The 56,207-nt window shown below is 63.8% G+C and carries 54 protein-coding genes (2 of these 54 cut by a window edge); 33 read left to right on the top strand and 21 right to left on the bottom strand.

The features are described 5' to 3' along the window. The 10 genes from GEV01_RS05100 to GEV01_RS05055 form a co-directional block, all read left to right on the top strand. Positions 1-660 carry the 3' portion of a PulJ/GspJ family protein gene (locus tag GEV01_RS05100; protein WP_152802201.1) on the top strand. The gene continues 180 nt to the left of window position 1, outside the view, so the window shows 660 of its 840 coding nt (coding positions 181-840); its start codon lies off the left edge, out of view; it ends in the stop codon at positions 658-660. Beyond that, positions 657-1,091: an agglutinin biogenesis protein MshP gene (locus GEV01_RS05095; protein WP_152802199.1), complete on the top strand. Its 435-nt coding sequence runs from the start codon at positions 657-659 to the stop codon at positions 1,089-1,091. The genes GEV01_RS05100 and GEV01_RS05095 overlap by 4 nt, the downstream gene beginning before the upstream one ends. 10 nt (positions 1,092-1,101) lie before the next feature. Next, complete coding sequence (locus GEV01_RS05090; RefSeq protein WP_152802197.1) at positions 1,102-4,242, top strand: DUF6701 domain-containing protein; 3,141 nt, start codon at positions 1,102-1,104, stop codon at positions 4,240-4,242. Positions 4,243-4,391: 149 nt separating this feature from the next. Beyond that, positions 4,392-5,330 (top strand): type IV pilus biogenesis protein PilM, encoded by a 939-nt coding sequence (locus GEV01_RS05085; protein WP_152802195.1) that lies wholly within the window; start codon positions 4,392-4,394, stop codon positions 5,328-5,330. Further along, positions 5,327-6,004 carry an MSHA biogenesis protein MshI gene (locus GEV01_RS05080; RefSeq protein ID WP_152802193.1) on the top strand — a complete coding sequence of 226 codons (678 nt, stop codon included), beginning with the start codon at positions 5,327-5,329 and terminating at the stop codon, positions 6,002-6,004. The genes GEV01_RS05085 and GEV01_RS05080 overlap by 4 nt, the downstream gene beginning before the upstream one ends. Then, entirely contained in the window at positions 6,001-6,786 is a 786-nt protein-coding gene (gspM, locus tag GEV01_RS05075) for a type II secretion system protein GspM (protein ID WP_152802191.1), read from the top strand. The genes GEV01_RS05080 and gspM overlap by 4 nt, the downstream gene beginning before the upstream one ends. Next, complete coding sequence (locus tag GEV01_RS05070) at positions 6,771-7,145, top strand: hypothetical protein (RefSeq protein ID WP_008447845.1); 375 nt, start codon at positions 6,771-6,773, stop codon at positions 7,143-7,145. Before gspM ends, GEV01_RS05070 begins: the two co-directional genes overlap by 16 nt. Then, positions 7,142-8,956, top strand: a complete 1,815-nt coding sequence (gene mshL / locus GEV01_RS05065) for a pilus (MSHA type) biogenesis protein MshL (protein ID WP_152802189.1) — start codon at positions 7,142-7,144, stop codon at positions 8,954-8,956. Before GEV01_RS05070 ends, mshL begins: the two co-directional genes overlap by 4 nt. Then, a complete protein-coding gene (locus GEV01_RS05060) occupies positions 8,957-9,850 on the top strand; it encodes an ExeA family protein (RefSeq protein WP_152802187.1) in 894 nt (297 codons plus the stop codon). It abuts the gene before it with no gap. A 14-nt stretch (positions 9,851-9,864) separates the two neighbouring features. After that, entirely contained in the window at positions 9,865-10,941 is a 1,077-nt protein-coding gene (locus GEV01_RS05055) for a tetratricopeptide repeat protein (protein ID WP_235914222.1), read from the top strand. 12 nt (positions 10,942-10,953) lie between these two features. Here the strand turns inward: GEV01_RS05055 and GEV01_RS05050 are convergent, their stop codons facing one another. From GEV01_RS05050 to GEV01_RS05040, 3 genes are all read right to left on the bottom strand, one after another. Continuing rightward, positions 10,954-11,943 (bottom strand): HD-GYP domain-containing protein, encoded by a 990-nt coding sequence (locus GEV01_RS05050; RefSeq protein ID WP_152802183.1) that lies wholly within the window; start codon positions 11,941-11,943, stop codon positions 10,954-10,956. A gap of 16 nt (positions 11,944-11,959) precedes the next feature. After that, entirely contained in the window at positions 11,960-13,150 is a 1,191-nt protein-coding gene (locus GEV01_RS05045) for a pyridoxal phosphate-dependent aminotransferase (protein WP_152802181.1), read from the bottom strand. Positions 13,151-13,219: 69 nt separating this feature from the next. Further along, a complete protein-coding gene (locus GEV01_RS05040) occupies positions 13,220-13,669 on the bottom strand; it encodes a putative toxin-antitoxin system toxin component, PIN family (RefSeq protein WP_152802179.1) in 450 nt (149 codons plus the stop codon). Positions 13,670-13,704: 35 nt separating this feature from the next. Here GEV01_RS05040 and yaaA point away from each other — a divergent pair, with 35 nt between their 5' ends. Beyond that, positions 13,705-14,475, top strand: a complete 771-nt coding sequence (gene yaaA / locus GEV01_RS05035) for a peroxide stress protein YaaA (protein WP_152802177.1) — start codon at positions 13,705-13,707, stop codon at positions 14,473-14,475. 58 nt (positions 14,476-14,533) lie between these two features. Here yaaA and GEV01_RS05030 read toward each other — a convergent pair whose 3' ends face one another. Beyond that, on the bottom strand, positions 14,534-15,334 hold the full coding sequence (locus tag GEV01_RS05030; protein ID WP_008447853.1) for an outer membrane protein assembly factor BamD: 801 nt from the start codon (positions 15,332-15,334) through the stop codon (positions 14,534-14,536). An 89-nt stretch (positions 15,335-15,423) separates the two neighbouring features. On the opposite strand from GEV01_RS05030, the gene GEV01_RS05025 reads away from it, so the two are divergent. Together GEV01_RS05025 and pgeF are read left to right on the top strand one after the other, a co-directional pair. Continuing rightward, complete coding sequence (locus GEV01_RS05025; RefSeq protein WP_152802175.1) at positions 15,424-16,452, top strand: RluA family pseudouridine synthase; 1,029 nt, start codon at positions 15,424-15,426, stop codon at positions 16,450-16,452. Continuing rightward, complete coding sequence (gene pgeF / locus GEV01_RS05020; protein WP_152802173.1) at positions 16,452-17,243, top strand: peptidoglycan editing factor PgeF; 792 nt, start codon at positions 16,452-16,454, stop codon at positions 17,241-17,243. The genes GEV01_RS05025 and pgeF overlap by 1 nt, the downstream gene beginning before the upstream one ends. A gap of 17 nt (positions 17,244-17,260) precedes the next feature. On the opposite strand, the gene GEV01_RS05015 is transcribed toward pgeF, so the two are convergent. Further along, positions 17,261-17,443: a hypothetical protein gene (locus GEV01_RS05015; RefSeq protein ID WP_328595440.1), complete on the bottom strand. Its 183-nt coding sequence runs from the start codon at positions 17,441-17,443 to the stop codon at positions 17,261-17,263. A gap of 87 nt (positions 17,444-17,530) precedes the next feature. Here GEV01_RS05015 and phaC point away from each other — a divergent pair, with 87 nt between their 5' ends. The 8 genes from phaC (at position 17,531) to GEV01_RS04980 (ending at position 28,420) form a co-directional block, all read left to right on the top strand. After that, entirely contained in the window at positions 17,531-19,267 is a 1,737-nt protein-coding gene (gene phaC / locus GEV01_RS05010; RefSeq protein WP_152802171.1) for a class I poly(R)-hydroxyalkanoic acid synthase, read from the top strand. Positions 19,268-19,468: 201 nt separating this feature from the next. Continuing rightward, on the top strand, positions 19,469-20,032 hold the full coding sequence (gene phaR, locus GEV01_RS05005) for a polyhydroxyalkanoate synthesis repressor PhaR (protein WP_008447858.1): 564 nt from the start codon (positions 19,469-19,471) through the stop codon (positions 20,030-20,032). 173 nt (positions 20,033-20,205) lie between these two features. Then, entirely contained in the window at positions 20,206-21,582 is a 1,377-nt protein-coding gene (locus tag GEV01_RS05000) for a GH1 family beta-glucosidase (RefSeq protein ID WP_328595439.1), read from the top strand. Positions 21,583-21,642: 60 nt separating this feature from the next. Next, entirely contained in the window at positions 21,643-22,899 is a 1,257-nt protein-coding gene (locus GEV01_RS04995) for an ABC transporter substrate-binding protein (protein ID WP_408014817.1), read from the top strand. A 3-nt stretch (positions 22,900-22,902) separates the two neighbouring features. Continuing rightward, positions 22,903-23,787: a carbohydrate ABC transporter permease gene (locus GEV01_RS04990; protein ID WP_152802167.1), complete on the top strand. Its 885-nt coding sequence runs from the start codon at positions 22,903-22,905 to the stop codon at positions 23,785-23,787. A 32-nt stretch (positions 23,788-23,819) separates the two neighbouring features. Continuing rightward, positions 23,820-24,758: a carbohydrate ABC transporter permease gene (locus GEV01_RS30710; protein WP_175022927.1), complete on the top strand. Its 939-nt coding sequence runs from the start codon at positions 23,820-23,822 to the stop codon at positions 24,756-24,758. Between the two features lie 3 nt (positions 24,759-24,761). Then, positions 24,762-25,847 carry an ABC transporter ATP-binding protein gene (locus GEV01_RS04985; protein ID WP_175022925.1) on the top strand — a complete coding sequence of 362 codons (1,086 nt, stop codon included), beginning with the start codon at positions 24,762-24,764 and terminating at the stop codon, positions 25,845-25,847. A gap of 155 nt (positions 25,848-26,002) precedes the next feature. Next, positions 26,003-28,420 (top strand): TonB-dependent receptor, encoded by a 2,418-nt coding sequence (locus GEV01_RS04980; protein ID WP_175022923.1) that lies wholly within the window; start codon positions 26,003-26,005, stop codon positions 28,418-28,420. Between the two features lie 50 nt (positions 28,421-28,470). On the opposite strand, the gene GEV01_RS04975 is transcribed toward GEV01_RS04980, so the two are convergent. Further along, positions 28,471-29,481, bottom strand: coding sequence for a LacI family DNA-binding transcriptional regulator (locus tag GEV01_RS04975; RefSeq protein ID WP_328595438.1), 1,011 nt, complete (start codon positions 29,479-29,481; stop codon positions 28,471-28,473). A gap of 139 nt (positions 29,482-29,620) precedes the next feature. Here GEV01_RS04975 and rimO point away from each other — a divergent pair, with 139 nt between their 5' ends. Beyond that, the gene (gene rimO / locus GEV01_RS04970) at positions 29,621-31,027 is read left to right on the top strand and encodes a 30S ribosomal protein S12 methylthiotransferase RimO (protein WP_152802164.1); all 1,407 of its coding nucleotides are present in this window, start codon (positions 29,621-29,623) and stop codon (positions 31,025-31,027) included. 20 nt (positions 31,028-31,047) lie between these two features. On the opposite strand, the gene GEV01_RS04965 is transcribed toward rimO, so the two are convergent. Genes GEV01_RS04965 through GEV01_RS04950 form a run of 4 tightly spaced genes read right to left on the bottom strand, consistent with a single transcriptional unit; the run spans position 31,048 to position 34,217 of the window. After that, the gene (locus GEV01_RS04965; RefSeq protein WP_152802162.1) at positions 31,048-32,268 is read right to left on the bottom strand and encodes a radical SAM protein; all 1,221 of its coding nucleotides are present in this window, start codon (positions 32,266-32,268) and stop codon (positions 31,048-31,050) included. Between the two features lie 11 nt (positions 32,269-32,279). Further along, positions 32,280-32,783, bottom strand: a complete 504-nt coding sequence (locus tag GEV01_RS04960; protein WP_152802160.1) for a pyruvoyl-dependent arginine decarboxylase — start codon at positions 32,781-32,783, stop codon at positions 32,280-32,282. After that, positions 32,780-34,012 (bottom strand): radical SAM/SPASM domain-containing protein, encoded by a 1,233-nt coding sequence (locus tag GEV01_RS04955; RefSeq protein ID WP_152802158.1) that lies wholly within the window; start codon positions 34,010-34,012, stop codon positions 32,780-32,782. Before GEV01_RS04955 ends, GEV01_RS04960 begins: the two co-directional genes overlap by 4 nt. 16 nt (positions 34,013-34,028) lie before the next feature. Beyond that, entirely contained in the window at positions 34,029-34,217 is a 189-nt protein-coding gene (locus GEV01_RS04950) for a hypothetical protein (RefSeq protein ID WP_152802156.1), read from the bottom strand. A gap of 135 nt (positions 34,218-34,352) precedes the next feature. Between GEV01_RS04950 and GEV01_RS04945 the strand changes: the two genes are divergently transcribed. Continuing rightward, positions 34,353-35,522, top strand: coding sequence for a cystathionine beta-lyase (locus GEV01_RS04945; RefSeq protein ID WP_152802154.1), 1,170 nt, complete (start codon positions 34,353-34,355; stop codon positions 35,520-35,522). Beyond that, entirely contained in the window at positions 35,519-36,583 is a 1,065-nt protein-coding gene (gene hisC, locus GEV01_RS04940) for a histidinol-phosphate transaminase (protein WP_152802153.1), read from the top strand. The genes GEV01_RS04945 and hisC overlap by 4 nt, the downstream gene beginning before the upstream one ends. Here hisC and GEV01_RS04935 read toward each other — a convergent pair. The 3 genes from GEV01_RS04935 to GEV01_RS04925 all read right to left on the bottom strand — a co-directional run bounded on the left by GEV01_RS04935 (position 36,580) and on the right by GEV01_RS04925 (position 38,902). Continuing rightward, complete coding sequence (locus tag GEV01_RS04935; protein WP_152802151.1) at positions 36,580-36,942, bottom strand: DUF4870 family protein; 363 nt, start codon at positions 36,940-36,942, stop codon at positions 36,580-36,582. The two genes, hisC and GEV01_RS04935, sit on opposite strands and share 4 nt — an antisense overlap. 68 nt (positions 36,943-37,010) lie before the next feature. Further along, positions 37,011-37,850, bottom strand: coding sequence for an energy transducer TonB (locus GEV01_RS04930; protein WP_152802149.1), 840 nt, complete (start codon positions 37,848-37,850; stop codon positions 37,011-37,013). An 83-nt stretch (positions 37,851-37,933) separates the two neighbouring features. Then, on the bottom strand, positions 37,934-38,902 hold the full coding sequence (locus GEV01_RS04925) for an AraC family transcriptional regulator (protein ID WP_152802147.1): 969 nt from the start codon (positions 38,900-38,902) through the stop codon (positions 37,934-37,936). 79 nt (positions 38,903-38,981) lie between these two features. Between GEV01_RS04925 and GEV01_RS04920 the strand changes: the two genes are divergently transcribed. The 3 genes from GEV01_RS04920 (at position 38,982) to GEV01_RS04910 (ending at position 41,388) form a co-directional block, all read left to right on the top strand. Beyond that, a complete protein-coding gene (locus GEV01_RS04920) occupies positions 38,982-39,455 on the top strand; it encodes a low molecular weight protein-tyrosine-phosphatase (protein WP_152802145.1) in 474 nt (157 codons plus the stop codon). A 61-nt stretch (positions 39,456-39,516) separates the two neighbouring features. Beyond that, positions 39,517-40,920, top strand: a complete 1,404-nt coding sequence (locus tag GEV01_RS04915) for a serine hydrolase (RefSeq protein WP_152802143.1) — start codon at positions 39,517-39,519, stop codon at positions 40,918-40,920. Between the two features lie 9 nt (positions 40,921-40,929). Then, positions 40,930-41,388 (top strand): nuclear transport factor 2 family protein, encoded by a 459-nt coding sequence (locus GEV01_RS04910; protein ID WP_152802141.1) that lies wholly within the window; start codon positions 40,930-40,932, stop codon positions 41,386-41,388. Positions 41,389-41,401: 13 nt separating this feature from the next. Here the strand turns inward: GEV01_RS04910 and GEV01_RS04905 are convergent, their stop codons facing one another. Next, positions 41,402-41,692, bottom strand: coding sequence for a hypothetical protein (locus tag GEV01_RS04905; protein ID WP_152802139.1), 291 nt, complete (start codon positions 41,690-41,692; stop codon positions 41,402-41,404). Between the two features lie 11 nt (positions 41,693-41,703). Beyond that, on the bottom strand, positions 41,704-42,633 hold the full coding sequence (locus GEV01_RS04900; RefSeq protein ID WP_152802137.1) for a retroviral-like aspartic protease family protein: 930 nt from the start codon (positions 42,631-42,633) through the stop codon (positions 41,704-41,706). A 79-nt stretch (positions 42,634-42,712) separates the two neighbouring features. On the opposite strand from GEV01_RS04900, the gene GEV01_RS04895 reads away from it, so the two are divergent. Beyond that, positions 42,713-42,949, top strand: coding sequence for a hypothetical protein (locus GEV01_RS04895; RefSeq protein WP_152802135.1), 237 nt, complete (start codon positions 42,713-42,715; stop codon positions 42,947-42,949). Positions 42,950-43,105: 156 nt separating this feature from the next. After that, the gene (locus GEV01_RS04890) at positions 43,106-43,435 is read left to right on the top strand and encodes a DUF3471 domain-containing protein (protein ID WP_152802133.1); all 330 of its coding nucleotides are present in this window, start codon (positions 43,106-43,108) and stop codon (positions 43,433-43,435) included. Between the two features lie 10 nt (positions 43,436-43,445). Here GEV01_RS04890 and serB read toward each other — a convergent pair whose 3' ends face one another. The 3 genes from serB to GEV01_RS04875 all read right to left on the bottom strand — a co-directional run bounded on the left by serB (position 43,446) and on the right by GEV01_RS04875 (position 48,868). Then, entirely contained in the window at positions 43,446-44,315 is an 870-nt protein-coding gene (gene serB / locus GEV01_RS04885) for a phosphoserine phosphatase SerB (protein ID WP_408014815.1), read from the bottom strand. A 50-nt stretch (positions 44,316-44,365) separates the two neighbouring features. Continuing rightward, positions 44,366-47,818, bottom strand: a complete 3,453-nt coding sequence (gene mfd, locus GEV01_RS04880; RefSeq protein WP_152802131.1) for a transcription-repair coupling factor — start codon at positions 47,816-47,818, stop codon at positions 44,366-44,368. Between the two features lie 111 nt (positions 47,819-47,929). Next, complete coding sequence (locus GEV01_RS04875) at positions 47,930-48,868, bottom strand: 5'-nucleotidase (RefSeq protein ID WP_152802129.1); 939 nt, start codon at positions 48,866-48,868, stop codon at positions 47,930-47,932. 199 nt (positions 48,869-49,067) lie between these two features. Here GEV01_RS04875 and GEV01_RS04870 point away from each other — a divergent pair, with 199 nt between their 5' ends. Both GEV01_RS04870 and GEV01_RS04865 read left to right on the top strand, forming a co-directional pair. After that, positions 49,068-50,048, top strand: coding sequence for a choice-of-anchor A family protein (locus GEV01_RS04870; protein WP_152802127.1), 981 nt, complete (start codon positions 49,068-49,070; stop codon positions 50,046-50,048). A gap of 132 nt (positions 50,049-50,180) precedes the next feature. Next, entirely contained in the window at positions 50,181-51,314 is a 1,134-nt protein-coding gene (locus GEV01_RS04865) for a GGDEF domain-containing protein (protein WP_328595436.1), read from the top strand. Between the two features lie 23 nt (positions 51,315-51,337). Here GEV01_RS04865 and GEV01_RS04860 read toward each other — a convergent pair whose 3' ends face one another. After that, positions 51,338-51,928 (bottom strand): DUF4337 domain-containing protein, encoded by a 591-nt coding sequence (locus tag GEV01_RS04860; RefSeq protein ID WP_152802125.1) that lies wholly within the window; start codon positions 51,926-51,928, stop codon positions 51,338-51,340. Positions 51,929-52,096: 168 nt separating this feature from the next. Between GEV01_RS04860 and GEV01_RS04855 the strand changes: the two genes are divergently transcribed. Both GEV01_RS04855 and GEV01_RS04850 read left to right on the top strand, forming a co-directional pair. Beyond that, complete coding sequence (locus GEV01_RS04855) at positions 52,097-53,863, top strand: methyl-accepting chemotaxis protein (RefSeq protein ID WP_152802123.1); 1,767 nt, start codon at positions 52,097-52,099, stop codon at positions 53,861-53,863. A gap of 139 nt (positions 53,864-54,002) precedes the next feature. Beyond that, on the top strand, positions 54,003-54,605 hold the full coding sequence (locus GEV01_RS04850; RefSeq protein WP_152802120.1) for a hypothetical protein: 603 nt from the start codon (positions 54,003-54,005) through the stop codon (positions 54,603-54,605). Positions 54,606-54,722: 117 nt separating this feature from the next. Here the strand turns inward: GEV01_RS04850 and GEV01_RS04845 are convergent, their stop codons facing one another. Next, positions 54,723-55,496: a PEP-CTERM sorting domain-containing protein gene (locus tag GEV01_RS04845; protein ID WP_235914221.1), complete on the bottom strand. Its 774-nt coding sequence runs from the start codon at positions 55,494-55,496 to the stop codon at positions 54,723-54,725. Next, positions 55,489-56,207, bottom strand: the 3' portion of a protein-coding gene (locus GEV01_RS04840; RefSeq protein WP_152802118.1) for a lipase secretion chaperone. The gene runs 205 nt beyond the window's last position; 719 of the gene's 924 nt are visible here — the last part of the coding sequence; its start codon lies off the right edge, out of view; it ends in the stop codon at positions 55,489-55,491. The genes GEV01_RS04845 and GEV01_RS04840 overlap by 8 nt, the downstream gene beginning before the upstream one ends.

The raw sequence follows: 56,207 nt of genomic DNA, 5'->3' as shown, positions 1-56,207 counted from the left end.
ACCCGCGAGCTGCGGCTGGCGCTGCCCAACAGCATCCTGGTCTCGGCCGACCGCCGCACTCTGCAATTCCAGCTGACCAAGACCGGCGGCCGCTACGTCGACATCGGCGATTCGCCGCCGCCCGCGCTGCTGCCGCTGGACTTCAGCCCCACCGCCAGCCTGCAATTCGACATCGCCGGCGCCGCGCCCACCGGCCGCCAGGCCATCCTGGTGAACGACTGGATCGCCGTGTTCAACATCGGCGTGGCGCCGGCCGACGCCCGCAGCTTCGGCAACATCGCGCGCGTCACGGCGGTCAACGGCACCCGCATCACGCTGGCCAACAACCCGTTCGCCGCGCAGGCGCCGTCGATGCAGTCGCCGACCAACCGCTTCCAGGTGGTCTCCGGCACCGTCACTTACGTCTGCGCGCCGGTGGCCGGTGGCGGCGGCACGCTGATCCGCAGCTTCAGCACCCAGATCTTCGGCCTGAACGGGCTGGGAGCGCCGCCGTTCGGCACGCCTGCGACGCTGGCCGGCCTGGTGTCCGGCTGCGGTTTCGATTACGTGGTGCTGGCCAATACCAACACCGCCCTGGTCGGCGTGTCGCTGATGCTGACGCGCAACAATGGCGAAAGCATCAGCCTGGTGCGCCAGGTCCACGTGGACAACACGCCATGAAAACCCTGCGCACATTGCCGCGCCGCGCCGCCGGCTTCTCCATCGTCACCGCGGTGTTCCTGGTGGTGGTGCTGTCGGCGCTGGCGGTGGCGGCGATGTCGCTGTCGCGCTCGCAGCAGAGCAGCTCGGCGCTGGACCTGCTGGGCGCGCGCGCCTACGAGGCGGCCCGCGCCGGCGTCGAGTACGGCCTGTACCAGCAGCAGATCAACGGCAGCTGCGTTGCCAGCCGCAGCTTCGTGCCGGGCGGGACGCTGTCGGCCTTCACCGTCACCGTGCAGTGCGCCGTCGTGCCGACGCCCGGCATGGGCGCGAGCATGAACCGGATCACGGTGACGGCCGTCGCCTGCAACGTGCCGGCCGCCGGCGTCTGTCCCAACGCCGTCACCACCAGCGCCGACTATGTGCAGCGCACGGTCACGGTGCAGTTCTGAGGAGGCGACGATGCGACCAACCAACCTCGCCCTCAACCCCGTCCCGAATACAATCGCGCGCTGGCTGGCCTGCCTGCTGGCGCTGCTGTGCAGCCTGGCCGCCGGCTGGTCGCGCGCCGATTCGCCGATCACGCTGTTCAAGAGCTTTGCCGGCAACGTCAGCTTCACCGGTACGCAGAAGACCATGCGTACCCAGGCCAACGCCAGCAATCCGTGCACCATCAACACCGGCACCATGACCATGGCGCTGACCGGCGTGCCGGCCGGCGCCACCATCCTCAACGCGCAGCTGTACTGGGCTGGCTCCAGTTCGACGCCGGACTACAGCGTGGTGTTCGACGGCGTCACCGTGACGGCGCCCAGCAACCGCAGCTACACCTCGGCCACGGTCGGCTACGATTTCTTCGCCGGCGCGGTGGACGTGACCTCGCAGGTGGTGGCCAAGGGCAACGCCAACTACACCGTCGGCGGGCTGGTCATCAACAACGGCAGTCCGTATTGCGCGGTCGAGGGCGTGCTGGGCGGCTTCCAGCTGCTGGTGGTGTACTCGCATCCGAGCGAGACGTTCCGGGTGCTCAACGTCTACGAGGGCTTCCAGTACATCCGCAATTCCAGCGTGGCGCTGACGCTGGCCAACTTCAAGACGCCGACGCCGATCGGCAGCCTGACCGGCAAGATCGGCCACATCACGTGGGAGGGCGACAGCACGCTGTCGGGCGGCGGCGAGATCCTGATGTACAACAGCGTCGAGATGACCGATGCGCTCAACCCGTCCGGCAACCAGTTCAACTCCATCTCCAACATCAACAACGACAGCTTCTCCTACGGCATCGACTTCGATGCCTACACGGTGTCGTCGCCGACCATCAAGGCCGGCCAGACCTCGGCGCGCAGCGATTACCAGTCCGGCCAGGATCTGGTGCTGATGAACGCCGAGGTGATCGCCGCGCCGAATGTGCCGGCGGCCGACCGCGCGATATCGATGACCTTGCAGACGCCGCTGCAGCCTTCGCAGATCAGCAACTACATCATCAGCGTCAGCAACAACGGCCCGCTGGCCGAGGGCGGGCCGACCACGGTGGTCGATACGCTGCCGTCGTCGCTGATCTTCGTCAGCGCCACCGGCACCGGCTGGAGCTGCGGCATGGCCGGGCAAAGGCTGACCTGCAGCTACAGCGGCACGATGGCCTCGGGCGCGACGCTGCCGCCGATCACGCTGCGGGTGACGACGGCCGCCGCCGCCAGTGGGCTGGTCACCAACAGCGCCACCGTCAGCGGCCAGCTGTTCGATTACTACGACGGCAACGACACCTCGACCGTCAGCTCGCAGGTGGGGGCGGCGGCCATCACGCCGAGCTTTGTGTTCACCGATCCGCTGTCCCCCCAGTGCGTGAACGGCTTGCCGTTCGGCGATCCGGGCCAGCCCTGCAAGCTGTTCAATTTCAACGCGCAGAAAAACACGGCCAACAAGGATATTCCGGTGTCCCTGACCTTCGTCGTGCTGGGCGTGCCGACCGCGCTTTCGAATACGGACAGCACGCTCAAGGTCAAGTATGCGCTGTCGTGCTACGACCCGATCCAGGATGCGGGCGTCAACGCCAGCTTCACCAAGGTCGGCGGCAGCGCCGTGACGCTGCCGCTGTGCGCCAGGTCCGGCGCGCTGCCGGCGCAGACGTCCGCCACCTGGACCGGACTCAACGACGTGGTGTTCACCGGGGGCAAGGCGACCACGGCCGACGTCTACAACTTCCGCTATGCCGACGTCGGGCGGGTTGAATTCCTGGTCAGCGACAACACCGGCCGCCTGGGCACCAGCAGCCCCTTCGTCGAACGGCCCGACAAGCTGCTGCTGGTGGCGCCGGCTTCGAACGGCGCCGGGACGCCGGCTTCGGCTACCGATCCCAAGTTTGTGACTGCCGGCACCGCGTTCACGCTGTCGGTCAAGGCGCTGATGTATGGCGGCGCACCGGCGCCGAACTTCGGCAGGGAGACCGCGCCGACCACGGTGCAGATCACCGCGCTGGCGGCGATCGACCAGAACGGCGATCGCCTGGCCGATATGCTGGGCGGGAACGACCCCAATCAGCAGCTGGCCTTCAACGGCAGCTTCGGCGCATTCAGCGGCGGCATCGCCAGCGGCAGCGGTTTTTCCTACGGCGATGTCGGCGTGCTGGAACTGACGCCATTGGCCTCGCCGAAAAACTATCTCGGCTCGGGCGACTTGATCCTGGAGACGCTCAACGTCGGCCGCTTCGTGCCCGACCATTTCAACACGGCGATCATTGTGCCGCCGATGGCCTGCGATCCGGCCGGCATGACTTGCCCGGCCAGCGTCGGCATGGCGTACTCGGGCCAGCCGTTCAACCTGACCGTCACCGCGATGAACGTGCAGGAGCAGCCGACGGTCAACTATCGCGGCGCGCTGGCGCGGGCGGTGGCGTTGTCGGCCTGGTCGGCGGCCGGCAGCGTCGCGACCGCCAATCCGCCTGCCAACCCGAGCGGCGCGGTGCTCAGCGCCAACGGCATTGCCTACAGCGCCTTTAACGCCGCCAGCACCTTCGGCGCGGCCACGCCCGGCGTGGCCGGCGGTTCGCCGGTCTACACGCTGCCGCGGCCGTTCGTGGCGACCGCGCCGTATGCCAACAACTGGGTCACGCCGACGCTGGTGTACGTGCGCGCCACCGAGACCGGCAACCCCAACGATGGCGTCAGCTCGCTGCGCGCCGGCGCGGTCGAAGCCGGCATTTCGGTGGTGTCCGGCCGCCTGTTCGTGCCGAATGCCTACGGCTCGTCCAGCCTGCCGGTGCCGCTGCAACTGGGGGCGCAGTACTACGGCCAGAGCTCGGTCAACGGCAGCACCGTGCTGGCCTGGCGCAACAACGCCAGCGACAGCGCCACGCTTGTGACGCCGGCCAGCAACTTCCAGTACGCCAGCTGCCTGGTGGCTTGCCCGGCGCCGCCGCCGAGCGCGCTGTCGACGGTGAGGATGAGCGGCGGCGCCGCCACCGCCACGCTGAAGGCGGGCAGCAGCGCCGGCAAGAGCGGCGCCACCATCACCGTCAACGGCCCGACCTGGCTGCCGACCACGCAGGGGCGCGTGACCTTCGGCGTGTATCGCAGCCCGGTGATTTTCTTGAGGGAAGTGTATTGAATCCGCCTCATTTTATTTGGGAACTGAGCATTAACAGGGCAAACTGAGGGCATGGCGCCAATTTGCAGAAATGGCGTAGTGAAACTTGAATATAATCAAGGATGTGCGGCGATTATTGAATCCCGTGCTTAATCATTTGAGACAGTCGGATGCGTTTATTCGGAAAAGCGGAAAAAAAGAATGGCTGGCTGGCCATCGGCCTGACGGCGGACGGCGTGCAGGCCGCAGCGATCGAGCGCCGCACCGACGGCCCGCCGCGTGTGCTGCTGGCCGCGTCCTACCCCGGCAAGGCCGACCAGGCCGGCGCCAGCCTGGCGCGCCTGGGCAAGGAATTGCAGGCCAACCGCTACCGCTGCACCACCTTGCTGGGCGCGGGCGGCTATCAATTGCTGCTGGTCGAGGCGCCCAATGTGCCGGATGAGGAAATGCGCACGGCACTGGGCTGGCGCGTCAAGGACATGATCGATTTTCCGCTGGAGGAAGCGACCATCGACATGGCGATGCTGCCGCTGGCCAACGGCTTGAACCACGCCCGCCAGGCGTTCGCGGTGGCGGCCCGCAACAGCGTGCTGAAGCCGCACCAGCGCCTGTTCGCCGACAACAAGATTTCGCTGTCCGCCATCGACATCGGCGAGATGGCGCAACGGAATATCTCGGCGCTGCTGGAGCCGGAAGGGCGCGGCTTGGCGCTGCTGGCCTTCGACGCCGACGGCGGCCTGCTGACCGTCAGCTATCAGACCGAGCTCTACCTGGCCCGCCGCATCGACGTCACGCTGAACCAGTTGCTGGATCCCGATCCCGAGCGCCTGCAGCATCTGCATGACCGCATCACGCTGGAACTGCAACGGTCGCTGGACCACTTCGAGCGGCAATTCTCCTTTGTCACGGTGGCCAAGATGGTGGTGGCGCCGGTGGGCGAGGGCGCGCTGCGCGCCTATTTGGCAAGCAATCTGTACCTGCCGGTGGAGCAGCTGGACCTGGCCAGCGTACTGGACCTGAACGGCGCTGACCTGCTGCAAGACCCGGCGCAGCAGGCCGGCTTCCTGCGCACGCTGGGCGCCGCCTTGCGCGAGCTGGAGACGGCATGAGCCAACAGATCAACCTGTTCAACGCTGGCTTCAAGCGCAAGAAAAACTACGCGACCACGCGCACGATGGCGACGGGACTGGGCGTGCTGGTGTTGGTGCTGGTCGTGGCGTCGGTGCTGGCCAACGTCGAACTGGCGACGCTGGAGCGCGAGGCCGCCGTGGTCAAGGCCGACCTGGCCGCGCGCGAGGCGCGTCGGACCGCCGTCACCGCCACCTTCGTGGCGCCGCGCAAGAGCGAGACCTTGCAGCAGGAGCTGGACCAGACCAGCGTGCAGTACCGAAATCTGCAACAGGTGGCCGCCATTCTCGACCAGGGCGAGCCGGGCGCCACGCGTGGCTACTCGGCCTACTTCCGCGCCTTTGCGCGGCGGGGCATCGACGGCTTGTGGCTGACCGGCGTCACCATCCAGGGCAGCGGCGAGGCCATCGGCCTGCAGGGACGGGCGTTGAAAGCCAGCCTGCTGCCCGGCTACCTGAACGGCCTGGCCGGCGAGGCTGTATTGCGCGGAAAAACCTTCGGCCAGTTGCAGATGACGGAGCCGAAAGCGCCGCCCAAGGCAGCGGCGGCGGATGGCGCGTCGGCGCCCGAGACTGCGCCGGCGGCGCCGCGCTATGTGGAATTCAGCCTGCAATCGGCGGCGGCCGGCGAGCAGGGCAAGGCGGAGCAGCCATGAAAGCCTATTGGATCAAACTCGATGCCTGGTTGATGGCGCTGAGCCAGCGCGAACGCCTGATGGTGGTGGGCGCGGGCGCGGCGGTGCTGGCGTTCCTGGTGTTCCAGCTGGTGCTGGATCCGGCCTATGCGCGCCAGCGTTTGCTGCGCGACACCATGCGCCAGCAGCGCGTGCAGATCGCCGGCATCGATTCCGAACTGCAGCAGCTGGACGTGGCCGCGCGCCGCGATCCCGACCGCGAAGTGCGCGAGCAACTGAAGGTCTTGCAGGCCGACAGCGTGGCGTTGCGGAGCAAGCTGCGCAGCGCGCAGAAGGGCCTGGTGGCGCCGGAGCGCATGGGCGCATTGCTGCAACAGATGGTGCAGGGACATGGCAAGCTGCGCCTGGTGTCGCTGAAGACGCTGCCGCCGCAAGGCACGACCGACGGCCACTTCGCCGCGCAGGACGCCAACGAGCCGCCGGCCGCGCGCCCGGCCGCGCCATCGGCGCCTACACCGGCCTCCATCCTGGCGGTGGCTCCGGCCGCAACCTCGAACACAGCCGCACCCGCAGCCAAGCCGCAGCCAGCCGCCGCACCGACGCCGCTGCTGTACCGCCACGGCGTGCAACTGGTCCTGCAAGGCAGCTACCTGGAGATGATCGATTACCTGGAAGCGCTGGAGGCGCTGCCGAGCCAGCTGTTCTGGGGCTCTGCCGCGCTCGATGCCGAACAATACCCGCAGGCCCGGCTGACGCTGACCCTGTACACCCTGAGCCTGGACCAGAAATGGATAGCACTGTGAAACGCCGCCTGACCACGTTGATGCTGGCCGCGCTGGCGCTGCCGGCGCTGGCGCAGAAGCTGGCCGACCCGACCCGTCCTCCGGCCACGATGGCCGCGCCCGACAGCGCTGCGGCGGAGGCCGATGGCATGCCGTCCGCGCCGCGCCTGCAATCGATCCTGATCGGCCGCGCACCCGGCGGCCGGCGGCTGGCGGTGATCGACGGCGTGACCGTGCGCATCGGCGGCAAGGTGGGCGACGCGATACTTGAACGCATCAACGACAATTCGGTGCTACTACGCCGGGGCAAGAATCTGGAAACCCTGACCCTGTTTCCCAAACCGGCCGAGGCCGCTGACCCGACAGGGAAAACAAAATGACGACACATAACAAGTTCATGGACAAGATGCTGCGCCGGGTCGCGCTGCTGGGCGCGGCCGCCGTGCTGGCCGCATGCAGCAGCCGGGTGCCGCGCGATACCTACAACACCATCGACCAGCAGGTGCACGACGCCGCCGTGCAGGCCCGCGCCACGCCGCCCGCCAGTTCGGCCGCGGTGGAGGCGGCGCTGCTGCCGCCGCCCGCAGTCACCATGGCGGCCGAGCTGCCGAAAGCGCGCGCGGTGATGGAAGAGCGCTTCAATGTATCGTTCAACCAGGTGCCGGTGCAGCAGTTCTACAACTCCATCGCGGCCGGCACGCGTTACAACATGCTGATCCATCCGGACGTCAGCGGCACCGTCACCGCCAACCTGAAGGACGTGACGCTGTTCGAGGCGCTGGACGCGGTGCGCGAGCTGTACGGCTACGACTACAAGGTCGAAGGCACGCGCGTCTACATCCGTCCGCTGACCATGCAGACCCGGATCTTCCAGGTCAACTACCTGAGCGCCACGCGCAAGGGCAGCTCGAACGTGCGGGTGTCGTCGACCTCGGTCAACACGGTGGGCACGGTGGTGTCCGGCGGGCAGGGCGGCCAGAGCGGCAGCGGCAGCAACGGCCAGAACAACCAGCCGCAGCAGCCGGGCCAGGCCAACCAGCAATACTCGATGGAAGACGCCAGCAACGTCAAGACTTCTTCCTCCACCGATTTCTGGACCGACCTGAAGGAGGCGCTGGTGGCCCTGGTCGGCGGCGTCGGCGATGGCCGCAGCGTGGTGATCAGTCCGCAGTCGGGCGTGGTGGTGGTGCGTGCGCTGCCGGAACAATTGCGCAGCGTCGAGCAGTATCTGAAGGCGACCCGGCTGGCGGTGGAGCGCCAGGTGATTTTGGAAGCCAAGATTCTTGAGGTGCAGCTCAACAGCGGCTTCCAGACCGGCATCAACTGGGCCAGCTTCGCCTCGTTCGGCGGTGGCGGCAGCAACCGCATGTCGACCGGCTTCCTCGCGCCCGGCACCGGCCTGGCGCCTTTGCCGGCGGCCGGCGGCCAGCCTCCCGTGCTGGTCAGCGGCGGCACGGCGGGCATTGCGGCCAGCACCGGCTTCTCGCTGGCGAACGCCGCCAACAACGCCGGCTCGCTGTTCGGCCTGGCCTTCCAGACCAGTAATTTCGCCGCCATGATTTCCTTCCTGGAGTCGCAGGGCTCGGTGCATGTGCTGTCCAGCCCGCGCATCGCGACGATGAACAACCAGAAGGCCGTGCTGAAGATCGGCACCGACGAGTTTTATGTGACAGGCGTCAGCACCACCACCAACTCCAACGTTAGCGGCAACACCACCAGCCCGAACGTGACGCTGCAGCCGTTCTTCTCCGGCGTGGTGCTGGATGTGACGCCGCAGATCGACGAGGAGGGCAACATCATGCTGCACGTCCATCCTTCGGTCAGCCAGGTGTCGACCATCAACAAGATCGTCAACCTGGGCAGCGCCGGTTCGCTGCAACTGCCGCTGGCGGCGTCGAGCACGTCGGAAATGGACAGCATGGTGCGCGGCCAGGATGGACGCATCGTCGCCATCGGCGGCTTGATGCGCCAGTCCACCACGGCCGACAACAACCAGGCGCCGGGCATAGGCGATGTGCCGGTGCTGGGCGCCTTGTTCCGCAACACCGAGCGCAGCACGCAGAAGCGCGAGCTGGTGGTGTTGATCAAGCCTACCATCGTCGATGGCGCGGCCAGCTATGCGCAGGACCTGGAGGATGCCAGCCGCCGGGTCCAGCAACTGGCGCCGCCCCCTGCCGGAGGACGCAAGTAAATGTACCAGGCCCACTTTGGCTTGGGCGAGATGCCTTTCGGGATCACGCCTGACACCAGCTTCTTCTTCACCAGCCCGCATTCGCAGCAGGCGCTCAACACGCTGCTGGTGGCGGCGCGCAGCGGGGAAGGCTTCATCAAGATCACCGGCGAAGTCGGCACCGGCAAGACGCTGTTGTGCCGCAAGTTCATGGCGACGCTGGGGCCGGGCTTTGTCACGGCCTATATTCCGAACCCGTATCTGGAGCCGCGCACGCTGATGCTGGCCCTGGCCGATGAACTGGAGTTGCCGCTGCAACGCGATGTGGACCAGCATCAGCTGCTGAAGTCGCTGACCTTGCGCCTGATGGACTTGGCGCGCGAAGGCAAGCAGGTGGTGATGTGTCTGGACGAGGCGCAGGCGATTCCACTGGAAAGCCTGGAAGCCTTGCGCCTGCTGACCAATCTGGAGACGGAGAAGCGCAAGCTGCTGCAGATCGTGCTGTTCGGGCAGCCGGAACTGAACCAGCATTTACAGACGAATTCGATCCGCCAGCTGGCGCAGCGCATCACCTTCCATTACCATCTGGGACCGCTGACGCGCGACGACTTGGAGTACTATCTGGCCCATAGGCTGCGCGTGGCGGGTTATGCCGGCAGCCGCTTGTTCAGCCGGAGCGCCATCGGCCGCTTGTTCAAGGCCAGTGGCGGCATACCGCGGCTGGTGAATATCATGGCGAATAAATCGCTGATGCTGTGCTACGGCGAGGGCAAACAGCAGGTGACGCGCCGCCACGTGGACATGGCGGCGGTCGATACCGTGCAGTCGCGCACCGGCTTGCGCTGGCCGTGGTTGATGGCCGGCCTGAGTTTGCTGATCGCCGCATGCGGCCTGACTTGGGCGTTGACGAAATGAGTTTGATTAATAAAATGTTGCAGGACCTGGATGCGCGCGGTGGTGCGGGCGATGGCGCTTTGCGCCAGCAGCAGCTGCATGCCGTGGGTGGACAGGTGCGCGACAAGCGGCCGCTGGTGATCGCCGGTTCGCTGGCGCTGGCGGCGGTGGTGGTGGGCGGAGGATGGTTCGGCTGGCAGTACTGGCAGAGCCACCGCGCCGCATCGCTGCCGGCGGTTGCGCAGGTGGCGGCCAAGCCGCCAGCGCCAGTTGCACCCGCACCTGCAGCCGCAAGCCAGCCAGCAGCGGTCAAGGTCGCTGCAATGCCGCCGGAGCCGATGGCAACGCAGGAAGCCGCCGCGCCGGCCCCACACAAGCCTGCCGCCGTACCTGCCGCACCTGCCGCCACGCCGCATGTCGCGGCATCGCACGACGCGCCGCACGCCGTCCCTGCGCCGGCCGAGCGCAAGCCTGTTCGCCAGGCCGCCGCGCGCAGCAGCGACGATGCGGTTGGCAACACCGGCACGATCACGCACGACATCAGCCCGAAACAGATGGCGGAGAATACCTATCGGCGCGGGCTGGTGGCCTTGCAGGAAGGACGCGTCAACGCCGCCCTGGCGGACTTCGACCGTGCGCTGGAAATCGATCCGCGCAACGAAGCCGCGCGCCAGACCAACATCAGCCTGCTGCTGGAACAGAAGCGCAATGAAGACGCCGTGCGTCAGCTGCGCCTGGCGCTGGGCATCGATCCGCGCCAGCCCGGCCTGGCGATGGTGCTGGCGCGCTTGCAGCTGGAGAAGGGCGGTCCCGCGCTGGAAACGCTGATGACGACGCTGCCGTATGCCGGCAACAGCGCCGAGTACCAGGCCTTCCTGGCCGGCGTGCTGCAACGCGAACAGCGCCACACCGAAGCGGCCGATCATTATCGCGAAGCGCTGCGGCTGATGCCGCAGAACGGCGTGTGGTGGATGGGCCTGGGGATCTCGCTGCAGGCCGACATGCATCTGCCGGAAGCGCGCGAAGCCTACCGCCGCGCCCGCGCGGCCAATGGCTTGTCGCCGGAGCTGCAAGCCTTCATCGACCGCAAGATCGAATCGCTGTCGCGCTAAGCCGGCAACGGGCTACAGGCTGGCCTGCGCGCCCCAGATCTGCTTCATGCTGAAGCGGATCGAAGCCTCGTCTTCGCTGAGCACCTGCGCGATCGCGCATGCCTGATCGGCCGTACTGCGTTGCACGGCAGGCGACAGCGAGGCGCCCGCAGGATCGCGCAGGCAGTGCACCTGCAAACCACCCGCACCACCCTGACGGCGGCTGACCACGCCAATCTCCCCATTCGCCAGGCGCACCAGCGCCCCCGGCGGGAAATCCCCCAGCTCGCGCTGGAAGCACTGCACCAGCGTGGGATCGACCGGCGCCACCTTGTCGTCGATCAGATTGCGCAAGGCCTGGTCCGGCAGGATGGAGCGGCGGTAATTGCGCGCCGACACCTGCGCGCAATATCTGTCCGCCAGGCTCAGCAGCTTGGCGTTCAGCGTCACCTCCGGGCTGGCCACGCCGGCCGGATAGCCGCTGCCTTCATCGTTCTCGTGGTGCAGCAGCACGCAGGAAATCCACTCGTCATCCTGGATGCCCGCGTACTTGAGCATGTCCGCGCTTTCCTCGGGGTGGCGGCGCACGATGGCGATTTCCTCGCTGCTCAGCGGCGTGTTCTTGTTCTGGAAGGTTTCGTTATGGCGCAGCATGCCGACGTTCATGGTCAGCGCGGCCGCCGTGACGGTCAGCGTTTCCACCGGATTCTTGTTCTGGCTGCGCGCGATCACCACCACCACCACCGCCGTCTCGATGCAGTGGCGCACGGCGTAGCTGCCGGCGATCTGGCACAGGAAGATGCAGGCCAGCGCGATGTCGGGATTGAGCTCGACCGCATGGATCACGTCGCGCGCGATGTCGCGCAATTCGCTTTCGGCGTTGTGTTCGTTGCGCAGGTTTTGCAGCAGGCGCTCCAGCCGGCGGTTCGACTGGTTGAGCAGATGCAGCACCGACGGCGGCGGCTCTTGTTCGGCGAAGACGCCCGCTTCGAGCGGGGCGTCCGCCTGGTTGGTATCGGCCATGATTCTCGTCCCCGAATTAAACTTTGCCCAGTCGCTCCAGTGCGAGTGCCAGGGTCTCATCTTGTTTGGCAAAGCAGAAACGCACGATGCCCGATTCCTTGCCTTGCTGGTAAAACGCCGATACCGGTATCGCCGCCACCTTGATCTCGGTGGTCAGCCACTCCGCAAACTGCGCTTCCGTTTGCGTTGAAATTTTGTCGTAGCGCACGCACTGGAAGTAGGTGCCGTCGGCCGGCAGCAGTTCGAAGCGCGAGCCCTTCAAGCCTTCGCGGAACAGGTCGCGCTTGCGCTGGTAGAAGGCCGGCAGTTCCAGGTAAGGCTTGGGATCGGCCATGTAGCTGGCGATGCCATGCTGCATGGGCGTGTTGACGGTGAAGACGTTGTACTGGTGGACCTTGCGGAACTCCGCCATCAACGCGGCCGGCGCGGCGACATAGCCAACCTTCCAGCCGGTGACGTGGTAAGTCTTGCCGAAGCTGGAGACGACGAAGGCGCGCGCCGCCAGTTCCTGATAGCGGCATACCGACTCGTGGCGGGCGCCGTCGTAGACCATGTGTTCGTAGACTTCGTCCGACAGGATCAGCACGTCCGTGCCGCGCACGATGTCGGCCAGCGCTTCCATGTCGGCCACGCGCAGCACGCTGCCGGTCGGGTTGTGCGGGGTGTTGATGACGATCAGGCGGGTCTTGCCGTTCACGGCGGCCGCGACCTTGGACCATGGCACGGTGTAGCCGTCGGCGCCGGCTTCCATCTGCACCAGCACCGGCACGCCGCCGGCCAGCGTAATCGCCGGCACGTAGCTGTCGTAGCTCGGCTCGATGACGATGACTTCGTCACCCGGATGCACGCAGCACAGGATGGCGGTGGTCAGCGCCTGGGTGGCGCCGGCGGTGACGGTGATCTCGGCGTTGACGTCGTACTGGTGGCCGTACAGCGCCGCGACCTTGGCGGCGATGGCGTTGCGCAGCACCGGTGCGCCGCTCATCATCGGGTACTGGTTGAAATCGGCCTGCATGGCGTCGTTGACGGCTTGCAGCAGGCTGCGCTCGCAGGCAAAGTCAGGGAAGCCCTGGCCCAGGTTGACCGCGTTCGCTTGCGCGGCCAGCGTGGACATGCGGGTGAACACGGTGGTGCCGACGGCCGGCAGGCGGCTGGTCAGAGTCGGCGTGAAAGGCGTGCTGCTCGGCAGATTATTACGGCTATTCATGGCGGCGGTGTAGTGGACAGATAGCCTATTCTAGCTCAGCGCGCCGGGTTTGGTGTGGTGAAAAAAACCTTAACTTTCCGGGCTCCACGCCTCTGGCACCATGACCTTGAACATGCCGGCCTTGGCCAGGCGGCGGGCCAGTTTCAGCAGCGCCTTGTCCTTGGTGATGAGGATGGCGGCGTTGGCGTCGCGCGCCACTTCGAGGAACTTCTGGTCGTCCTTGTCGGTGCAGACCGGCAGGCGGATGCCGGACTCGGGCGGGGCGACCACCTTGATCAGCTCGTCGAAACGGGCGGCGGCCAGCGGGCGTGAGTCGTCGTCCAGCGGCAGGTGCTTGTAGTGCAGCACGATGTTGTACTCGTCGCGGCAGTCCGAACGGGTGATCGCTTCGACCGTGCCGTTTTCCAGCGCCGTCAACAGCGCGGCCCAGCGCGGGTCCTTGAACACGAACAGGTCGAGGCAGACGTTGGTATCGATAACGATGCGCGTCGGTGTGAGTTTCTCTGGAACAGGTATCATGTGCTTAGTTCGTAATTATGTTTATCTGGAATCTTATGCTGATAGTGCTTTCGCCTGCAAAAAGTCTCGACCTGGAGACTCCTCCGACCACCAAGTTGCACTCCCAACCCGATTTTCTCGACCACTCAGCCCAGCTGATCGAGCGTCTGCGCGAATTCTCGCCGGCGCAGATCGGCGAGTTGATGGATCTGTCCGACAACCTGTCGGCGCTCAACGTTGCCCGCTATGCCACGTGGACCCACGACACCGCCGAAGGCCGCCAGGCCGTGATGGCCTTCAACGGCGACGTCTACGGCGGCCTCGATGCGCGCAGCCTCAAGCCGGCCCAGCTCGACTATGCGCAATCGCGCATCCGCATCCTGTCCGGCCTGTACGGCATGCTGCGGCCGCTGGACCTGATCCATCCGCACCGGCTGGAAATGGGCACCCGCCTGAGCAACCCGCGCGGCAAGGACTTGTACGCGTTCTGGGGCGAGACCATCACCCAGGCGCTGAACAAGACGGCGGCCGAGCAGGGCGCCGAAACGCTGGTCAACCTGGCGTCCGAAGAATACTTCAAGTCGGTCAAGCCCAAGCTGCTGGACGTGCCGGTGATCACGCCGCAGTTCGAGGACTGGAAAAACGGCAAATACAAGATCATTTCGTTCTACGCCAAGCGGGCGCGCGGGCTGATGGCGCGTTTCGCCGCCGTCAAGGGCATCACCGATCCGCAGAAGCTGAAGAAGTTCAACGTCGACGGCTATGCCTTCGACAAGAAAGACTCGGACGACAAGACCTGGATTTTCCGCCGCCGGGTCGAAGCGTAAAACGGGGTAAATAATAAAAAACCGGGACCTGGGTCCCGGTTTTTGCTGATTTTTTAGCTTAGTTCCAGAGTTTCCACCAGTGACGTTCGGCTTTTTTGCCTTCGTCCAGGAACTTGCTGGAAGGGTAGTTCAGCTTGAACACGCGCATGGTATCGTCGCGCAGCTCGGTCATGCCCAGCTTGTCGTAGCTGCGGATCATGATGAACAGCGCTTCTTCGATGGCCGGCGAGTCGCGGTAATCGTTCATGATGCCCATGGCGCGGTTGGCCGCTGCCAGGTAGGCGCCGCGGCGGTAGTAGTAGCGCGCCACGTGCACTTCATACGAAGCCATCGCATTGATCAGATAACGCATACGATCCAGCGAATCCGGCGTATACTTGCTGTTCGGGAATTTGTCCACCAGCTGTTTGAAGGCCGCGTAAGCTTCGCGCGTGGCTTTCGGGTCGCGTTCGGTGGCATCCTGCTCGTAGATGAAGTTCAGGAAACCGATCTGGTCGTTGAAGTTGATCAGGCCGCGCAGGTAGTACATGTAGTCGACGTTGGCGTGGTTCGGGTGCAGCTTGATGAAGCGCTCCACGGCTGCCAGCGCCTGGGCCTGGTCCTGCGATTTGTAGTAGGCGTAAGCGATCTGCATCTGCGCCTGCTGGGCGTAAGTGCCGAACGGATAGCTCGATTCCAGCTTCTCGTACAACTGAATTGCGCGTTCGTAGTGCTGTCCTTCCAGCTCTTCGCTCGCCTCCGAGTATAATTTCGTAGCGCTCCAACCTTTAGTCTCGTCGATTTTCTCCGAGAACAAACCGCAAGCGGACAAACTAAGCAGAACCAACGTTGCTGCGACTACTTTCAATTTTTTTTGCATATGTTTTGCAAGAAGCTGTTTAACCAAAGTTTTACAATAGGCTGATTATAGCCGATGGGAATGCTGTGATATTAACTCCAAAGCCGAATTTGGCCGAATCTTCCTCCGATCATGACTCCGACGCCGACCTGCTGGTCGAGCACGACGGCGATTTTGGCGACGACGACGGCCTGGCTCCGATCCATCTGGAACTGACGCCGGAAGTCTGCGGCGAACGCCTGGACAAGGTGATTTCCCACCTGGTGCCGCAATTCTCGCGCGGCCGCCTGCAAATGTGGATCACCGACGGCTTCGTCACCGTCGATGGCAAAACCGCCAAAAGCACCAAGGACACCGTCTATGGCGACGAGAAGATCGTCATTCTGCCCCAACCGGCGCCGGAAGACGAGGCTTTTAAACCGGAACCGATGGAACTTAACATCGTTTACGAAGACGAGCACCTGATGGTCATCAACAAGCCGGCCGGCCTGGTGGTCCATCCGGGCGCCGGCAACTGGTCCGGCACGCTGCTGAACGGCCTGTTGCACCACTGCCCGCAGCTGGCCGGCGTGCCGCGCGCCGGCATCGTCCACCGCCTGGACAAGGATACCAGCGGCCTGATGGTGGTCGGCAAGACGCTGCCGTCCCAGACCGACCTGGTGCGCCAGCTGGCCGCCCGCACCGTCAAGCGCGAGTACTACGCAGTCGTGTGGGGCATGCCGCGCATCAGCGGTACTATCGATGCGTCGATGGGCCGCCACCCGAAAGACCGCATCAAGATGGCGGTGTCGACCGGCATGGGCTCCAAGCCGGCCATCACGCACTACCAGGTGCTGGGCGGCGGCAAGCTGGGCGAAGGCCGTCCCGTGACGCTGGTACAGTGTCGTCTGGAAACGGGCCGCACCCACCAGATCCGCGTGCACATGATGTCGATCGGCTTCCCGCTGGTCGGCGATACGACGTACGGCAAGCAGCACCTGGCCGATTATTTCCCGCGCCAGGCGCTGCAGGCACGCCGCCTGGGCCTGGTCCATCCGGCCACCGGCGAGCAATGCGAATGGACCGTGCCGCTGGCCGACGATTTTGCCGAGCTGCTGGCCCGTGCCGGTATCGAGGCAACGGAACCGGAACAGGGTTAATGACTACATTACAGCAGCAATGGCTGGTGCCGCACTGGCCGGGCTTGCCCGACGGGGTAGGGGCACTGTCGACCACGCGGCGCGGCGGCGTCAGCCCCGCGCCGTATGACGACGGCATGGGCCAGGGCGGCCTGAACCTGGGCACCCATGTCGGCGACCAGCCGCACAATGTCGCCCGCAACCGTGAAATCCTGCGTTCCATGCTGCCGGGCGACCCGGGCTGGCTGACGCAGGTGCATGGCACGGCGGTGGCCAATCTGTCCCGGCTGGGGCCGCAGGAGGTGCCGGAAGCGGACGCCAGCCTGACGACCACGCCGGGCAAGGTGTGCGTCATCATGACGGCCGACTGCCTGCCGGTGCTGTTCTGCGATGTCGAAGGCAAGACCGTGGCGGCGGCGCATGCCGGCTGGCGCGGGCTGGCCGCCGGCGTGCTGGAGAACACGGTGGAATCGATGCGCGCGGCCGGCGCCGGCGAGCTGATGGCCTGGATGGGGCCGGCGATCGGCGCCTACCAGTTCGAAGTCGGACCGGAGGTGCGCGAAGCCTTCCTGAGCGGCGCGGTCGACGCTTCCGGCGTGCGCCACGTCGAGGCGGCGTTCTTGCCCATCGAGGGCAAGCCTGGCAAGCACCTGGCCGATATCTACGGCCTGGCGCGTTATCTGCTGCACCGGGCCGGCGTGCAGCAGGTGCACGGCGGCGAATTCTGCACCGTCTCCAATTCCGGCCGCTTCTATTCCTACCGCCGCGACGGCGTCACCGGCCGGCAGGCTGCCTTGATTTGGATCAAATGAGTTTAAGCGGCGCTGGCTTAGGCTTCGCCGTCGGTGTTGGCGGCGGCCTGGCGGGCCTCGTGCGCGGCCAGTTCGGCGGCGCGGCGGCGCGCTTTGCGCTTGCCGGTGCCGGCGATGTAAATCAAAGTGCCCAGGGGCAGCACGCAGTAGAACAAAAACGTTACAATTCCCGCAACGACGGTGGGCTCGGTCAGAGCCATCAGTCCGACCACGTATATCCAAGCAATAGCAACAATCAGCATCAGCAGCCCAGGTAAAGATATTTAACTATTTTTAGGGAATCAAACATGAATTTGCCAGATCCTCAAGCCATTGCCAATGCCTGGATGTCGCAGATGAGCGACCCCGGACAGTGGCAATCCTGGTTCAACATGGCGCCCACCACGGAGGCCAACCCGCTGGCCGCCATGATGCAGGATGTGGGCGCCTCGGTGAAGCCGGAGGCCATGGAGCAGCTGAAAAACCAGTACATGCAAGATTTCGGCGATTTGTGGCAGGAGTTTTTGTCCGGTAAGACGCCGGATGTGGGCGACCGCCGCTTCACCTCGTCTGCCTGGCAGGGCAATCCCATGTCGTCATTCAATGCGGCATCATACCTGCTGAATGCCAAATTCCTGAATGCGATGGTCGATACGGTGGAAACCTCGGGCCAGCAAAAGCAGAAGATCCGCTTTGCCGTGCAGCAGATCATCGACGCCATGTCGCCGGCCAACTTCCTCGCCACCAATCCCGAAGCGCAGCAAAAGCTGATCGAAACCAAGGGCGAGAGCCTGACCAAGGGCCTGGCCAATATGCTGGCCGACATGAACAAGGGCCATATCTCGCTGTCCGACGAATCGGCGTTCGAAGTGGGCCGCAACCTGGCCACGACCGAAGGCACGGTGGTGTATGAGAACCCGCTGTTCCAGCTGATCCAGTACAAGCCGGTGACGGCCACCGTGCATCAGCGCCCGCTGCTGATGGTGCCGCCTTGCATCAACAAGTTCTACATCCTCGACCTGCAGCCGGAAAACTCGCTGGTGCGCTACGCGGTGGAGCAGGGCAACAGCGTGTTCCTGATCTCGTGGAGCAATCCCGATCAATCGCTGGCCGGCACCACCTGGGACGATTATGTCGACCAGGGCGTGATCGAAGCCATCCACGTGGTGCAGGACATCAGCGGCCAGGATCAGATGAATATGCTGGGCTTCTGCGTCGGCGGCACGCTGGTGTCGACCGCATTGTCGGTGCTGGCGGCGCGCGGCGAGAAGCCAGCCTCCAGCCTGACGCTGCTGACCACCTTCCTCGACTTCAGCGATACCGGCGTGCTGGACGTGTTCGTCGACGAAGCCCAGGTGTCCATGCGCGAGCAGCAGCTCAAGGGCGGCGGCCTGATGCCGGGCCGCGACCTGGCCAGCACCTTCTCCAGCCTGCGTCCGAACGACCTGGTGTGGAACTACGTGCAGTCCAACTACCTGAAGGGCAACGAGCCGCCTCCGTTCGACCTGTTGTACTGGAACTCGGACAGTACCAACCTGCCGGGCCCGATGTTCTGCTGGTACCTGCGCAACACCTACCTGGAAAACAAACTGAAGACCGGCAAGCTGAAGGTGGCGGGGCAGAAGGTCGACCTGGCCAGCATCGACGCGCCGGCCTTCATCTACGGCTCGCGGGAAGATCACATCGTGCCGTGGATGTCGGCCTTCGGTTCGATGAACATCCTCAATCCGGGCAAGGTCAAGGCTAACCGCTTCATCCTGGGTGCGTCCGGCCATATCGCCGGCGTGATCAACTCGCCGGTGAAGAACAAGCGCAGCTACTGGACCAACGACAAGCCGCTGGGCCGCGCCGCCGCCAAGCCGCAGGACGCCGAAGCCTGGATGGCCGGCGCCACCGAGAACCCGGGCAGCTGGTGGCCGGAGTGGGCCGCCTTCCTGGCCGAGCACGGCGGCAAGGACGTCAAGCCCAAGGCCAAGCCGGGCAATGCCCGTTACGTACCAATCGAGCCCGCACCGGGCCGCTACGTGAAGGTGCGGGCCGACTAGAAGCGGTGGGGGAAAGGCGTCTTATTGTCGATCTGTAAATTTGGTTGCGTTGCAATAAAACCTAAAAGTTATATCAGATTGTGCAAGATATGCTTTTTCCCCTCTATAATAGGTAAAGTAGGCTAGTGGGAAAGCGGACCGAAGTTCGCTTTTTTTTCGAATTGTTAGAGTACGCGCTGCGGCGCAATAAGTGGACTTGTGATGAGTAGTGCGAAAAAAAATGCTGACCGCCTGATTAAAAAATACCCGAATCGCCGTCTGTACGACACGCAGACCAGTTCCTACATCACGCTGACCGACGTCAAGCAACTGGTGCTGGACAATGAAGAATTCACCGTGGTCGACGCCAAGACCAACGAAGACCTGAGCCGCAGCATCCTGCTGCAGATCATCCTGGAAGAAGAGGCCAGCGGCGCACCGATGTTCTCCAGCGACGTGCTGGCGCAGATCATCCGCTTCTACGGCCACGCCATGCAGGGCATGATGGGCTCCTATCTGGAGAAGAACGTCCAGGCCTTTACCGATATCCAGCGCAAGTTCACCGGCACCGCCGTCGGCGGCCTGGAAGGCAAGCCCTTCAGCCCGGAAATGTGGACCCAGTTCATGAACGTGCAGGGCCCGATGATGCAGGGCATGATGAATAACTACATCGACCAGAGCAAGAGCCTGTTCGTGCAGATGCAGGAACAGATGCAAAGCCAGAGCAAGAACATCTTCGGCACTTTCCCATTCGTCCCGGGCGTGCCGCCGACCGACAAGAAGTAATCCTTCACGGTCCGCCACACTGCAAACGGCACAGCCACTTCGGTCGCTGTGCCGTTTTTGTAGGCAAGTTACAAAAACTCCCAGAAACCCGTTGACACCAGAATTTCTTCAGTAGTACTATCGACAACATCAGTGGAAGCGCTTCCACTTCACGATCAAACGAAGGAGTTGCTGTGGTAGTCGAAGCATCAATTGCACTGGAAGAGACGTTCTCCCCGCCGGCCGATTCGGTCCTGTGGAACAAGGATTTCCTGATGGGCGCCGCCACCGCGGCCTATCAGATCGAAGGTGCCGTCGCTGAAGACGGCCGCATCCCATCGATCTGGGACACCTTCTCGGCCACGCCGGGCAAGACGCTGTCCGGCGACACCGGCGCTGTCGCCTGCGACCACTATCACCGCTGGGAACAGGACGTCGAGCTGCTGGCCAGCCTGAACGTCGGCGCCTACCGCCTGTCGATTTCCTGGCCGCGCGTGATGACGGCCGACGGCCAGCCGAATCAAAAGGGCATCGCCTTCTACCGCAAGCTGCTGACGGCGCTGCGCGCCAAGGGCCTGAAGACTTACGTCACGCTGTACCACTGGGATCTGCCGCAGCACCTGGAAGACAAGGGCGGCTGGGTCAATCGCGACACCGCCTACCGCTTCGCCGAATACGCCGACATGATCAGCCGCGAGCTGGCCGGCCTGGTGGATTCCTGGGCCACGCTGAACGAGCCATGGTGCTCGGCCATGCACGGCTACGGCACCGGCCACCACGCGCCGGGCAAGCAGGACGTGGTGTTCGCCACCCAGGCCATGCACCACCTGCTGCTGGGCCACGGCCTGGCGGTGGCGCACCTGCGCGCCAACGACCCGGCGGCGCAAGTGGGCATCGTCACCAATGTCGGCCGCGGCACCAGTACCGGCACCGGCGACGCCGACCAGCGCGCCGCCTGGCTGTTCGAGCTGCAGCACAATAACTGGATCCTCGATCCGCTGCTGAAGAAGTCCTATCCGTCGGCACTGTGGGAGCTGTGGCCTGGCGCGCAGCCGATGATGCTGGACGGCGACATGGACATCATTGGCCGCCAGCTCGATTTCCTGGGGATCAATTACTACTTCCGCACCAACGTGGTCAGCGACGGCAAGCACGGTTACATCGAAGTGGACCTGGAAAACGTCGAGCGCACCCAGATGGGATGGGAGGTGTATCCGGACGGGCTGCGCCACCTGCTGATCGGCTTCCACCGCGATTACCCGAACCTGCCGCCGATCTACATCACCGAGAACGGCACCGCCTCGGACGACAAGGTGGTCGACAATGAGGTAAACGATAAAAACCGTATCTCCTTTTTGAACCGGCACCTGGCTGCGGTGGATCAAGCAGTGAAGGCGGGCGTCGACGTGCGCGGCTATTTTATCTGGTCGCTGATGGACAATTTCGAATGGGCCTTCGGTTATGTGCGCCGTTTCGGTATCATCCATGTGGATTATGCGACCCAGAAGCGCACCTTGAAGCGCAGCGCCAAGCTGGTTGCGGACTTCCTCGCTAAACGGGACGCCAAATAATTGAACTTCCCGCAGGCATCCGAATAAAATGGGCGCTCGACGCCCACAGGAGACAGAATGATTAATGCTACAAAGCTGGGAAGCGCCATCGCGCTCGCCCTGGCGGCATGCGGCGCTGCGCGGGCGCAAGCGCCTGCACCGGCATCGGCGCCGCTGAAGGCGACCGTGATCCATTGGTGGACGTCGGGCGGCGAATCCCAGGCGGTCAAGCAGTTCGCGGATGCTTATAACAAGGCCGGCGGCCAGTGGGTCGACAACGCCATCGCCGGCGCCGACCAGTCGCGCGCCACCACCATCAACCGCATCGTCGGCGGCAATGCGCCGACGGCCGCACAGTTCAACACCTCCAAGCAGTTCCGCGATTTCGTCGAACAGGGCTTGCTCAATAACGTCGACGACGTCGCCGCCGCCGGCAAGTGGGACCAGATCATGCCGCCGTCCATCCTGGCGGCGATCAAGATCAACGGCCATTTCTATGCCGCGCCTGTGGACATCCACATGCCGGCCTGGTTCTTCTACTCCAAGGCCGCGTATAAAAAAGCCGGCATCGCCAACGAGCCGCAGACCTGGGACGAGTTCCTGGCGCAGCTGGCCAAGTTGAAGGCCGCAGGCCTGGTGCCGCTGGCCTTCGGCGGCCAGGTGTGGCAGGAGAAGATCACCTTCGACGCCATCTTCGCGATGGTGGGCGGCTCTGACCTTTACCTGAAGGTGTACCGCGACCGCGACCAGAAAGCCGTGATGTCGCCGGCCTTCAAACAGGTGCTGGTCGATTTCAAAAAACTGAAAGCCTTTGTGGATGCAGGCTCGCCGGGCCGCAACTGGAACGACGCGACGGCCATGGTCGTCAGCGGCAAGGCCGGTGTGCAGATCATGGGCGACTGGGCCAAGGGCGAGTTCTCGTCGGCCAAGCAGGTGGCGGGCAAGGACTTCGGCTGCTTCCCAGGCTTCGGGCCAAAGGCGCCGTACATCGTGGCGGGTGATGCTTTCGTGTTCCCGAAAACCACGGACGCCAACGCCATCAAGGCGCAGAAGCTGCTGGCGACGGTGGTGACATCGCCGGCCGCGCAGGTGGCCTTCAACTCGCGCAAGGGCGCGATCCCGATCCGCGGCGACGTCGACGAATCGACGCTGGACATCTGCGCCAGGCAGGGCCTGGCCATCATCAAGGACAAGAGCCGCCAGCTGCCGAACGCGGAGATGCTGGCGTCGCCGGACACCACCGGCGCCCTGCAGGACGTGCTGACCAGCTACTGGAACAAGAACCAGTCGCCGGAAGACGCGCAAAAAGCCTTTGCCCGCGCGCTGAAGGACCAATAAGCCATGGCCAAGAAGCGTCAAAGCGTTTCCTTCGCAGCCTACGTCGCCATGATACCGATGGCGTTGACGGTGCTGCTGGCCTACCTGGGCACGATGCTGTGGACGGCCCGCGTGTCGGTCAGCAGCTCGCGCACTTTCCCGGCCAGCGATTTTGTCGGTGCATCGCAGTACATCCGCCTGTTTAACAACGAGCGCTGGCTGCTGTCGCTGCAAAACGTCGCCGTGTACGGCGTGCTGTTCATCGCGGCGTGCCTGATCATCGGCTTCCTGCTGGCCGTATTCATCGACCAGAAGGTGATGGCCGAAGGCGCGCTGCGCACCATCTTCCTGTATCCGTATGCGATGTCGTTCGTGGCCACGGGCCTGATCTGGCAGTGGATATTGAACCCGGAGCTGGGCATTCAGGAAGTGCTGCACAAGCTGGGCTTCGCCGACGCCAAGTTCGACTGGATCGTCGACCAGGACATGGCGATCTACACCATCGTCATCGCCACCGTGTGGCAGGCTTCCGGTCTGGTGATGGCGCTGATGCTGTCCGGCCTGCGCGGAGTGGACGAGGAATTGTGGAAGGCCGCCCGCATCGACGGCATCCCGCGCTGGCGCGTCTACGTCAGCATCGTGCTGCCCATGCTCGGGCCTTCCGTCTCCACCGCCTTCGTGCTGCTGTTCGTGATGGTGGTGAAGGTGTTCGACTCGGTGGTCGCGATGACGCAGGGCGGCCCGGGCACGGCCAGCGAAGTGCCGGCCAAGTTCATCATGGATTACCTGTTCGGCCGCGCCAACATTGGCCTCGCTTCGGCGGCGTCTATCGTGCTGCTGACCACAGTGCTGGCCATCGTCGCGCCGCTGTACTATGTGCGCAACCGTCGCGCAGCGAAGGGGGCATGATGGGTCAGGTCGTCAAACTCGATAAGGCAGGAATGGAAAAAGCAGCAGGGCTGGCGCCGGGCGTCGCCGCCAACGATAGCATTGCCGGAGCGCCGCCGGCCATCAAGCCACGCCGCACGCTGGCGTGGACTCCGGCCCGCATCGGCGTCTACGGATTTCTGATCGTGGCGGCGCTGTTCTTCCTGCTGCCGCTGTACGTGATGCTGGTAACGTCGGTCAAGCCGATGGAAGAGATCCGTCTCGGCACGCTGTTCGCGCTGCCGGTGCATGCGACGCTGGAGCCTTGGCTGCAAGCGTGGCAGTCCGCCTGCACGGGACTTGAATGCAACGGCATACGCGGCGGCTTCTGGAATTCGGTCGCCATCGTCGTGCCGAGCACCATCCTGTCGATCGCCATCGGCGCGGTGAACGGTTATGCGCTGTCGTTCTGGCGGCCGCGCGGCGCGGGGCTGCTGTTCGCCATCCTGATGATGGGCGCCTTCATTCCGGTACAGGTGATGGTGTATCCGCTGGTGCGCGTGCTGGCTGCGGTGAACCTGTTCAGCTCTTTGCCCGGCATTGTGCTGATCCACACCATCTTCGGCATGCCGGTGATGACGCTCCTGTTCCGCAACTACTACGCGGCGCTGCCGATGGAGCTGTTCAAGGCGGCCCGCATCGACGGCGGCGGCTTCTGGCGCATCTTCCTGCAGCTGATGCTGCCGATGTCTACGCCGGTGATCGTGGTTGCGGTCATCATGCAGGTCACGGGCATCTGGAACGACTTCCTGCTTGGCCTGGTGTTCGCGGGTTCCGAGCATCTGCCAATGACGGTCCAGCTGAACAACATCATCAACACCACCACCGGCGAGCGCCTGTACAACGTCAACATGGCTGCGACCATCCTGACGTCGGTCGTGCCGCTGGCTCTCTATTTCATCTCCGGCCGCTGGTTTGTGCGCGGCATCGCCTCTGGCGCTGTGAAGGGTTAAACAATGTCTAACGTAGCTATTCGTAATCTGCAGATTCAGCTGGGCGGCAACAAGGTCATCGAGTCGCTGAACCTGGACGTGAAAGCAGGGGAGTTCGTGGTGCTGCTGGGCCCATCGGGCTGCGGCAAATCGACGCTGCTGCATTCGATCGCGGGGCTGATCGACACCACCTCCGGCCAGATCGAAATCGGCGGCAAGGACATGACCTGGGCCGACCCGAAGGATCGCGGCATCGCGCTGGTGTTCCAGTCGTACGCGCTGTACCCGACGATGAACGTGGAAGCCAATATGTCCTTCGGCCTGCGCATCAACGGCACGCCGAAAGCGGAAATCGCCCGCCGCGTCTCGCGTGCTTCGGACATGCTGCAACTGGGGCCGCTGTTGAAGCGCAAGCCGGCCAACCTGTCCGGCGGCCAGCGCCAACGCGTGGCGATCGGCCGCGCCATTGTGCGCGAGGCGGACGTGATGCTGTTCGACGAGCCGCTGTCCAACCTGGACGCCAAGCTGCGCACCGAACTTCGGCGCGAGTTGAAGCAGCTGCACAAGCAGCTCGGCGCCACCATGATCTACGTGACCCACGACCAGGTCGAGGCGATGACGCTGGCGCAGCGCATGGCGGTGATGAAGGGCGGCGTGGTGCAGCAGTTCGACACGCCGGCCAATATCTACAACGAGCCGGCCAACCTGTTCGTCGCCACCTTCCTCGGCTCGCCGGGCATGAATTTGTTCAAGGGCTGGCTGGAACAGGAGGGCGGCCGCACGCTGTTCCGCAACGATCACATGTCCGTCGACGTGACGGGCTATCCATTCAAGCAGCAGCCGGCCGGCAAGCAAGAGTGCGTGCTGGGCGTGCGGCCTGAAGACATCGACGTCGGCAATTGCGACGGCGCCGATAACGTGGTGTGCGCATCGGTCTCGCTGGTCGAGGCCATGGGCGCGCATCGCGTGTTGTGGCTGGACTTCCACGGCACCCAGATCGCGGGCATCGTGCAGGACCAGCAGAACATCGAAACCGAGAAGGACATCAGCTTCTCGATACGCACCAAGCGCATTTCTCTTTTTGACGGGGCCAGCGAACAGCGGCTCTAACACTGTAGCAGTAGTTGTGTTGTAAGACCGGGCCGCCACGGCATGGCCCGCCGCATCGGTGCGTCTTGCGGTGGTACCGGTTCCACACGTGCATAAGCCGTCACACAGAACGGGGCACGCAAACTAAACTGATGGAAGAAGCGAGGACAGACGAAATGAAGAAAACGATTTTAGCTTTGAGTATCGCGCAGATCGCGCAGTTCGCATTCAGCGGTGGCGCCATGGCGCAGCAGGCGCCGGTAGCGCAAGCGGGCGGCGAAGTGGAGAAGATCATCGTCACGGCCACCCGCCGCGACACGCTGGTGCAGGACACGCCGCTGGCGATCACCGCCTACACGCAGGACACGCTGGCCAACAACCAGGTCAAGGATCTGGCGACGATGACCGCCATGGTCCCTAGCCTGGTGGTGGAGCCGCACAGCGATTCGGGCGGTGTGCACGTGTACATGCGCGGCGTGGGCTCGGCCAATCACACGGAGCTGGGCGACCCGGCCGTGGCGTTCTATGTCGACGGCATCTACGTGCCGCGCCCTCAAGGCGCGACGGCGCTGATGTATGACCTGAACCACGTCGAAGTCGCGCGCGGTCCACAGGGCACGCTGAATGGCCGCAACTCCACCGCCGGCGCGGTCAACCTGGTCTCGGGTGCGCCTAGCACCGCCAAGACCTTCGGCTCGGCCAGCATCACGCTGGGCGACTACCACCACATTCAGACGCAGGGGATGATCAACATCCCGCTCAGCGAAGACATCGCGCTGCGCATCGCCGCCATCAAGGACCAGCATGACGGCTATGTCGACTTCCTCAAAGGCTCGAACGTCCAGCCGGGCACGAAGAAGTATGGCGCCGGCGATCAGCAGGGCGCGCGCGCCTCGCTGCTGTGGAAGTTCACGCCGGACCTGAAGGCCACCTTCATCGCCGACTACTACAGCGACACCGGCGCCGGCAACATCTACCTGTCGGCCGAACCGAAGCCGGGCCAGAACCTGCGCTCCGCGCTGATCGACACGCCGGGCACGCTGGACCAGTCCATCATCACCGCCAAGAGCAAGGTTGAGTGGCGGCCGATGGATGGCCTGGCGACGCAGTACCTGGGTTCGTGGAGCCGCCTGAAACGTACCAACGGCAGCGATGCCGACGCCGGTTTCTACCCGGGTTTCAAGGCCGAGAACCGCACCGAGTGGAGCCAGTTCGACAGCGTCTCCAACGAAGTCCAATTGCGTTCGGACTCCGAATCGCCGCTGCAATGGGTGGGCGGCCTGTTCTTCTTCCGCGAGAAGAACAAGATCCGCTTCGACATCGACCGCAGCCAGATTTCGCAGGCGATGCTGGACCAGGATATCGCCAGCGGCAGCGTGATCTTCGTGCAGCCTACCGTGGGCCAGTATGCGTCGGCGATGTCCTTCATCCAGGGCGACCGCGAGCTGCATTCGAAAGCCGTGTTCGCGCAAGCCAGCTACGACATCGATCCAATGTGGAAGGTGACGGGCGGCGCCCGCTACACCAAGGACCACAAGTTCGACATCGGCGGCCAGAACTGGGCCTGCCCGAACTGGCCGGACAACGCGCCGCGCGGCACCGTCAACCTGACGCCTAACCAGATCGCGCAGCTGGTCACGCCGGGCGTGGGCACCATCAACACGCACAACATCGGCCCCGGCGGCGTGGTGAACCAGCAGACTTGCGGCAACACCTACGGCGACAACACGGCCGACCTGAAATACGGCCAGTCCACCTGGTTGGGACGGGTCGAGTACAAACCGGCCAAGGACATCCTGACCTTCGCTTCGGTGACGACAGGCTTCCATTCGCCGGCCATCGGCGACGGCGGCGCCACCACCAAGCCGGAGAAGCTGACCAGCTATGAAATCGGCTTCAAGTCGGACCTGTTCGACCGCAAGCTGTCGCTGAACCTGGACGCGTTCTGGATGAAGTACAAGGACAAGCTGGAATCGCAGGTGGTGAACAACACGCTGCAGAACTTCAACGCGGCCGGCGCTTCGGTGAAAGGTGTCGAGGCTGAGTGGAGCTATCGTCCGACCAGCGCCGACCGCTTCAGCGGCAACGCCACCTGGCTGAAGGCGCGTTATGACGACTTCCTGTCCTGCGATGTCGACGCGGCGCGCGCCAACAACCAGTCCTGCGGCACCACCGCGCCGACCGTCAACGTTGGCGGCGCCACGCTGAAGCACGCGCCGACGTTTGCCGCGACGCTGATGTACGAGCATGACTTCGACACCGGCAAGGGTCGCATCACGCCGCGCGCTTCGGCGCACTACGAGTCGGAATCGTTCGTCGGATCGGGCGCGTTCAACACGGACGTGCCGGGCCATCCGGGCGTGAAGCAGCAGAAGGCCTACACCACGCTGGACCTGAGCGTGCGCTATGAGCCGCTGAACAAGGCTTACACGGCGGAGCTGTTCGTCAACAATGCGACCGACAAGGCAGTGAAGTACGACGCCATCGAAATCTGCACGCAGACCGGCGCTCCATGCCAGCCGACGCAGCAGATCTGGGCTGCGTACTACAACAACCCGCGCACCTTCGGCGGCCGGGTGTCGATGAAGTTCTGATCCAGGGAAGTGACTAGTGGTTTTGGGCCGGCAGCGATGCCGGCCTTTTTTTACGGCTTGCGCTGCGCGACCGAGCCGCGCATCGTCACCGTGACCGGGAAGTCGCGGACGATTTCGTGCTGTGTGCCGTAGCACTGGTTGAGCAGCCAGCGCACGGCGTTCTGCGTCAGCTGCTGCATCGGGATGTGCACCGACGTCAGGCCCGGCGACGAGAACTCTGCCGAGTAGTCATCGTCATAGCCGACGATGGAGACGTCGCCCGGCACGCTGATGCCGGCGCGGTGGAAGCACGACAGCGCGCCGACCGCCATTTCATCGTTGGCGCAAAACAGGCCGGTGAACTTGTGGCCGTCGCCGATCAGCCGCTGCGTGGCGCCGAAGCCGCCTTCACGCGAGAAGTCCGATTCGATCAGCTGCACCGCCGAACGGGCGATGCCGTTGCGTTGCAGCTCGGCGAAGAAGCCGTCCAGGCGTTCCTTGTTGTCCGACGTGGCGGACGGGCCGGAGATCACCGCCAGTTCGCGGTGGCCTGCTTGCAGCAGGGTCTGCGCCGCCAGTTCGCCGCCGTGATAGTGGTCGGGGCAGAACGACGCCTCCGGCAGCTGAGGGCTGCGGCGGTTGAGGAAGGCCATCTTCGGATGCATTTTCTGCAGCGAGATCAGATCCTCGTCGTACAGGTCGTGGCCCAGCACGACGATGCCGTCGCAATCGCGGCCGATCAGGAACTTGACCGCTTCGATCGCTTCGTCGCGCGGCGTGCCGTCGCCGCAGCCGGTGGCGACGACCACATGGCGGCGCATGGCGCGCAGTTCGATGTCGGTCTGCTTGAGGATGGTGCCGTAGTAGGCGCCGAAGAACGAGGGGGCGAAGATCCCTATCATGCCCAGCGACTGCGCCGACAGCGAGCGGCCGATGGAGGAGGGGCGGAAGTTGAGTTGCTCAATCGCGGCCTGGACTTTTTTCATCGCCTCGGCCGATACCGGACCGGCGCCTGAAATGGCGCGCGATGCTGTCGACATGCCTACACCGGCGAGCAATGCGACGTCTTTCAGCGTTGCCACTAATTCTCCTGAACTGGGTGATGCGGCGCGCGCGGATGCGGCCACTGGGTTAGCCTCTATCCTAACATGATCTCCCTATGGGGAATGGGGTATAATGCTCGATTGCTCGTAATTTTCATGGCGTTTAAAGCAACCTATCATGCAATCGCAACCAATCTCCCGCATCACCAAGCCCGCCGCCGCAAGCACCTCCGTGACGGGTGCCGCACCGAAGGTCGGCTTCGTCTCGCTCGGCTGCCCTAAAGCGCTGGTCGACTCCGAACAGATCCTGACCCAGCTGCGTGCCGAAGGCTACGAGACGGCCAAGTCCTACGACGGCGCCGATCTGGTCATCGTCAACACCTGCGGCTTCATCGACGCCGCGGTGCAGGAATCGCTGGACGCCATCGGCGAAGCGCTGGCCGAAAACGGCAAGGTGATCGTGACTGGCTGCCTGGGCGCGAAAAAAGACGCCGCCGGCGACGACATCATCATGAAGGTGCACCCGAAGGTGCTGGCCGTGACCGGCCCGCACGCGCTGGCCGAAGTGATGGACTCCGTCCACCTGCACCTGCCGAAACCGCACGAGCCTTTCCTCGACCTGATTCCGGCGCAGGGCATCAAGCTGACGCCGAAGCACTACGCTTACCTGAAAATCTCCGAGGGCTGCAACCACCGCTGCTCGTTCTGCATCATCCCGTCGATGCGCGGCGACCTGGTTTCGCGTCCTATCGGTGAGCTGATGCTGGAAGCGGAGAATCTGTTCAAGTCCGGCGTCAAGGAACTGCTGGTGATTTCGCAGGACACCTCGGCCTATGGCGTGGACGTCAAGTTCCGCACCGGCTTCTGGAACGGCCGTCCGATTAAAACCCACATGACGCAGCTGATGGAAGCGCTGGGCGAGCTGGCCAAGTCCTACGGCGCCTGGGTGCGCATGCACTACGTGTATCCATACCCGCACGTCGACCAGGTCATTCCGATGATGGGCGAGCACATTCTGCCTTACCTGGACATCCCGATGCAGCACGCGCATCCCGATGTGCTGAAGCGCATGAAGCGTCCGGCCAGCGGCGAGAAGAACCTGGACCGCATCCTGGCCTGGCGCGCGATGAACCCGAACCTGACCATCCGTTCGACCTTCATCGCCGGCTTCCCTGGCGAGACCGAGGCCGAATTCGAATACCTGCTGGACTTCCTGAAGGAAGCGCAGATCGACCGTCTGGGCTGCTTCGCCTACTCGCCGGTCGAAGGCGCTACCGCCAACGAGCTGGCCAATCCGGTGCCGGAAGAAGTGCGCGAAGAGCGTCGCGGCCGCGTGATGCTGCTGCAGGAAGAGATCTCGAAAGCGCGTCTGAAGGCCAAGGTCGGCACGACCGTCCGCGTGCTGATCGATGAAGTCAACCGTACCGGCGGCGTCGGCCGCTCCAGCGCCGATGCGCCGGAAATCGACGGTGTGGTGTACGTCAAGCCGCCGTACGAGCCGCACAAGAAGCTGGCCGTCGGCCAGTTCGTCGACGTGAAGATCACCACGTCCGACGCCCACGACCTGTGGGGCGAGGCGCAATAAGCCTCGGTCTTTGTGCCGGTTTAATGCGCCGAGGCGATCGCAATCGATCGCTTCGCCAGCATTTCCGGCGCGTAGCAGCCATCCCGGTAAGTGCCGTCCAGGCGCTTGCGCTGCAAGTCTTCGATAACGTCGTGGTAGAACTCCAGCTTGTAGCTCGGCTGGTCCACGGCCGCCGGCGTCACCCGCACCAGTTTGCCGACGATGGGCTGGAAAGCATCGACGCAGGCGGCTATCGATCCGATGTGCTCGATGCGGCCGAAGTCTCCGGACGCGATGGTTTGCGGCGGATCGGGGACGATGGCGAACAGCTGCTGGCCCGCGCGGCACCACCCCACATGCGGTGGGAATCCCATGGCCTCGACTCCGCTGCTGCCGAAATCCTCATCCACACCGAGCTGAAAATCCAGCGGGACATTTTCATGTACCCATTTCAGGTCGCTATACCATTGAGCTCGTTCAGCCGCCGTCAGCGGCAGCTGCGGTAGCCGGCCGCCATGATCGTGGAAGGCATTGAACCGCAGTACTGAAATGCCCAGCCTCGCAAAGTAGGCGGTGTAGCGCAGCAGATGCTCCCTGGTGTGGTTATGCTTGCCGATCGTCACACCGATATTGATGTCCAGCGGCGCCGCCAGCTGCGCCTCGCTGTTGAACGCGTGAATGCGCGCAATGACGCGCTCGCAGTCGCGGCCCGCAAACACACCCTTGATCGGATACTCTTCCGCCGGCAACAGCTTCAGATCGCTGTCCAGTATGCCGTGAAAGGTGATGGTGACATTGCCGAAGCCGTTCTCGATACCGGTCCACAAATATTCCTTCCATTGCGCATCGAGCAGGGGCGCGCCGCTGGTCCACATGTCGCCGCGTTGCATGGTCTTGGTTGGCCTGCGGTTTTCTTCCTGATGAAAATCCCGGTTGTGCGAGTCGCCGAACAGGCGCAGGAACATGCCATCCCCGCCGAAGCTGTCGGAAATCATGGGGAAGACGCGGTAGCCCTGCACCGCCAGGCAGTCCATGATGCGGCGGCCTTCGACCAGGTCGATGGAGCGGTTGGCGGCCGCCGGTTGGTTGATGTAAAAACAGTGCACGCACGCCTGGCGGCAGGTTTTCCGGCCTACGGTGGTGTCGAGTTGCAGATAGAGGCTGATGTCCTCGGGACGCAGCGAACGAAATGGCACATCGAGCGGAATGTCGCCATGGTCATCGTAGGCGATCGGTTGATTGCGGAAATGCGCGATGGGCATGTGGCGTCCTTTCACCAGTCTTCTTGCTGGAATACGGCAACGGCCAGTACACAGCAAGGCCCGCATGCCGTGGCGGAGATGGTTGCCTTGCCTAGTCTTGCCGGCACGGCGGCGCGGCGCTCGCACAAGTCGGCGATCGATAGTTCGATGTCGCGCTCGACTGCCTGCAAGGCGCTGGCGGCATCGGCCGCTGCCCCGTGGTGCTCCACGAATACGCCGCCGCCATGGTCGAAGATGGCCCAGCCTATGCCTGCCGCCAGGCCGGTGTCGCGCAGCCCGCTGGAAGACGCCGCCGCCTGCACCACGTAGAGGCGGTTGCCCCACTTCCGGCGCAGGTCCGGCTCCGACTGCAACACAGGCTCCCATCCCGGCGGGATCACGCTGGAGAGCGCGATCACGTTGAAATTGCCGATGCCGGTTTTCCAGAGCGCGTCGTCGTAGGCGGACAGTTCGGTCTGCCCATGGCCGATGCCGGTAATGACGGGGATGATCCGCCGCGCGCCGTTGCCGTTCATGTCGCCACCGGTGCGCCGGGGAACTCGGTCTGCAGCAGTTCGGTGCGGCGCTTGAGGCTGGCCTTCACGAAGGGTGTGGAGCCGCAGCCGAGCGGGTCTCCGGTATAGAGTTCGGCCATCACGGCGCAGCGCGAAGTGCAGTAGTAGGGATCGCGCGACAGCTCGCAGTTGGGGCACTCCTTGAATTTGTCGTAAGTGAACTGACGGATATCCTTGAACGAATCCCGCCACAGCTGCTGGAACGTATGCTCGCGCAGACTGCCGGCGAGGAACTTGTCATTCGACGCGCAAATCGAGCATGGATACAGCGAGCCGTCGCTCATCAGGTAGGCCATCGCCACGCCGCAAAATTCGCGGCCGGTCGCCTTCGCGATGTTGTGACACTCGTCCAGAAACTTGGCCACGCACAGCCCGACGGTATCGTTCATGACCTGGTCGTGGAGCTTGTCGGCGATATACAGCCGGGCGGTCTCCTCGACTATGTCCGCCTGCGGTTGATACTGCGGGAAAAACCTGCCGCGACCGATGGGGCTCATCGGCGTCGATCCGAAAAAGCACTGGTGCTCGCGGGCGAAGTCCAGCAGCGTCTGCAATTCGTGCACATTGCCTGCCGTCTGCGTCGACATGATGGCGGTCGGGATGCCGTTCCTGCGCAGCAGCAGTATGCGTTCGCGCACGTCGTCCCATGTGGAGCGGATGCGCAACTCCTTGTGCTTGGCTGTGCCGTCCACGCTGACGCTGACCACGCATTCCTTGCGCGGCAGGCGATCGATGAGCTCTTGCGTGATGTAGGCGCCGTTGGTCGCGATGGAGATGACGAAACCAAGCTGGTTGGCGTGATTGACGATGTCCAGGAAATCCGGATGCATCATCGGCTCGCCGCCAACCAGCACCAGGGCAAACACGCCCGCCGCTTTCATCTGGTCGAGGGCGTCGAAGATTTCGGGTGTCGATAGCTCCTGGTCCCTTGGCTTGCCGGCCTCGATGTAGCAGTGCCGGCATGTCAGGTTGCAGGCGCGGGTAATCTCGAACCAGACGATGAGCGGCGCGCTAAGATGAAACTCATCCCTGACCGGAACGGATGGCAGACGGTACGGCTCCAGCGCTTCCCGCGTCGTGCCATGCAACAGCGCGCCTGCGGCTGCATGGCTGTACAGTCCGATCTCGCCGGTACCGAACGCCAGGATGAAACCGAAGTCTTCTTGACGAATGCGGACGTCCGGGACCATGCTCGCCTCGCTGCGGTCAGATGGCGTTGCCGACCAATACTGCAACGGGGGCGACGGCCTTCACCGAAACATCCCCTTCGAACAGCAGGTCGATATCCAGCTTGACGCGGCCGCTGCTGGCGATAAAGTGCGTGAGTTCCTTGCGTTGTTCCTCGGTGAGATTCAGTTTCAACTCTTGATCGTGACATGTGGTCGGTTGCGACATGACGTTCTCCTTGAACGGTTGGTGGGGGGGCGGACATGAGTACTAACTTAACGATCGACGCCAATTGAAGTTTGAGGTGTGTCAAAGGTGTGGGGCTGCGCCAGGCCGGCCGCGCAATGCGTTTATAATCAAGCCATGACTATCCCAAAATCTCTCCAGACCACGCTCGTCCATACCGACTACCAGGCGCCAGAAGGCTTTGCTGCTTTCCCCGGGGCCATCCATCATGCCTCGACGGTTCTGTTCAAGAACGTGGCGGCCATGCGCTCGGGCGACTGGAAAGAGAAGAACGCCTATACTTACGGCCTGCACGGCACGCCGACCACCTTCACGCTGGAAGCGCGCCTGGCCGAGATCGAGGACGGCAAGCACTGCCTGCTGGCGCCGAGCGGCCTGGCGGCCATCGCGATGGTCGACTTCGCGCTGCTCAAGGCCGGCGACGATGTGCTGTTGCCCGACAATGTCTACAACCCCAACCGCGAATTGGGGAGCTGGCTGTCGGCCGATTTCGGCGTCACCGCGCGCTACTACGATCCGCTGATCGGCGAGGGCATCGCCGCGCTGATCCAGCCGAATACAAAGCTGATCTGGACCGAGGCCCCCGGCTCGGTATCGATGGAAGTGCCGGACCTGCCGGCCATCTGCAAGGCGGCGCACGAGCGCGGCGTGGTGGTTGCGCTGGACAATACCTGGTCGGCCGGCCTGGCGCTGCGCGGCTTCGAGCTGGGCGTCGACATCATCATGCAGGCGCTGACCAAGTACCAGTCTGGCGGATCGGATGTGCTGATGGGCGCCGTTATCACGCGCGATCCTGCGCTGCACGAACGCCTCAGCCTCTCGCACATGCGGCTCGGCATGGGCGTGGGCGCGGACGACGCCTACCTGGTCGCGCGCGGCCTGCCGACCATGCGCCTGCGCTTCGACGCGCACGATGCTGCGGCCCGCAAGCTGGCCGCGTGGCTGCAGGCGCGCCCGGAAATCACCCGGGTGCTGCATCCCGCCTTTACCGACTGCCCCGGCCACGAAATCTGGAAGCGCGACTTCAGCGGCGCCGGCGGCCTGTTCTCGGTGGTGTTCGACGAACGCTACACGGAAGCGCAGACCGACCGTTTTGTCGATGCGCTCAAGTTCTTCAAGATCGGCTACAGCTGGGGCGGGGCCAACAGCCTGGTCATGCCTTACCGTATCCAGCGCATGCGCAATGACTGGCAGGACAAGGGCATCCTGGTGCGCTTCAACGTCGGCCTGGAGGACATCAACGACCTGATCGCCGACATCGAACGCGCGCTGGGAGAGCTGCAATGAGCCGCTACTGGAGCGATGTGGTCCACGGCCTGACGCCGTACACGCCGGGCGAGCAGGTGCAGATGCCCGGCCTGGTCAAGCTGAACACCAACGAGAATCCCTACGGCCCGTCGCCCAGGGCGGTGGCAGCGATGCAGGCCGCCGTCGGCGACCAGCTGCGCAAGTACTCCGACCCCGGCAACGCCGCCGTGAAGGACGCCGTGGCCCGGCGCTACGGCCTCGCACGCGAGCAGGTCTTCGTCGGCAACAGCTCGGACGAGGTGCTGGCGCATACCTTCCAGGCCTTGCTCAAGCACGCGTTGCCGCTGCTTTGTCCCGACATCAGCTACAGTTTTTATCCGACCTATTGCAGCTTGTACGGCATCGAGGCGGTGCAGGTGCCGCTGAACGAGCGTTACGAGATCGATGTGGCGGACTACAACCGTCCGTGCGGTGCGATCATCATCGCCAACCCCAACGCGCCGACCGGCATCGGGCTGCCGCTGGAGCGTATCGAGGCGCTGGTGGCCGCGCATCCCGACCAGGTGGTGGTGATCGACGAAGCCTATGTGGACTTCGGCGGCCAGAGCGCCATTGCGCTGCTGGGCCGCTACGATAATCTGCTGGTGATCCAGACGCTGTCCAAATCGCGTTCGCTGGCGGGGCTGCGGGTAGGTTATGCGGTCGGCCATCCCGACTTGATCGCGGGACTGGAGCGCGTGAAGAACAGTTTCAATTGCTATCCATTGGGGCAGGTCGCCCAGGCAGGCGCGGTGGCGGCCATCGACGACGCGGCCTACATGGAGCAAACCTCGCAAGCCATCATCGCCACCCGCGCATGGCTGATCGCGCAGATGCAGGCCTTGGGCTTCGACGTGCTGCCATCGCAGGCCAACTTCATCTTTGCCCGTCATCCCGGGCACGACGCCGCGCAACTGGCGGCGGGGCTGCGGGAGCGGGCGATCCTGGTGCGGCACTTCAAGCAGCTACGCATCGACCAGTTCCTGCGCATCTCCATCGGCACCGACGGCGAATGCGCGCAACTGGTCGACGCGCTGAAAGCGCTGCTGCCCGCCGTCTAGACGTTGGCCGCTTCGTTGCGGTTCAGGCGCACGATGCCGCTGATCAGGCGATAAGCTTTCCACAGCCAGGCGCCCAGCCAGACCAGGTAGGCCAGCGGTATGCCGATGATGGTGATGAACAGCACGGCGCCGATCGCGACAAACGCCACGTACCACCAGAACGAGCGGATCATCCAGCTGTGGTGGGTGTGGACGAACGTGCCTTCGGTGCTGGGCCGCTGCAGGTAGTTGATCGCCAGCGGCAGCACGGAAAACAGGCCCAGCGAAAAGATGAAACTCACCGCATGGATAATGTAGAGCCACCAGGCGGTGGTCTTGGCCGATTCGAGGCGATTATCCAGTACCAGTTCTTGTGACATGATCGCTCCTTTGCGAGGTAGTGGTTGCCAGTATAGCGACGCCGTATTTCAGGCGGCGCACAGTGTCGTCAAGGTCCGTCGCGGAACACGCCCATGGATTCGCGCAGCCGCCACGTGTATTTGAGCGATACCCAGCCGCCGACCGCTACGCCGTTCTGCATCGGCGGCACGAAGCGGCACAGGGCGATGGCCTCGCGCGAGGCGCGGTCCAGCGAGAACGAGCGGGTCGATTTGATGATGCGCGATTCGGCAACGCGGCCTTGCGCGTCGATCAGCAGGGCCATGCGGGCGACGCCTTCCTGGCCTTTCATCATGGCGTCGAGCGGGTAGGCCGGCGTATCGCATTCGATGGCCAGCACCGCCACCGGCAGCGATTCGAAAGCGTCCGGCCCCACGCTGCTGCCCGCGCCTTTGCCCGCCAACGTGCCGGCGCCGGTGCCCGGTCCTGCCGAGCGGTCGGCCGCCGAACCGGCGTTCGACGCCGTGGCCGCAGTGGCAGCCGTTGCGCGGTCCGGTGGCGATAGTGGCGGCGTCGCCGGCTCGTTGCGGGCCGGAGTTGCGGCCTGCGTTGAGGTCCGGGGGCTGGCGTGCACAATCGCCGCATCTTCCGTGGTGGCTTCGGCCTTGATGGTGAAGGACGGACCGAAATCCAGCCGTGGCATCGCCGGCGCAGGCATGCTGTCGACGGCGATGTCCGCAGCCGGCGCCGCGCTGGAGCCGGCGCCGGAACTCAGCATCGAGACCTGCGTGATCCGGCTCGGCGCCTCGTAGGTGAACAGCGTGATCTTGCCGGTCTTTTGCAGCATGAACCAGACGATCAGCAAGTGCAGCGCGACGATCAACGCCAGGCTGGAGCGGCGCGTGTTGCGGCCGTGCCCCAAGTTCAAAAAACTCAAATCCTGTTGCATGCTGTCGCCCTCCCGTATTGTGCGAATTGTGAAAAATATCACACTTCCCGGGCGATGCCCAGCTACGGCAGCGAGAATTTTCGCTACAGCGGCCGCACCGGAATGCAGATGTCGCAGGTCATGGCGCCGGTCTGCGGATCGAACGCCAGTTCGGGCGTGAACATTTCGAAGCAGGGGCGGTCGTCGCATTGCAGGCCGCTGGAAGGCAGCCAGTTGCGCGTCATCCGGGTCCAGGCGTCGGCGATGGCGGTGGGCTGGCCTTCGAAGCGGGCGACGGCGTAGCGGCCGCCGGGCAGGGTGGTGATGTCGGCCGAGCCGGCGGCGGTGAAGCTTTCCGGCACCGTCACGCAGGCGTCGTAGCGGCATTTGTCGGGCGGCGTGATGCTCGGGTCGTCGTAGCCGACGCCGTAGCACAGCGCCTGGCCCAGGCCGTGCGACTGCACCCACGGCGCGACCGTGCCGCGCCAGAAGGCGCCGATGCCCGGACCGTAAGGGCCGATGTGGCGGTGGTAGGCGACGCGGGCTGCGGGCAAGTCGATCACTTTAACGTCCATATTGAAATCTCCTGATGGGTGGTTGGAGATGTCATCGTCGCCGATGCCGGTTTGCGGCGTCTGATCGTACTTGCCAAGTACCTGATCCAGATTGCTCTGCGCGCGCCGGTCGCCGCCGAGCGCCTGCGAGGCCAGGCGCTCGCGCGTGTCGCGCCGCCACTCGGTCGGCGTGCAGCCGAACCTGAGCTTGAAGGCGCGCGCGAACGCTTCGCCGGAACCGAAGCCGGTGGCCAGCGCCGTCTCCAGCACCGATTCGGGCGGCGTGCAGCTCAGACGGAAGGCGGCTTTCTCCAGCCGCCGCCGGCGCGCATAGTCGCCCAGCGTTTCGCCCATCCACGACTGGAAGATGCGATGGAAGTGGAAGCGCGAGAAGTTGGCGACATCGGCCAGCTGCGCCAGTTCCAGCGGCTGGTCCAGATGGGCGTCGATGTAGTTCAGCACACGGTTCATGCGGCGCGTGTATTCGGCGCGGGGAGACTGGTCGTTGGGGCGGTTCATTTATTTTGCCGGCGTGTCGCGAGATGCGGATTTAATCTATAAAATATAAACATATTAATTATATAAGTGGCTTGCTCTCATGGCGAAAACTTCGGTGCTGTTCGTCTGCATGGGGAATATCTGCCGCTCTCCGACGGCGGAGGGGGTGTTCCGCCATCGCGTGGAGGCGGCCGGCCTGTCCGGCCAGTTCCGCATCGATTCGGCCGGTACCCACGGCTACCACGCCGGCGAGCCGCCCGACGCGCGCTCGATGGAGTATGCGGCCAGGCGCGGCTACGACTTGTCCACGCAGCGCTCGCGCAAGGTGGCGGCCCGCGACTTCGAAGAGTTCGACCACGTGCTGGCCATGGACTACGACAATCTCAGCCTGCTGGAAGCGGCCTGTCCGCCGCAGCACCGACACAAACTGGGCCTGTTCATGGCGCACGCCAGCCGCAGCGGATCGGATGTGGTGCCCGACCCGTACTACGGCGGCGGGCGCGGTTTCGATCTGGTGCTCGACTATATCGAAGACGCATCCGACGGTTTGATAAAGCAATTGCGAAAAACATAAGATGGTGGCAGCATACGCCGGTTGATCGCCATTCGGGAGCGATCCGCATCAGGAGACAACCATGTCGCAATATCGCAAGTGGATGCTGTCTGCAGGCTTGGCCACGGCCATGCTGGCCGGCGGAGCAGGGCAGGCGCAGGATCTGAAACGCATCGAGGCGCTGGTCGATTCGGCCGCCGCCAACGACCATTTTTCCGGCGCCGTACTGGTGGCCAAAGGCGACCAGGTCTTGCTGGACAAGGGCTACGGCTCGGCCAACCTGGAATGGAACATCCCCAACGCGCCGAGCACCAAGTACCGCCTCGGCTCCGTCACCAAGCAGTTCACCGCCGCCAGCGTGCTGCTGTTGCAGGAGCGCGGCCAGCTCAAGGTCTCCGAACCGGTCAGCAAGTACCTGGGCGGCCTGCCCGCGGCGTGGAGCAAGGTGACGATATTCCAGCTGTTGAACCACACCTCCGGCATCGCCAACTTCACGTCGACCAAGGAATACCAGTCGATCGAGCCGTTCGCCAGGAAGCCTGAGGAAGTCGTGGCGCTGGTGCGCGACCTGCCGCTGGAGTTCGAATCCGGCTCGCGCTTCAACTACAGCAATACCGGCTACGTGCTGCTGGGAGCCTTGATCGAGAAGGTCAGCGGCCAGGGTTACGACGTCTTCGTGCGCAAGAATATCTTCGAGCCGCTTGGCATGAAGGACAGCGGCTACGACTGGAACGCCGCTGTGCTGCCGAACCGCGCCGCCGGTTATGCGCGCAGCAAAAAAGGCGTGAGCAATGCAGGCTTTATCAACATGAGCATCCCGCACGCCGCCGGCGCGCTGTACTCCACCACCGGCGATCTGCTGCGCTGGCAGCGCGGCCTGTATGAAGGCAGGCTGCTGTCGCCGGCGTCGCTGGAGGCGATGACCACGCCCTATCACTCCGGCTACGGCTTCGGGCTGGGCATCCAGCAGAAGGACGGCGGCAAGGAGGTCGGCCACGGCGGCGGCATCGAAGGCTTCGCCACCGAGGTGCGCTACCGCATGGACGACAAGATCAGCGTGATCGTGCTCAGTAACGTCGAAGGCAGCCAGCTGGAGTCGCTGACCGCAGGCCTGACGGCGGCTGCGCGCAACGCCAAATATATGCTGCCGTCTGAGCGCAAGGATATCGCGCTGTCGGCTGCGCAGATGGCCGCCATCGCCGGCACCTATACGATGCCGGACGGCCGCCGCCTGTGGCTGCGCACGAACGGCAGCGGCATGACGTCGCAGCTGCAAGGGCAGGGCGTGCTGCCCATCTATGCGGAGTCGGCGAACCTGCTCTTCCTGCGCAAGGTCGATGCGCAGCTCGAATTGAACCGCGACGCGGCCGGGCAGGTGGAAGCGGTGACGCTGCAGCAGGGCGGCCGCAATATGCGCCTGCCGCGCGTGGCCGAAGCGGCGCCGGCCCTCGATAATGCTGGCGCTTCCGCGCCGGAAGCTCAATAAGGAGTCCGCATGAAATTCAAATCCGTTTTGCTGGCGGCGACCGTCCTGGCCTTGGCCGCGGCGCAGGTGCATGCGCAGGAAGCCGTGCCGCAGCAGCTGCTCAAGCTGGTGCAGGCCTATACCGAGGCCCAGCGCGATTTCGAGCCGTCGAAGATCGACGCCATCGTCACGCGCGATTTTTACGAAGTGTCGCCGCTGGGCGAGGTCGATCCGCGCGAGAAGGTGCTGGGCTTCTACCTGCCGGCCAACAAGCGCGAAGCGCCGACGATGGAAGTGTCCGAACCGTCCATCCAGATGCACGGCAACACCGGCACCATCCTGGTCAAGCTGTCCGGCACGGTGGCCGTGCCCAATGCCGAGAAGCGCAGCTTCGCTCTGCGTGTCGGCTATGTCGCGGTGAACGAGGGCGGCAAGTGGAAGCTGGCGTCGGCGCAGTACACCGGCATCCGCCCGCCCAAACCCCAGTGATGTCGCAGTCCGCTCAGCCGGGCGGCAGTTCGCGGATTTCCACGCTGCCGCCGGCTTCGTAGTCGGGATTCCCGGCCAGCAGGAGCTTGGCGTCGGCTATGCTGGCGGCGCGCACGCGGATGAATCCTGTGACGTTCAAGCCGGCCGCCTGCTCCGGCTGGCCTTTCTTCAGGCGCTGGCCGCTGCCGATGGAACTGCCGCCGTCGAACTGGCCGGTCTGGCGCAGGCCGGCGATGTAGCCGTCCCAGTCGCCGTCGCTGCTGTCGGGTGCATCGTCGAGCATGAGGATGATGTAGTCGTTCATCGCGTCTCCGGTCAGTGTGAGGCGGAGAACACCGGTCCGCCGAGGTAGGAATAGTAGAAGCGGTGCTGCTGCTTCGACAGCAGCACATGGTGGGCGCGCAGGAAGTCGCGGCCCAGTATCATCTGGTGGCTTCGGGTATCGAGTTCTTCCCCGTCTTCCATCACGGTGAGGCGCGGATGGTCGATCTTCTCTTCGCCGATCGCGAAGCTGTCGAAGGTGGCGATCCACGCACGCCGGGATTTGCCGTTGACGCCCACCAGCCGCCTGCCTGAGCGGACGCCGGCGCCGTCGACGGCGAAGCCCAGGCGCTCCGCGGCGTGTTGGGTGATGGTGGAGACGGTGGCCCCGGTGTCGATCAGCGCCGTCAGCTTGCTGCCGTTGAGCTCCACCGGGACCGTGGCGCGGCTGTCTTGGGCCGGAATCCTCAGCGGCACGTCCAGCGCGTTGACATCCCAATAGGCCAGGGACTTGTCCTCGCAGCCTTCGGCACGGAAGAACTTCAGCTGCTTGTCCGCCAGCGCGATTTCGAGATCGGCCTGCAGCAGATAGTCCGCGCCGACGATGCCGCCGTAGCCGGGATGGTCGAAGCCTTCGATCACGGGGAACAAGGCCTGGCGCACCCGCGCAGGTCCGATGATCACTTCGTCGGGACGCGCGGCGTACATCTGCGCCTGTCCGCCCACGCCGTAGGCCTTGTCCTGCGTGGGTGTAAGCCGCAGTTGCTGGCGTTCGATTTCCGCGTGCGCCAGCACTGTTTTATAGGCGCCGGTGTCGATCAGCATGCGTACCGGCTTGCCGTTGATCTGCGCATCGATGTAGGGCTGGCCCCATTGGTCGTCGGCGCCGATAGTCAGCGTGGCGAGTTCGGTGTAGCGGCATTCGGCGGCGTGGCTGGCGCCGGCGGCCAGCAGCGGCGCGCAGAGCAGGAGGTGGCGGATCATGAATAAAGGCGGCGATAAAGGCAATGACAAATGGGCTTTGATGTTATCATTTTAGTCAAATTTTGTGTTTGATATCGCCATGAATAAACTACCTCCCGCCTGGACTGCATCGCCTGCGCCGCCAACATTGGTTGTCGTCGGCAAGGACCAGATCCAGGTGCTAGGCACCAACGTAAGCACCGCCGAGGAACTGGTCAAGCTGCTATTCGAGCAGAAAATCGAGCGGATAGACTTGCAGGTAGAGAGCAGCATCGACTATGAACGCGTCGGCAAGGTCATCTACTCGGTGGCGCGCAGCGGCGTGCTGATCGCCTAAACCGGGCGTCCCGTTTAACCCCTGATAACGACCATTCGTCGCCACAAACTGGGGCTTGGTCGGATGCCGCGCGCGGGTCATGGTTATTTTGCCTACAGTGAGTCATTGCCATCCACATTGAGAGCGATGGCGATACTACCTGAACGGGAAAATATCATGCGTACTTTAATCTGGGCTTTGGCATTGTGCTGCTGCGTTCCATGCGCCGCCGGCGCGGCCGAGAAACCGGCACAAACTATTGAGCTGCAAGACTTCAAGGGACAGTACGACCTGGCAGACGGCCGCACGCTGACCGTGACCGAGCGCCGCAAGAAACTGTATGCGCAGATGAACGGCGGTCCGGCAGTTGAGCTGGAGGCCGCAGGGAAGGGTGTGTTCATCACGCGCTGGGGCGGCCTGCGGGTGGAGTTCGACCAGCGCGACAACGGCAGCGTGGCCGGCGTGCGCCTGCTCGGGGCCGAGCAGGTCGCGCGCCGTCAGGAGTGAGACCGGCGGCTCAGGTCAGCAGCGGGAGGATGCCGTCCAGGCCGACGAAGTTGAGCGCGACGTTGGCCTGCTCGCGCACCACTGGCTTGGCGCGGAAGGCCACCGACATGCCGGAAATGCTCATCATCTTCAGGTCGTTGGCGCCGTCGCCCATGACAATCGCCTGCGACGGCTCGATCTCCAGCTCCGCGCACACGCGCTCCACCGTGCGCTTCTTCTCTTCCGCATCGACGATGCCGCCGACCACGCGGCCGGTCAGCCGGCCGTCGACGATTTCCAGTTCGTTGGCGTGGGTGTAGTCCAGGCCCAGGCGCTCTTTCAGCCGCGAGGTGAAGTAGGTGAAGCCGCCCGACACCAGCAGCGTCTTCAGGCCGGCCTGCTGCACCGCCTTGAGCATGGCCTCGGCGCCCGGCGACAACTGCAGGCGCTCTTCGTACACGCGCTCCAGCGCCGACGCTTCCAGGCCTTCCAGCAGCGCCACGCGGCGCTTCAGGCTTTCGGAGAAATCGAGCTCGCCGCGCATCGCCGCCTCGGTGATCTCCGACACTTGAGGCTTGAGACCCTGCATGTCGGCGATTTCGTCGATGCACTCGATGGTGATCAGCGTCGAATCCATGTCCATGGCGACCAGCTTGAACTCGCTCATCTTGTGCATGCCGATCGAGTAGGTGGCGTCCAGCTGCGCCGCCTGGGCCGCCACTTCGATGGTCTGGCGCAGCGCGGGCGAGAAGGTGATGCCTTCGCAGCGCAGCGCGCGGTCGTTCAGCCAGGTGATGTTTTTCGGCGCCGTCAGCGCCGCGATGCGCTCCAGGCGGGCCTTGCAATCGTCCAACCCTTGCAGCACAAGATTCATGGTGTTTTTTGCGTTCTTCATCTTCATTCAGGCATATAGCGTTTTTTGGGCTAAGCGCCCAAGTTACGTGTTAAGGCTTACGCGGTCAACTGTTTGATCGCACCTTTGATCTGGGCGACACGCGCCGCCAGGTCCGGCATGGCGGCGGTGATCTTCAGTTTGTCCTGGCCATTGAGCTTGATCTGGCGGTTCTTCTGTATCAGGTCGATGATGCGCATCGGGTCGATCGGCGGCTTGGCCATGAACTGCAGCGTGGCCGCCTCGCCATGGGCGTCGATCTTGATGATGCCTACGGTCTTGGCGGCGATGCGCAGGCGGTGCGTCTCGATCAGGGCCTTGACGGCGTCCGGCAATTTGCCGAAACGGTCGATCATTTCTTCCTGCATGTCGTCGATCTTGTCCTGGACGTTGCAGTTGGCCATGCGCTTGTAAATAGATAGCCGTTCGTGCACATCGCCGCAGAAATCGGCCGGCAGCAGCGCCGGCACGTGCAGGTTGATCTCGGTGGTGGTGGCCAGCGGCGCCGCCAGGTCTGGCTCCTTGCCGGCCTTGAGCGAACGCACCGCTTCGTTCAGCATGTCCGAATACAGCTGGAAGCCGATCTCGGTCATCTCGCCCGACTGGTTGTCGCCGAGGACTTCGCCGGCGCCGCGGATTTCCAGGTCGTGCATGGCGAGATAGAAGCCGCTGCCCAGTTCTTCCATCTGCTGGATCGCGTCCAGGCGGCGCTGCGCCTGCTTGGTCAATCCCTGCACGTCCGTCACCAGCAGGTAGGCATAGGCCTGGTGGTGCGAACGGCCGACGCGCCCGCGCAGCTGGTGCAACTGCGCCAGGCCGAACTTGTCGGCGCGGTGCATGATGATGGTGTTCGCGGTCGGCACGTCGATGCCGGTTTCGATAATCGTGGTGCACAGCAGGATGTTGTAGCGCTGCGCCACGAAGTCGCGCATCACTTTTTCCAGGTCGCGCTCGTGCATCTGGCCGTGGGCCACGGCGATGCGCGCTTCCGGCAGCAGCTCGGTCAGCATCGCCATGCGGTTCTGGATGGTCTCGACCTCGTTGTGCAGGAAGTAGACCTGGCCGCCGCGCTTCAATTCGCGCAAACAGGCTTCGCGGATGATGGATTCGCCCTCGCTGCGCACGAAGGTCTTGATCGCCAGGCGCTTTTGCGGCGCGGTGGCGATCACCGAGAAGTCGCGCAGGCCTTCCAGCGCCATGCCCAGCGTGCGCGGGATAGGCGTGGCGGTCAGCGTCAGCACGTCGACTTCGGCGCGCAGCGATTTCAGGGCTTCCTTCTGGCGCACGCCGAAACGGTGCTCCTCGTCGATGATGACCAAGCCGAGGCGGGTGAACTTGACGTCGTCCGACAGCAGCTTGTGGGTGCCGATGACGATGTCCAGCGTGCCGTCGGCCATGCCCTTGATCGCCTGCGTGATCTCCTTGCCGGTGCGGAAGCGCGACATTTCGGCGATGCGCACCGGCCAGTCGGCGAAGCGGTCGGCGAAGGTTTGCGCATGCTGCTCGGCCAGCAGCGTGGTTGGCGCCAGGATCGCCACCTGCTTGCCGCCCATGACGGCGATGAAGGCCGCGCGCAACGCCACTTCGGTCTTGCCGAAGCCGACGTCGCCGCACACCAGCCGGTCCATCGGCTTGCCTGAGGTCATATCCTTGATGACGTTGTTGATCGCTTCCTGCTGGTCCGGCGTTTCGTCGAAGCCGAAGCTGTCGGCGAAGCGTTCGTAGTCGTGCGCCGAGTATTCGAACGAGTGGCCCTGGCGCAGCGCGCGGCGGGCGTACAGGTTGAGCAGCTCGGCGGCGGTGTCGCGCACCTGTTCGGCGGCCTTGCGCTTGGCTTTCTCCCACGCGCCGGAACCCAGCGCGTGCAGCGGCGCGTCTTCCGGCGAGGCGCCGGAGTAGCGCGAGATCACGTGCAGCTGCGATACCGGCACGTACAGCTTGGTGTCCTTGGCGTACTCCAGGTGCAGGAACTCGGTCTCGCCTTCGCCCAGGTCCATGCTGGTCAGGCCCATGTAGCGCCCGATGCCGTGGTTGATGTGCACCACCGGATCGCCGATCTTCAGTTCCGACAGGTCGCGCACCATCGATTCGACCTGGGTGACGGCTTCCTGCTTCTTCTTGCCGACGCGGCGGCCGGAGCCCGCATACAGCTCGGTCTCGGTGATGAAAATCAGGTGCTCGCCCGGCGTCGACAGCTCGAAGCCGGCGTGCAGCGGCGCCACGCCCAGCATCAGCTTTTCGCCGGAGGTGGCGAAGCCTTCGTAGCCTTCCACCGGCGTCAGCGCCAGGTCGTATTCGTTGAAGTACTGCTGCAGCGTTTCGCGGCGGCCGTTCGATTCGGCGCAGATCATCACGCGGCGGCCCGCCTGCAGCAGGTAGGCGCGCAGATTGGTCAGCGGGTCTTCGCTGTGGCGGTTGACGGCGATGTTGGGCACCGGCGCCGACAGCTCGGAGGCGCCGCTGTCGGCGTCCTTCGATACCACCAGCCGGCCGTAAGGCTTGGCCAGCGTGAAGAACTGTTCGTCCGACAGGAACAGCGCTTCCGGCGCCAGGATGGGGCGCTCGCGGTCGGCCTTCAGGAAGCGGTAGCGCGAGCCGGTGTCGGTCCAGAAGCGTTTGATGGCGGCGTCGATGTCGCCGACCAGGGCCAGCGCCGCGCCTTGCGGCAGGTAGTCGAACAGCGTCGCCGTTTCGTCGAAGAACAGCGGCAGGTAGTACTCGATGCCGGCCGAGGCGATGCCGCTCTTGATGTCCTTGTACACCACGGAGCGCGAAGGATCGCCTTCGAACTGTTCGCGCCAGCGGTTGCGGAAGGTGGTGCGCGCAGCTTCGTCCATCGGGAACTCGCGGCCGGGCAGCAATCGCACCTCGTTGACCGGGTACAGCGAGCGCTGGGTGTCGGCGTCGAAGGTGCGGATGGTTTCGATGGTGTCGCCGAACAGGTCGAGCCGGTAGGGCAGGGCGGAACCCATCGGGAACAGGTCGATCAGGCCGCCGCGCACCGAGTACTCGCCGGGCGACATCACCTGCGCCACGTGGGTGTAGCCGGCCAGCGTCAGCTGCGATTTCAGGCGCGCTTCATCGAGCGACTCGTCTTTTTTGAAGAAGAAGGTGTAGGCCGCCAGGAACGACGGCGGCGCCATGCGCACCAGCGCCGTGGTGGCCGGCACCAGCATCACGTCGCACTGGCCGCTGGTGATTTCGTGCAGCGTGGCCAGGCGTTCGGACACCAGGTCCTGGTGCGGCGAGAAAGCGTCGTAGGGCAGGGTTTCCCAGTCCGGCAGCAGGTGGCAGCGCAGCTGGTCGCCGCCGAACCACGGGATCTCGTCCAGCAGGCGCTGGCCGTCGCTGGCGTTGGCGACGATCACGGCCAGCATCTGGCCCTGGGATTTGAGTTCGAGCGCGGTGAGCGCCAGTGCGTAGGCGTCCGACGAGCCGTGCAGCGCAGGCAGGGCGAAGCGGGTGCCGGGTTTTGGTAGGGAGTTTTTTAAGACCAGGGACACAACACACATTCAACGGTTAAGGAGACCTCAATGCACCGCCGGTGGGGCAATGCCGCTGCCGACATTATAGACGAAGCACCGTCCTCCCGCCGAGGTCAGCTCAACCCCGCGCAACCCCGCTCAGGCGGGCTTGGGCGGCCGGTTCGCTATGCCGAAGGGCACATGGACCATCGGTATGTTGCCGTCGGCCGACTTCAGGTGGCTGAGCTGGTCGTCAAAGAAAATGTGCGGCTTGAAGATGCCCAGCACCCGCGCTTTTTCCATGCCGCCCAGGAAAAACGTCTCGTTGGCGGACACGCCCCAGCTCTTGAGCGTGGTGACGACGCGCTCGTGCGATGGCGCGCTGCGGGCGGTGATGATGGCGATGCGCAGGATGCGCTTGTACGAGGGATCGCGGCGCTGGGCCCGCTCTTCCAGCCGCTGCATCAGCGACAGCTTCTGGAACAGGTCGGCCAGCGGGCCGGGCTGGTGGGGGATGGCGACCCGCTCGCGCTCGTGCGCGTGGAACTCGTCGACGTCGTTGTTGCGCTTGAAGACGGTCTCCGATTCGTCGTCGGCGATCACGCCGTCGAAGTCGAAAGCGACCCGCAATTCCTCGTCGTCATCGTCCTCGGTGCGCGACGGCAGCACCAGGCCGGCCGGATAATTGGCCTCCAGCGCGTTGCGGACATCCTCTTCGTTGGCGCTCAGGAACAAAGAGGTATTGAAGGCCGGCAGGTAGCTGTACGGCGACTTGCCCGTGACGAAGCAGGCGCGCGAGATGTCCAGCCCGTAGTGGGCGATGGAATTCATCACCCGCAGCCCGGTTTCCGGCGAATTGCGCGACATCAGCACCACTTCCACCGGCGCCGATTGCGCGTAATGCTTGTTGATGCCGAGGAAGCGGCGGATGAAGGGGAAGGCCACGCCCTTGCCCAGGATGACGTCGATATTTTGCTCCTGGTACTTGCGGTACTCCTCGGCGCCGCCTTCCAGGTAGATCTTGTGCGATTCGGTCAGGTCAAACAGCGCGCTGGAAGCGATGCCGATCACCAGTTTGTGCTCGATAGGGTAGGCCATGGTCTAGTCGGTGGATTGCTATAAGCATCACTTTAACCGATACGCCATCATCATGCGCGGCATATTATTGGTATTGTATTGGTAATATAGATAAAATATTTTTCTTATCAAGAATATTATTGATGTTGTTAATGAGATATAATTCAGCCCTTGCTTGCGGGTTTTCCCTGTTTCTCAACGAACATACCAATTACATACCATGACCATTTCCACTTTGATGCACCGCATTTTGCCGCTGGTGCTGGGCGTCGCTGCCGTGTGCAGCGCCCAGGCCGCAGCACCGAGCTTCGACCTGGGCCTCGCTTCCGGCTACAGCGGCTATTTCTACGGCAACGCCAGTAACTTCACCGACGTCGAAGGCCGCCTGGCCGTCGGCGGCAACCTGTCGGCTAACGGCGCCTCGATCGGCTACCGCACCCCGTACGGCGTGACCGCGCCTAGCGTGGTGGTCGGCGGCAACGTCAAACTGAGCAGCGGCGACATCTATGCCGCCCCGCTGACCAATGTGAACACCAACGCGTCGATCGGCCCGATCACCGAGTACACCAAGAACTACAACGGCTACGGCGTCTACGGCGGCAACAACACTTCGTCGTCGTACCTGAACCTGAGCAAGGCCAACATCTCCAGCTATACCGACTTCAGCGCGGCCAAGACCCAGCTGACCGGCCTGTCGAACACTCTGAACAGCCAGGCCGGCAACGGCACGGTCAATTTCGCCAACGGCGGCATCGAGCTGGTCGGCAACAACACCGCCGGCCTGCAAGTGTTCAACGTCAACACCCGCAACCTGAGCAACCTGACGCTGAGCAACGTGAAAGACGGCGCCACCGTGGTCATCAACGTGACCGGCAGCGGCGACGTGGTCTTCGGCGGCGGCCAGGATGGCTTGCTGGAAAAGCTGCGCGCCAACGTGCTGTTCAACCTGAACGACGCCAACGTGGTCAAGGTCAACACCTTCGTCTGGGGCTCGGTGCTGGCTAACGACGCGGTACTGTCGGGCGCCGGCCACCTGGAAGGCAGCATCGTCGCCAAGTCCCTGATCAGCGCCGTCGAGATCGGCTACGAGCCTTTCAAAGGCTACGTCGCTACGCCGGTTCCTGAACCGGAAACCTATGCCATGCTGCTGGGCGGCCTGGCACTGATGGGCGTGGTTGCACGCCGCCGCCGCGCGGCCTGAGCCTGAGCCGGATTTGGCCCGGCGTCTCCAAAAAAGCTGCCTCGGCAGCTTTTTTTGTTTCTTTCTTGCATGGACGATTGCCACTGGCCGTGGGCTGCGATACATTGGGGCATCCTCAGGACGGACTCCGGCGTGCTCAATCTCGACACTCTCTTACTGGTTCAGGTCTGCATCACGCTGTTGACGACGGCGCTGCTGGTTGCCTCCGCCTGCTACACCGGCAGCCCGTCCGAGCAGCGCTGGTGGGCGGCGGGCAACCTGGTGGTGTCGCTCGGGCTGGCGATGGCCAATATGTACGGCGTGCCGGACATCTTCAACACCATCTTGGGCTACGGCATGATCGCCTTCGGCATGGGCCTGGTGCTGCGCGGCCTGCGCGTCTACTGCTCCGAGGTGCCGCGCTGGCGCGAGGCGATCGTGGTGACGGCGGTGGCGCTGCTGATCCCCGCCTACTTCACCTTCATCGTGCCCAGCCTGCGCGCGCGGCTGTGCTACAGCGGTTTCTATTTCGCCCTGCTGAACTGGCATTGCGCCCTGACGCTCGCGCGCCATGGCGGCTGGCGCGGCATCGTCATCAGCGTGGCCGGCTTCACCGTGCTGGGGCTGGCGTTGTTCGCGCGCGGCATGAACATGGTGTTCCACAGCGATCCGGCCGACGTGCCGGGCTCCGTGGTGATGGGGGCCAGCATGCTGGCGATCCCGCTGGCACAGGTCTGCATCGCCTTCGGCCTGATCCTGATGGTGATGTGGCGCTATGCGGAACGCTTGCGCAAGCTGTCGACGCTGGACGCGCTGACCGGCGCCTTGAACCGGGCCGGCCTGGAGATCCAGGGCAAGCGCGTGGGCTTGCGGGCGCAGCGCGGGCGGCGCAGCCTGGCCGTGATCATGATCGATGTCGACTTCTTCAAGACCATCAACGATACCTACGGCCATCCGGTCGGCGACGAAGTGCTGCGCCACATGGCGCGCATACTGCGGCTGGAGTTGCGGCCCTACGATCTGCTGGCGCGCTTCGGCGGCGAGGAGTTCGTGCTGGTGCTGGACGGCTTGAACCGCGATGCGGCGATCAAGGTCGCCGAGCGCCTGCGCGCGCGCATCGAGCTGGAACTGGTGGAGATCGACGCGCTGTCGGTGCGCTACACGGCCAGCGTCGGCGTGGTGTCGTCGGACGAGCATGGCTACGACCTGATACGCCTGATCTCCGCCGGCGACGCCGCCATGTACGAGGCCAAGCGCTCCGGCCGCAACCGCGTGATCGGCGGCTGATCCGCGGTTGGGCTGCGGCCGCGTCAGGACAGCAGTGCGATCAGCGCATCCGGGTGCAGGCCCCAGCCGGCCAGTCCCGACAATCCCATCAGCACACCGAACGCCGTCGGCACCAGCGCCGTGAAGTACAGCGCCCACAGCTGGGTCAGCGCGGTGATGGCCAGCAGCGAGATGGCGATCGCCAGCAGCGCGTCGGACAGGTCGAACTGGTCGTCCTTGAAATTGGCGGCGTCGTAAGTCTTCTGGTCTTGCTCGGCCTGGGCCTTGGCGTCGGCCTTCTTGCCGGCCTGGTCCTGCGCGATTTTTTCATACTGCTGTATCGCTTCGCTATACGCCGCCTGCTCGGCGGCCGGCTTGCCCGCCGCGGCCAGGCGCAGCTGCACCACAGTCGATTTGGCCACTTCCTCGCGCACGTTGCGGGCCTGGTAGAAGGCCCAGTGGTCGACCCGGTTGGCCTGCGCCTGCTGCATGCTCTGGTTGATGTTGTCGTCCTTGACCTTGCAGATGCCCATGAAGGTGGCCAGCAAGGCGACGGTGATGGCGACGGTCGCGTTCAGTTTCTTGCCGGTGGCCGGCGCGTCGCTCTGCGTGTCGACGATATCCAATGGTTCCATGTGTCTTGATTCTCAGTGTAAAAACCGCAAGCTTAACCTACAACTGTGAGCGCTGAGCCACACACTGTACGAATGTGATTGACGCTGCCGGGGCAGGGCAGCATATTTAGTTATCTGTGGAAATATCACGAATACTCACACAGACCACACCACTTCACGAGGTACAGCATGTTCAAGAATTTACTCATCAAGTGGAAGCTCGCCGTTCTGGTGGCTATCATGATGGTTGCTTTGGCGATCGTCGGCGCGGCCGGCTATCGCGGTATCGTCAAGGTCGGCGGCGCCGTCGAGGAAATCGGCGTGGTGCGGCTGCCATCGATCCAGGGGCTGCTGACCATGAGCGAGGGTCAGACGGCGGTGGCGTCGGCCACGCTGTACACGGCGGTCTATGAGAACGACTATCACTCGCAGGACAAATTCGCCGAAGCCCAGGAACTGCGCAAGAAAGCCTGGGCCAATATCGATCGCGGCTGGAAGCGCTACGAGCCGTTGCCGCAGACGGCCGAAGAGGCGGTGATGTGGAAGCAGTTCACCGGCGAGTGGGCGGCGTGGAAGGCGGTGGACGACAAGCTCGGTTCCATCATCGGCGCCATGGCGGGCAACAAGGACGAGCAGAAGCAGAAGGATTTGTTTGTCGATTTCTACGCCCAGTACCAGTTGTCGCGGCCGCTGTTCCAGAAGGCCGAGACGACGCTGATGAAGATCGAGAAGCTGAACGAGGATATCTCCAACACCAGCGTGGAAGAGGGCACGGCAGCGGTGAAGAGCGCAGAGTGGGCGATGGTGATCGCGGCGGTGCTGTCGGCCCTGGTGGCGATCGGCTGCGCGGCCTACATCACGGCGGCGATCACGACGCCGATCAATGAGGCGGTGCAGGTGGCGCAGACGGTGGCGTCGGGCGACCTGACCAGCCGCATCGAGGTCAAGACCACCGAGGAGACCGGCCAGCTGCTGCAGGCGCTGAAGGACATGAACAGCAGCCTGATACGCATCGTCGGCCAGGTGCGCAGCGGCACGGAGACGATCGCCACGGCCTCGTCGCAGATCGCCACCGGCAACCTGGACCTGTCGTCACGCACCGAGGAGCAGGCCAGCTCGCTGGAGGAGACCGCATCGTCGATGGAGGAGCTGACATCGACCGTGCGGCAGAACGCGGACAATGCGCGGCAGGCCAACCAGCTGGCGGTATCGGCGTCCGGCGTGGCGGTGCGCGGCGGCGACGTGGTGTCGCGCGTGGTCGATACGATGGAGTCGATCAATGCCTCGTCGTCGAAGATCGTCGACATCATCAGCGTCATCGACGGCATCGCTTTCCAGACTAATATTCTGGCGTTGAATGCGGCGGTGGAAGCGGCGCGCGCCGGCGAGCAGGGACGCGGTTTCGCGGTGGTGGCGGGCGAGGTGCGCACGCTGGCGCATCGCTCGGCGGCGGCGGCCAAGGAGATCAAGGAACTGATCGGCGATTCGGTCGGCAAGGTCGGCACCGGCAGCAAGCTGGTGGCCGAGGCGGGCGAGACGATGAGCGAGATCGTCACCAGCGTGCAGCGCGTGACCGACATCATGGCCGAGATCACGCTGGCGACGCAGGAGCAAAGCGTGGGCATCGACCAGATCAACATGGCGGTCGGGCAGATGGACACTGTCACGCAGCAGAACGCCGCGCTGGTGGAGGAGGCAGCTGCTGCTGCGGCCTCGCTGCAGGAGCAGGCGGCGGGGTTGGCGGAAGTGGTCAGCGTGTTCAAGATGGACCAGGCATCGGCGCCGCGTCCGCAGGCGATGGCGCAGCGGCAGACACGCGTTGCGGCCGCGCCGGTGCGCGAGCGGCTTGCGGTGGCGGCGCCTGCGGTGGCGCGGCCCGCGGTGAAAGCCGCGCCGGCCAAAGCGCCAGCGCGCCAGATGGCCGCCGTAGCGTCCGACGACTGGGAAGAGTTCTAACAATAAAGTAAGCCACTATCTGGCGCAGCGGCAAAGTGAGGCAGCCTCCGGGCTGCCTTTTTTTATCTGTGATCTGGCGCAAACCGTGCGCGAGACGCAGGCGCTAGTGTGGAGGGTTGCCTGCTTGGGAGGACCTGTCATGTCAGCGAACGTTGAAGGAAGTCAAGTTGAAAATGTCCCGCACCGGCCCTATGATGAAAGCATCGTTGCCCGATTGACGGCACTGGAGACGGAAGTGGTTGTTATGCAAAATAACTTTGCCACCAAGGATGACCTGCAAGCGTTGCGAGAGGAAATGCACGCGGGTTTCGAACGCGTTACTGCCGCATTCAACAGCCTCAAGCTTGATGTGAAGGCAGAAATTAACAAGTTGCGCGAAGAAGTCATTGCCGCACTGGCGACTCAACGGATCGACTTCAATAATGCGTTGGCCAAGCAACGTGAAGAAGTCTACGATGCATTGGCCAAGCATCGTGAGGAGTTCAACGTTGCATTGGCTAGGCATCGTGAGGAGTTCTACGATGCATTGACCAAGCAACGTGAGGATCTCTACGATGCGTTGGCCAAGCATCGTGAGGAGGTCAACGCTGCATTGGCCAAACAACGCGAAGACTTCCATGCTGCATTGGCCATGCAATCCATCGAGTTGCACAAAACCCTGGCAAGTCATGCATGGAAAATCTACAGCCTGGCTTCACTGCTGATCGCCGGCGTGTATTACATTGCCCGCTACGTGCATTAAATCGCCGGTGGATGCGTGCAATTTTCCTCGAGTTCTGAGGAGCGCCAGCGCGCTGGCATGAGTCCAAAGCGGGAATCTCACAAGGCGCTGACGAGCCAATCCAGTTCTTGAAGCGTTTTATGCAGCCTTGGCAGTTCTGCTGCGGCTATATCCGATGAGCAGTACTCCCGCGAGCATCATTGCGTAGGTTTCTGGCTCTGGTACAGCGCTGACTTCGGTCAGGCTATCCAGACGAGCGGTTGCCATAACCCAGGAGCCGTCTTCGGCGCTAGTCCAGCTGGATATAGCGTACGCCGTAGTGAATACAGAGAGGGAGAGGCTAGTAGGAATATGACCGTTGGTAAAGACCGACGGAGCACTGAACACCACGTCAGCATCATTTGGGTAGTCGCCGGCACTTATGCCGAAACTATCTGCACCGCCGACCTGATGGTTAACGGCAAGGCTGGTCCACGTTCTCAACTCCTTGCTGGAGAATTTTTGTCCCGAAGGCTGAATCGTGAATGAGAATTCATTTTTCAATCCGGGAGCGCCGTAGGTAAATCCGCCTGGAGCGGTCGAGTCTGGATTGTGAGCTGGGAACGGATCGAAGATGAACTGGGGCGAGGCGCTATCGTAAGTGAGGTATCCGGTGACTTTGTCACCGAGGGAAATCACGGTTCCGGCAAGTTTGCCTCCAGCTGAATCGGGAGTGCTGTTTTCATTGAAGTCGTATTTATATAAATGGTCGACTTTTGCAGTGAACTCATAGGTGTGAATAGTCGATTGGGCTTGAGCGCCTAAAGCGAAGCAGGATAAAAAAGCGGCGGCGATGAATTTCATTATCATTTTGCGAGTTAAAAGTATGGCGATATTACCATGTTTTTTTTGCACCTTTATTTTATTATTCATATGCGCCAAGGCGTTTTTGCTCGTCTGCAGAGAAAATGGAATCGCGCAGTTTTTGCAGCGACGCCGGATCGGAAGCGCCCGCCAGTTGCTGGCGCTGCACCTGATAAGCGGCGATGCGGCGATGCCAGTCGGCTTCCTCGCGGTCGACGTCCGCAAGGCGGGCCGCCGCTTCGGGCGATAACGCGGCCGCGCGCATGCGGTAGATTTCGTTGTCGCCCAAGCCTTGCCCGCGCGCCTTCGCCACCGCTTCCTCCAGCTTCAGCACCCTGGCCGGCGCGTCGCGCTCATCGCGCACCTGCTGCGGCAGCTTCGCATCGAGAGCGGCGATGCGCTCCTTGCGCTGCGCATCGTTCAAACGCTTGTCGCCGTTGACCTCCAGCCGCGCCACCGCATCCAGGTCGTAGGCGTCGCTGGCGCTGAACAGGCCTTCGGCTTCCGCATCGCTGAAGTAGGAGCGGCGCAGGCGCTGCATGGCTTCCAGCCGCTGGCGCGCGCCCTGCGCCAGATCCTGCGCCGCCGGCAGCCCGCGCTCCACATCGACCAGCGCGCGCTTGTAGGCCAGGTAGGCGTCCAGCAGGCGCTTGGCCTCGGCCGCCGGCGCGGCGCTCAGGCGGCGATCCAGCTCACGGCCTATCTCCACGCGGATCGCTTCCAGCGGCTTCTCGCCCAGCCCCGCCAGATAGTAGTCGAACAGGTAGGCCAGTTCCGCGT

It is taken from the genome of Rugamonas rivuli (assembly GCF_009380165.1).
GTDB lineage: Bacteria > Pseudomonadota > Gammaproteobacteria > Burkholderiales > Burkholderiaceae_D > Rugamonas > Rugamonas rivuli.
The sequence above is the reverse complement of the archived record's forward strand: the minus strand, read 5'-3'. Positions and strand labels throughout refer to the sequence as shown.

Coding starts and splice junctions, on each gene's coding strand:
- GEV01_RS05095 (WP_152802199.1), top strand. CDS start 657: ATGAAAACCCTGCGCACATTGCCGCGCCGCGCCGCCGGCTTCTCCATC.
- GEV01_RS05090 (WP_152802197.1), top strand. CDS start 1,102: ATGCGACCAACCAACCTCGCCCTCAACCCCGTCCCGAATACAATCGCG.
- GEV01_RS05085 (WP_152802195.1), top strand. CDS start 4,392: ATGCGTTTATTCGGAAAAGCGGAAAAAAAGAATGGCTGGCTGGCCATC.
- GEV01_RS05080 (WP_152802193.1), top strand. CDS start 5,327: ATGAGCCAACAGATCAACCTGTTCAACGCTGGCTTCAAGCGCAAGAAA.
- gspM (WP_152802191.1), top strand. CDS start 6,001: ATGAAAGCCTATTGGATCAAACTCGATGCCTGGTTGATGGCGCTGAGC.
- GEV01_RS05070 (WP_008447845.1), top strand. CDS start 6,771: ATGGATAGCACTGTGAAACGCCGCCTGACCACGTTGATGCTGGCCGCG.
- mshL (WP_152802189.1), top strand. CDS start 7,142: ATGACGACACATAACAAGTTCATGGACAAGATGCTGCGCCGGGTCGCG.
- GEV01_RS05060 (WP_152802187.1), top strand. CDS start 8,957: ATGTACCAGGCCCACTTTGGCTTGGGCGAGATGCCTTTCGGGATCACG.
- GEV01_RS05055 (WP_235914222.1), top strand. CDS start 9,865: ATGTTGCAGGACCTGGATGCGCGCGGTGGTGCGGGCGATGGCGCTTTG.
- GEV01_RS05050 (WP_152802183.1), bottom strand. CDS start 11,943: ATGGCCGATACCAACCAGGCGGACGCCCCGCTCGAAGCGGGCGTCTTC.
- GEV01_RS05045 (WP_152802181.1), bottom strand. CDS start 13,150: ATGAATAGCCGTAATAATCTGCCGAGCAGCACGCCTTTCACGCCGACT.
- GEV01_RS05040 (WP_152802179.1), bottom strand. CDS start 13,669: ATGATACCTGTTCCAGAGAAACTCACACCGACGCGCATCGTTATCGAT.
- yaaA (WP_152802177.1), top strand. CDS start 13,705: ATGCTGATAGTGCTTTCGCCTGCAAAAAGTCTCGACCTGGAGACTCCT.
- GEV01_RS05030 (WP_008447853.1), bottom strand. CDS start 15,334: ATGCAAAAAAAATTGAAAGTAGTCGCAGCAACGTTGGTTCTGCTTAGT.
- pgeF (WP_152802173.1), top strand. CDS start 16,452: ATGACTACATTACAGCAGCAATGGCTGGTGCCGCACTGGCCGGGCTTG.
- GEV01_RS05015 (WP_328595440.1), bottom strand. CDS start 17,443: ATGGCTCTGACCGAGCCCACCGTCGTTGCGGGAATTGTAACGTTTTTG.
- phaC (WP_152802171.1), top strand. CDS start 17,531: ATGAATTTGCCAGATCCTCAAGCCATTGCCAATGCCTGGATGTCGCAG.
- phaR (WP_008447858.1), top strand. CDS start 19,469: ATGAGTAGTGCGAAAAAAAATGCTGACCGCCTGATTAAAAAATACCCG.
- GEV01_RS04990 (WP_152802167.1), top strand. CDS start 22,903: ATGGCCAAGAAGCGTCAAAGCGTTTCCTTCGCAGCCTACGTCGCCATG.
- GEV01_RS30710 (WP_175022927.1), top strand. CDS start 23,820: ATGGAAAAAGCAGCAGGGCTGGCGCCGGGCGTCGCCGCCAACGATAGC.
- GEV01_RS04985 (WP_175022925.1), top strand. CDS start 24,762: ATGTCTAACGTAGCTATTCGTAATCTGCAGATTCAGCTGGGCGGCAAC.
- GEV01_RS04980 (WP_175022923.1), top strand. CDS start 26,003: ATGAAGAAAACGATTTTAGCTTTGAGTATCGCGCAGATCGCGCAGTTC.
- rimO (WP_152802164.1), top strand. CDS start 29,621: ATGCAATCGCAACCAATCTCCCGCATCACCAAGCCCGCCGCCGCAAGC.
- GEV01_RS04965 (WP_152802162.1), bottom strand. CDS start 32,268: ATGCCCATCGCGCATTTCCGCAATCAACCGATCGCCTACGATGACCAT.
- GEV01_RS04960 (WP_152802160.1), bottom strand. CDS start 32,783: ATGAACGGCAACGGCGCGCGGCGGATCATCCCCGTCATTACCGGCATC.
- GEV01_RS04955 (WP_152802158.1), bottom strand. CDS start 34,012: ATGGTCCCGGACGTCCGCATTCGTCAAGAAGACTTCGGTTTCATCCTG.
- GEV01_RS04950 (WP_152802156.1), bottom strand. CDS start 34,217: ATGTCGCAACCGACCACATGTCACGATCAAGAGTTGAAACTGAATCTC.
- GEV01_RS04945 (WP_152802154.1), top strand. CDS start 34,353: ATGACTATCCCAAAATCTCTCCAGACCACGCTCGTCCATACCGACTAC.
- hisC (WP_152802153.1), top strand. CDS start 35,519: ATGAGCCGCTACTGGAGCGATGTGGTCCACGGCCTGACGCCGTACACG.
- GEV01_RS04935 (WP_152802151.1), bottom strand. CDS start 36,942: ATGTCACAAGAACTGGTACTGGATAATCGCCTCGAATCGGCCAAGACC.
- GEV01_RS04930 (WP_152802149.1), bottom strand. CDS start 37,850: ATGCAACAGGATTTGAGTTTTTTGAACTTGGGGCACGGCCGCAACACG.
- GEV01_RS04925 (WP_152802147.1), bottom strand. CDS start 38,902: ATGAACCGCCCCAACGACCAGTCTCCCCGCGCCGAATACACGCGCCGC.
- GEV01_RS04920 (WP_152802145.1), top strand. CDS start 38,982: ATGGCGAAAACTTCGGTGCTGTTCGTCTGCATGGGGAATATCTGCCGC.
- GEV01_RS04915 (WP_152802143.1), top strand. CDS start 39,517: ATGTCGCAATATCGCAAGTGGATGCTGTCTGCAGGCTTGGCCACGGCC.
- GEV01_RS04910 (WP_152802141.1), top strand. CDS start 40,930: ATGAAATTCAAATCCGTTTTGCTGGCGGCGACCGTCCTGGCCTTGGCC.
- GEV01_RS04905 (WP_152802139.1), bottom strand. CDS start 41,692: ATGAACGACTACATCATCCTCATGCTCGACGATGCACCCGACAGCAGC.
- GEV01_RS04900 (WP_152802137.1), bottom strand. CDS start 42,633: ATGATCCGCCACCTCCTGCTCTGCGCGCCGCTGCTGGCCGCCGGCGCC.
- GEV01_RS04895 (WP_152802135.1), top strand. CDS start 42,713: ATGAATAAACTACCTCCCGCCTGGACTGCATCGCCTGCGCCGCCAACA.
- GEV01_RS04890 (WP_152802133.1), top strand. CDS start 43,106: ATGCGTACTTTAATCTGGGCTTTGGCATTGTGCTGCTGCGTTCCATGC.
- serB (WP_408014815.1), bottom strand. CDS start 44,315: ATGAAGATGAAGAACGCAAAAAACACCATGAATCTTGTGCTGCAAGGG.
- mfd (WP_152802131.1), bottom strand. CDS start 47,818: ATGTGTGTTGTGTCCCTGGTCTTAAAAAACTCCCTACCAAAACCCGGC.
- GEV01_RS04875 (WP_152802129.1), bottom strand. CDS start 48,868: ATGGCCTACCCTATCGAGCACAAACTGGTGATCGGCATCGCTTCCAGC.
- GEV01_RS04870 (WP_152802127.1), top strand. CDS start 49,068: ATGACCATTTCCACTTTGATGCACCGCATTTTGCCGCTGGTGCTGGGC.
- GEV01_RS04860 (WP_152802125.1), bottom strand. CDS start 51,928: ATGGAACCATTGGATATCGTCGACACGCAGAGCGACGCGCCGGCCACC.
- GEV01_RS04855 (WP_152802123.1), top strand. CDS start 52,097: ATGTTCAAGAATTTACTCATCAAGTGGAAGCTCGCCGTTCTGGTGGCT.
- GEV01_RS04850 (WP_152802120.1), top strand. CDS start 54,003: ATGTCAGCGAACGTTGAAGGAAGTCAAGTTGAAAATGTCCCGCACCGG.
- GEV01_RS04845 (WP_235914221.1), bottom strand. CDS start 55,496: ATGAATAATAAAATAAAGGTGCAAAAAAAACATGGTAATATCGCCATA.